53 protein-coding genes and 1 tRNA gene (2 of these 54 only partly in view) are annotated in these 56,914 nt (G+C 68.4%); 33 read left to right on the top strand and 21 right to left on the bottom strand.

Going from position 1 to position 56,914, the window contains the following annotated elements:
• A protein-coding gene (locus tag ACIA12_RS38770) for a hypothetical protein (RefSeq protein WP_396372454.1) crosses the window boundary here: on the bottom strand, positions 1-396 show its 5' portion. It extends 252 nt beyond the left edge of the window; the window shows 396 of its 648 coding nt (coding positions 1-396); the start codon lies at positions 394-396; its stop codon lies beyond the left edge, outside the window.
• Between the two features lie 69 nt (positions 397-465).
• Entirely contained in the window at positions 466-1,122 is a 657-nt protein-coding gene (locus tag ACIA12_RS38765; RefSeq protein ID WP_396372453.1) for a hypothetical protein, read from the bottom strand.
• A 205-nt stretch (positions 1,123-1,327) separates the two neighbouring features.
• On the opposite strand from ACIA12_RS38765, the gene ACIA12_RS38760 reads away from it, so the two are divergent.
• A complete protein-coding gene (locus ACIA12_RS38760) occupies positions 1,328-2,263 on the top strand; it encodes an acetoacetate decarboxylase family protein (RefSeq protein WP_396372452.1) in 936 nt (311 codons plus the stop codon).
• Here ACIA12_RS38760 and ACIA12_RS38755 read toward each other — a convergent pair.
• From ACIA12_RS38755 to ACIA12_RS38740, 4 genes are all read right to left on the bottom strand, one after another.
• The gene (locus ACIA12_RS38755) at positions 2,260-3,759 is read right to left on the bottom strand and encodes a precorrin-2 C(20)-methyltransferase (RefSeq protein ID WP_396372451.1); all 1,500 of its coding nucleotides are present in this window, start codon (positions 3,757-3,759) and stop codon (positions 2,260-2,262) included. The two genes, ACIA12_RS38760 and ACIA12_RS38755, sit on opposite strands and share 4 nt — an antisense overlap.
• Positions 3,756-4,391 (bottom strand): precorrin-8X methylmutase, encoded by a 636-nt coding sequence (locus ACIA12_RS38750; RefSeq protein WP_396372450.1) that lies wholly within the window; start codon positions 4,389-4,391, stop codon positions 3,756-3,758. The genes ACIA12_RS38755 and ACIA12_RS38750 overlap by 4 nt, the downstream gene beginning before the upstream one ends.
• Entirely contained in the window at positions 4,388-5,674 is a 1,287-nt protein-coding gene (locus ACIA12_RS38745; protein ID WP_396372449.1) for a precorrin-3B synthase, read from the bottom strand. The genes ACIA12_RS38750 and ACIA12_RS38745 overlap by 4 nt, the downstream gene beginning before the upstream one ends.
• A 72-nt stretch (positions 5,675-5,746) precedes the next feature.
• On the bottom strand, positions 5,747-6,901 hold the full coding sequence (locus tag ACIA12_RS38740; RefSeq protein ID WP_396372448.1) for a N(5)-(carboxyethyl)ornithine synthase: 1,155 nt from the start codon (positions 6,899-6,901) through the stop codon (positions 5,747-5,749).
• Between the two features lie 90 nt (positions 6,902-6,991).
• Between ACIA12_RS38740 and ACIA12_RS38735 the strand changes: the two genes are divergently transcribed.
• The 3 genes from ACIA12_RS38735 (at position 6,992) to ACIA12_RS38725 (ending at position 9,632) form a co-directional block, all read left to right on the top strand.
• Positions 6,992-7,471, top strand: a complete 480-nt coding sequence (locus tag ACIA12_RS38735) for a MarR family winged helix-turn-helix transcriptional regulator (RefSeq protein WP_396372447.1) — start codon at positions 6,992-6,994, stop codon at positions 7,469-7,471.
• A 77-nt stretch (positions 7,472-7,548) separates the two neighbouring features.
• Positions 7,549-8,988 (top strand): MFS transporter, encoded by a 1,440-nt coding sequence (locus ACIA12_RS38730; protein ID WP_396372446.1) that lies wholly within the window; start codon positions 7,549-7,551, stop codon positions 8,986-8,988.
• Between the two features lie 2 nt (positions 8,989-8,990).
• The gene (locus ACIA12_RS38725) at positions 8,991-9,632 is read left to right on the top strand and encodes a TMEM175 family protein (RefSeq protein WP_396372511.1); all 642 of its coding nucleotides are present in this window, start codon (positions 8,991-8,993) and stop codon (positions 9,630-9,632) included.
• Here ACIA12_RS38725 and ACIA12_RS38720 read toward each other — a convergent pair.
• The 3 genes from ACIA12_RS38720 to cobF form a co-directional block, all read right to left on the bottom strand.
• On the bottom strand, positions 9,629-11,113 hold the full coding sequence (locus ACIA12_RS38720; RefSeq protein WP_396372445.1) for a carboxylesterase/lipase family protein: 1,485 nt from the start codon (positions 11,111-11,113) through the stop codon (positions 9,629-9,631). The genes ACIA12_RS38725 and ACIA12_RS38720 overlap by 4 nt on opposite strands.
• A 194-nt stretch (positions 11,114-11,307) precedes the next feature.
• Entirely contained in the window at positions 11,308-12,390 is a 1,083-nt protein-coding gene (locus ACIA12_RS38715) for a chitinase (RefSeq protein WP_396372510.1), read from the bottom strand.
• 147 nt (positions 12,391-12,537) lie between these two features.
• The gene (gene cobF, locus ACIA12_RS38710) at positions 12,538-13,299 is read right to left on the bottom strand and encodes a precorrin-6A synthase (deacetylating) (RefSeq protein ID WP_396372444.1); all 762 of its coding nucleotides are present in this window, start codon (positions 13,297-13,299) and stop codon (positions 12,538-12,540) included.
• 83 nt (positions 13,300-13,382) lie between these two features.
• On the opposite strand from cobF, the gene ACIA12_RS38705 reads away from it, so the two are divergent.
• Both ACIA12_RS38705 and ACIA12_RS38700 read left to right on the top strand, forming a co-directional pair.
• The gene (locus ACIA12_RS38705) at positions 13,383-14,486 is read left to right on the top strand and encodes a DNA alkylation repair protein (RefSeq protein WP_396372443.1); all 1,104 of its coding nucleotides are present in this window, start codon (positions 13,383-13,385) and stop codon (positions 14,484-14,486) included.
• The gene (locus tag ACIA12_RS38700; protein WP_396372442.1) at positions 14,483-14,869 is read left to right on the top strand and encodes a hypothetical protein; all 387 of its coding nucleotides are present in this window, start codon (positions 14,483-14,485) and stop codon (positions 14,867-14,869) included. The genes ACIA12_RS38705 and ACIA12_RS38700 overlap by 4 nt, the downstream gene beginning before the upstream one ends.
• On the opposite strand, the gene ACIA12_RS38695 is transcribed toward ACIA12_RS38700, so the two are convergent.
• Positions 14,866-15,654 carry an inositol monophosphatase family protein gene (locus ACIA12_RS38695; RefSeq protein ID WP_396372441.1) on the bottom strand — a complete coding sequence of 263 codons (789 nt, stop codon included), beginning with the start codon at positions 15,652-15,654 and terminating at the stop codon, positions 14,866-14,868. The genes ACIA12_RS38700 and ACIA12_RS38695 overlap by 4 nt on opposite strands.
• 86 nt (positions 15,655-15,740) lie before the next feature.
• On the opposite strand from ACIA12_RS38695, the gene ACIA12_RS38690 reads away from it, so the two are divergent.
• Positions 15,741-16,613, top strand: coding sequence for an LLM class F420-dependent oxidoreductase (locus tag ACIA12_RS38690; RefSeq protein WP_396372440.1), 873 nt, complete (start codon positions 15,741-15,743; stop codon positions 16,611-16,613).
• 246 nt (positions 16,614-16,859) lie between these two features.
• Here the strand turns inward: ACIA12_RS38690 and ACIA12_RS38685 are convergent, their stop codons facing one another.
• The gene (locus ACIA12_RS38685; protein WP_396372439.1) at positions 16,860-17,609 is read right to left on the bottom strand and encodes an SDR family NAD(P)-dependent oxidoreductase; all 750 of its coding nucleotides are present in this window, start codon (positions 17,607-17,609) and stop codon (positions 16,860-16,862) included.
• Positions 17,610-17,716: 107 nt separating this feature from the next.
• Here ACIA12_RS38685 and ACIA12_RS38680 point away from each other — a divergent pair, with 107 nt between their 5' ends.
• Positions 17,717-18,319 carry a TetR/AcrR family transcriptional regulator gene (locus ACIA12_RS38680; protein WP_396372438.1) on the top strand — a complete coding sequence of 201 codons (603 nt, stop codon included), beginning with the start codon at positions 17,717-17,719 and terminating at the stop codon, positions 18,317-18,319.
• Positions 18,320-18,367: 48 nt separating this feature from the next.
• Here the strand turns inward: ACIA12_RS38680 and zwf are convergent, their stop codons facing one another.
• The 4 genes from zwf to ACIA12_RS38660 all read right to left on the bottom strand — a co-directional run bounded on the left by zwf (position 18,368) and on the right by ACIA12_RS38660 (position 25,090).
• Complete coding sequence (zwf, locus tag ACIA12_RS38675; protein WP_396372437.1) at positions 18,368-19,879, bottom strand: glucose-6-phosphate dehydrogenase; 1,512 nt, start codon at positions 19,877-19,879, stop codon at positions 18,368-18,370.
• A gap of 196 nt (positions 19,880-20,075) precedes the next feature.
• Positions 20,076-20,921, bottom strand: a complete 846-nt coding sequence (locus ACIA12_RS38670) for an alpha/beta fold hydrolase (protein WP_396372436.1) — start codon at positions 20,919-20,921, stop codon at positions 20,076-20,078.
• A 14-nt stretch (positions 20,922-20,935) separates the two neighbouring features.
• Positions 20,936-22,222 carry an epoxide hydrolase family protein gene (locus ACIA12_RS38665; RefSeq protein WP_396372435.1) on the bottom strand — a complete coding sequence of 429 codons (1,287 nt, stop codon included), beginning with the start codon at positions 22,220-22,222 and terminating at the stop codon, positions 20,936-20,938.
• Between the two features lie 96 nt (positions 22,223-22,318).
• The gene (locus tag ACIA12_RS38660) at positions 22,319-25,090 is read right to left on the bottom strand and encodes an AAA family ATPase (protein WP_396372434.1); all 2,772 of its coding nucleotides are present in this window, start codon (positions 25,088-25,090) and stop codon (positions 22,319-22,321) included.
• 137 nt (positions 25,091-25,227) lie between these two features.
• Here ACIA12_RS38660 and ACIA12_RS38655 point away from each other — a divergent pair, with 137 nt between their 5' ends.
• On the top strand, positions 25,228-25,920 hold the full coding sequence (locus ACIA12_RS38655) for a hypothetical protein (RefSeq protein WP_396372433.1): 693 nt from the start codon (positions 25,228-25,230) through the stop codon (positions 25,918-25,920).
• On the opposite strand, the gene ACIA12_RS38650 is transcribed toward ACIA12_RS38655, so the two are convergent.
• The gene (locus ACIA12_RS38650) at positions 25,869-26,882 is read right to left on the bottom strand and encodes an aldo/keto reductase (protein WP_396372432.1); all 1,014 of its coding nucleotides are present in this window, start codon (positions 26,880-26,882) and stop codon (positions 25,869-25,871) included. The genes ACIA12_RS38655 and ACIA12_RS38650 overlap by 52 nt on opposite strands.
• A 61-nt stretch (positions 26,883-26,943) precedes the next feature.
• Here ACIA12_RS38650 and ACIA12_RS38645 point away from each other — a divergent pair, with 61 nt between their 5' ends.
• The gene (locus ACIA12_RS38645) at positions 26,944-27,855 is read left to right on the top strand and encodes an AraC family transcriptional regulator N-terminal domain-containing protein (protein ID WP_396372431.1); all 912 of its coding nucleotides are present in this window, start codon (positions 26,944-26,946) and stop codon (positions 27,853-27,855) included.
• On the opposite strand, the gene ACIA12_RS38640 is transcribed toward ACIA12_RS38645, so the two are convergent.
• Positions 27,852-28,943 carry a serine hydrolase domain-containing protein gene (locus ACIA12_RS38640; RefSeq protein ID WP_396372430.1) on the bottom strand — a complete coding sequence of 364 codons (1,092 nt, stop codon included), beginning with the start codon at positions 28,941-28,943 and terminating at the stop codon, positions 27,852-27,854. The two genes, ACIA12_RS38645 and ACIA12_RS38640, sit on opposite strands and share 4 nt — an antisense overlap.
• A gap of 100 nt (positions 28,944-29,043) precedes the next feature.
• Positions 29,044-29,115, bottom strand: a tRNA-Arg gene (locus ACIA12_RS38635).
• A gap of 155 nt (positions 29,116-29,270) precedes the next feature.
• On the opposite strand from ACIA12_RS38635, the gene ACIA12_RS38630 reads away from it, so the two are divergent.
• The 12 genes from ACIA12_RS38630 to prmC all read left to right on the top strand — a co-directional run bounded on the left by ACIA12_RS38630 (position 29,271) and on the right by prmC (position 42,460).
• Entirely contained in the window at positions 29,271-29,459 is a 189-nt protein-coding gene (locus ACIA12_RS38630) for a PspC domain-containing protein (RefSeq protein WP_396372429.1), read from the top strand.
• Between the two features lie 18 nt (positions 29,460-29,477).
• A complete protein-coding gene (locus ACIA12_RS38625) occupies positions 29,478-29,993 on the top strand; it encodes a hypothetical protein (protein ID WP_396372428.1) in 516 nt (171 codons plus the stop codon).
• A gap of 62 nt (positions 29,994-30,055) precedes the next feature.
• Positions 30,056-30,595 carry a hypothetical protein gene (locus tag ACIA12_RS38620; protein WP_396372427.1) on the top strand — a complete coding sequence of 180 codons (540 nt, stop codon included), beginning with the start codon at positions 30,056-30,058 and terminating at the stop codon, positions 30,593-30,595.
• A gap of 80 nt (positions 30,596-30,675) precedes the next feature.
• Positions 30,676-32,337, top strand: a complete 1,662-nt coding sequence (argS, locus tag ACIA12_RS38615; RefSeq protein WP_396372426.1) for an arginine--tRNA ligase — start codon at positions 30,676-30,678, stop codon at positions 32,335-32,337.
• Positions 32,334-33,737, top strand: a complete 1,404-nt coding sequence (gene lysA / locus ACIA12_RS38610) for a diaminopimelate decarboxylase (protein WP_396372425.1) — start codon at positions 32,334-32,336, stop codon at positions 33,735-33,737. Before argS ends, lysA begins: the two co-directional genes overlap by 4 nt.
• Entirely contained in the window at positions 33,734-35,119 is a 1,386-nt protein-coding gene (locus ACIA12_RS38605; RefSeq protein WP_396372424.1) for a homoserine dehydrogenase, read from the top strand. Before lysA ends, ACIA12_RS38605 begins: the two co-directional genes overlap by 4 nt.
• Before the next feature lie 2 nt (positions 35,120-35,121).
• On the top strand, positions 35,122-36,198 hold the full coding sequence (thrC, locus tag ACIA12_RS38600) for a threonine synthase (protein WP_396372423.1): 1,077 nt from the start codon (positions 35,122-35,124) through the stop codon (positions 36,196-36,198).
• A 1-nt stretch (position 36,199) separates the two neighbouring features.
• The gene (gene thrB / locus ACIA12_RS38595; protein WP_396372422.1) at positions 36,200-37,486 is read left to right on the top strand and encodes a homoserine kinase; all 1,287 of its coding nucleotides are present in this window, start codon (positions 36,200-36,202) and stop codon (positions 37,484-37,486) included.
• A 272-nt stretch (positions 37,487-37,758) separates the two neighbouring features.
• Positions 37,759-40,038 carry a transcription termination factor Rho gene (gene rho / locus ACIA12_RS38590; protein WP_396372421.1) on the top strand — a complete coding sequence of 760 codons (2,280 nt, stop codon included), beginning with the start codon at positions 37,759-37,761 and terminating at the stop codon, positions 40,036-40,038.
• A 142-nt stretch (positions 40,039-40,180) separates the two neighbouring features.
• Positions 40,181-40,387 (top strand): 50S ribosomal protein L31, encoded by a 207-nt coding sequence (gene rpmE / locus ACIA12_RS38585; RefSeq protein ID WP_328326895.1) that lies wholly within the window; start codon positions 40,181-40,183, stop codon positions 40,385-40,387.
• A gap of 149 nt (positions 40,388-40,536) precedes the next feature.
• Positions 40,537-41,613, top strand: coding sequence for a peptide chain release factor 1 (gene prfA, locus ACIA12_RS38580; protein ID WP_396372420.1), 1,077 nt, complete (start codon positions 40,537-40,539; stop codon positions 41,611-41,613).
• Between the two features lie 7 nt (positions 41,614-41,620).
• Complete coding sequence (gene prmC, locus ACIA12_RS38575) at positions 41,621-42,460, top strand: peptide chain release factor N(5)-glutamine methyltransferase (RefSeq protein ID WP_396372419.1); 840 nt, start codon at positions 41,621-41,623, stop codon at positions 42,458-42,460.
• On the opposite strand, the gene ACIA12_RS38570 is transcribed toward prmC, so the two are convergent.
• The 3 genes from ACIA12_RS38570 to ACIA12_RS38560 all read right to left on the bottom strand — a co-directional run bounded on the left by ACIA12_RS38570 (position 42,451) and on the right by ACIA12_RS38560 (position 47,538).
• Positions 42,451-43,386, bottom strand: coding sequence for a hypothetical protein (locus ACIA12_RS38570; protein WP_396372418.1), 936 nt, complete (start codon positions 43,384-43,386; stop codon positions 42,451-42,453). The two genes, prmC and ACIA12_RS38570, sit on opposite strands and share 10 nt — an antisense overlap.
• Before the next feature lie 135 nt (positions 43,387-43,521).
• The gene (locus tag ACIA12_RS38565) at positions 43,522-46,476 is read right to left on the bottom strand and encodes an AfsR/SARP family transcriptional regulator (protein WP_396372417.1); all 2,955 of its coding nucleotides are present in this window, start codon (positions 46,474-46,476) and stop codon (positions 43,522-43,524) included.
• Between the two features lie 45 nt (positions 46,477-46,521).
• Entirely contained in the window at positions 46,522-47,538 is a 1,017-nt protein-coding gene (locus tag ACIA12_RS38560; protein WP_396372416.1) for an adenosine deaminase, read from the bottom strand.
• 109 nt (positions 47,539-47,647) lie between these two features.
• Here ACIA12_RS38560 and ACIA12_RS38555 point away from each other — a divergent pair, with 109 nt between their 5' ends.
• From ACIA12_RS38555 to atpD, 11 genes are all read left to right on the top strand, one after another.
• On the top strand, positions 47,648-48,409 hold the full coding sequence (locus tag ACIA12_RS38555) for an L-threonylcarbamoyladenylate synthase (protein WP_396372415.1): 762 nt from the start codon (positions 47,648-47,650) through the stop codon (positions 48,407-48,409).
• Entirely contained in the window at positions 48,409-49,527 is a 1,119-nt protein-coding gene (locus tag ACIA12_RS38550; protein WP_396372414.1) for a glycosyltransferase family 4 protein, read from the top strand. The genes ACIA12_RS38555 and ACIA12_RS38550 overlap by 1 nt, the downstream gene beginning before the upstream one ends.
• Before the next feature lie 258 nt (positions 49,528-49,785).
• Positions 49,786-50,187 carry a hypothetical protein gene (locus tag ACIA12_RS38545; RefSeq protein ID WP_396372413.1) on the top strand — a complete coding sequence of 134 codons (402 nt, stop codon included), beginning with the start codon at positions 49,786-49,788 and terminating at the stop codon, positions 50,185-50,187.
• A 126-nt stretch (positions 50,188-50,313) separates the two neighbouring features.
• Positions 50,314-50,529 (top strand): hypothetical protein, encoded by a 216-nt coding sequence (locus tag ACIA12_RS38540; RefSeq protein ID WP_396372412.1) that lies wholly within the window; start codon positions 50,314-50,316, stop codon positions 50,527-50,529.
• A gap of 97 nt (positions 50,530-50,626) precedes the next feature.
• On the top strand, positions 50,627-51,409 hold the full coding sequence (gene atpB / locus ACIA12_RS38535) for a F0F1 ATP synthase subunit A (RefSeq protein WP_396372411.1): 783 nt from the start codon (positions 50,627-50,629) through the stop codon (positions 51,407-51,409).
• An 82-nt stretch (positions 51,410-51,491) separates the two neighbouring features.
• Entirely contained in the window at positions 51,492-51,734 is a 243-nt protein-coding gene (gene atpE / locus ACIA12_RS38530; protein ID WP_396372410.1) for an ATP synthase F0 subunit C, read from the top strand.
• Positions 51,735-51,764: 30 nt separating this feature from the next.
• Positions 51,765-52,340, top strand: coding sequence for a F0F1 ATP synthase subunit B (locus tag ACIA12_RS38525; RefSeq protein WP_396372409.1), 576 nt, complete (start codon positions 51,765-51,767; stop codon positions 52,338-52,340).
• Positions 52,340-53,137 (top strand): F0F1 ATP synthase subunit delta, encoded by a 798-nt coding sequence (locus tag ACIA12_RS38520; RefSeq protein WP_396372408.1) that lies wholly within the window; start codon positions 52,340-52,342, stop codon positions 53,135-53,137. Before ACIA12_RS38525 ends, ACIA12_RS38520 begins: the two co-directional genes overlap by 1 nt.
• An 89-nt stretch (positions 53,138-53,226) precedes the next feature.
• On the top strand, positions 53,227-54,864 hold the full coding sequence (gene atpA, locus ACIA12_RS38515) for a F0F1 ATP synthase subunit alpha (RefSeq protein ID WP_396372407.1): 1,638 nt from the start codon (positions 53,227-53,229) through the stop codon (positions 54,862-54,864).
• Positions 54,865-54,870: 6 nt separating this feature from the next.
• Complete coding sequence (locus tag ACIA12_RS38510) at positions 54,871-55,782, top strand: F0F1 ATP synthase subunit gamma (RefSeq protein ID WP_328326868.1); 912 nt, start codon at positions 54,871-54,873, stop codon at positions 55,780-55,782.
• Positions 55,783-55,787: 5 nt separating this feature from the next.
• On the top strand, positions 55,788-56,914 hold the 5' portion of the coding sequence (gene atpD / locus ACIA12_RS38505) for a F0F1 ATP synthase subunit beta (protein WP_396372406.1). The gene runs 328 nt beyond the window's last position; the window shows 1,127 of its 1,455 coding nt (coding positions 1-1,127); it begins with the start codon at positions 55,788-55,790; the stop codon falls past the right edge of the window.

Below are 56,914 nucleotides of genomic sequence, written 5' to 3'. Positions count from 1 at the left end.
CCGCGCGCCGTCGAAGCGGGCGAGCCGGCCGGCGACGTACCCGCCGTTGTAGTAGGCGATCGCCATCATCAGCACGATCAGCACGGCCGAGACGATGCCGATGGTGCCGGCGTTGTCCTCGGCGGTCGACCGGTCGATGGTGACCGCGTAGTCGACCGCGGCTGCGATCGCGCCGATCACGCCGGTCAGCAGCACGGTCAGGCCGATCGCGATCAGCCAGCCGAAGAAGGCGGCCCCGGACTTGAAGCCCCGGTACGCCGGGTCGACCTCGGCGGCCGTGGACGTCTTGATGTCGGCGCGGTGCGTGGCCGTCGGCCGCTCCACCACGGTGTCCTCGGTGAACTGTTTGGGCGGGACCTGCTGGGTATCAGCCTCGTCCCGGTACTGCTGCACCATCTCGCCGTCTCCTCACCTCGACAGCCCCGTTCTGACTGCCTGGTACCCGCGCGTATTCGCCTCGACCCGTCAGGCGATCAGATCGTCGATCTTGTCGTGGTACCGCTGACCGGTCCGGCCGCCGAGCAGCGCGAAGAGCAGCGGCAGCATCAGCAAGGCGGCGGCCGTGACGAGTCCGCCGGTGAGCAGGCTGTCATCGGTGAGCGGTACGTCGGGACGGTCGATCCGGCCGGTGAAGTCGTAGTTGCTGTTCAGGAACGCCCCGAGCGAGCAGGCGACCACGATCAGCAGCAACGAGATCATCCAGACCCCGAACCCCTGCCGCATCCCGTCGAACCGCACCAGCCGGCCCGCGACGTAGCCACCGATGTAGAACGCCAGGCTGATCACCAGGACCACCGCTGCCGCCGCGCTGATCGCGAAGGTGCCGGCGTTGTCCTCGAGATCTGTTTTGGTATAGCCCAAAATGTAGTAGGCGGCGGTGGCCGCCCCGCCGACGACGGCGGAGAGCAGGACGAGCATCGAGATCATGATCAGCCAGCCGAAGAACGCGGCGCCGAACTTGAAACCCCGGTAGGCCAGCCGCTCCGGCTCGGTCTGCTCGGCCGCCGGTTTGTCGGGGATCAGCGTGACGCTGCTCATCGCACGATGAGCAGCGGCCCGGGCTTCCTCGTACCGCCGGGTCGTCGTGTCGGCCTCAGGTCCATCCAGAATGCTCTGTTCCACTGCCGTTCCCCTCAAAGGTCAGCCCTGCGGCGGGTCCCTACCCGTTGGGTGGTGGTTTATTCCGTCGGCCGGACGGAATTAACCTCCCCCTGCAGAGATGAGCAGCCGGCCTGCCCGAAATGAGTATCGGCCACCGATGTATCGCCCCCGGCCCGCGTGATGACCTGTTCGAGGCTTTGATCCACCACTCGAACTGGGGAATCTGATGACGGACAACCAAACAGGTCACGGCGCCATGGGGCGGCGCAGCCTGATCGGCGGCGGCCTCGCGGCGGTAGCGGCCACTACTCTCACTTCGACCGGGCAGGCGGCGGCCGCCCCCGGCGTGACCGTGCCACCGGGGGAGTTGCGCGGCTACAGCCTGCCGCTCAGCGCACGCGGTACTGCGAACCTCGTCTCCGCACCGCCCTGGCACTACGTCGGGGACCTGTTGGGCGCGGAGTTCTGGACCTCGCCGGAGGCCGCAGCGGCCGCATTGCCGGCAGGACTGACACCCGACCCGATCACGGCGGGGCATGGGTACGCGCTCTTCATCGACTGGCAGTTCTCCGGGGACCACCAGGAGTACCTCGACCCGGTCCGCAGCCAGTACTCCGAGTTCCTGGTCCTGCTGGACGCGCAGTTCAACGGTGCTCCGGTTGCCTGGTGCCCGTACATCTACGTGGACAACGACGCCGCGCTCGCGCGTGGCTGGTTCCAGGGCTTCCCGAAGAAGCTCGGCACGATCAAGCAGACCCGGGCCTTCAGCGTCGCCAGCGACGCCGCACCGGTACTGGGCCCAAGCGGAACCTTTGCGGCCAGCATGTCGGCGGCCGGCCGGCGACTGGCCGAGGCCAAGGTGACCCTGGAGAAGCCGTCGGCGACCATCCCGGCGCTGGGCCGCCCGATCGTCAACCTGCGGCACTTCCCGCGGTTGCAGGCCGGGCAGTTCAACAACCCGGCTGTGCACGAACTGACCCAGTCGATCCTCGACCGGCCGACCGTCGCCAACGCCTGGACCGGCAGCAGTGACCTGACCTTCCTGCCGGCGCCAGGTGAGGAGCTGGCCGACCTGCGGATCGTCCGCAAGGGCATCGGCTTCCGGGGTTCGCTGTCCTACTCGGTGACCGACCTCAAGATCCTCACCGGCCCGGACGCCTAGCCGGGGTAGCGGCGTGGGGTGAAGACCAGTGGTCCAGCGGCCCGGTCCATCGTCTGCGTCTGCGACGAACCGATCAGCAGTAGGCAGCGCATGTCGACGCTGGCCGGGTCCAGCTCGGCCAGCGTGGTGATGGTGATGGACTCGTTCGCTCCGCCTACATCGCGTCCGACGATCACGGGGGTCGTCGGTGCGCGGTGTTCGAGGAGGAGGTCGCGGGTGGCCGCCACTTGCCAGGTACGGGACTTCGAGGCCGGGTTGTAGATAGCGATAGCGAGATCAGCCGCTGCTGCGGCTGTGAGGCGGGCAGCGATCACGTCCCACGGCTTGAGCCGGTCTGAGAGCGACAGCACGCAGTAGTCGTGGCCCAGGGGCGCACCGACGCGACTGGCCACCGCCTGCGCCGCGGTCATCCCTGGCAGCACCGTGACGGCGATGTCGGCGTACTCCGGTTCGGAGGCGACCTCGGTGACCGCACTGGCCATTGCGAACACGCCCGGGTCGCCAGAGGAGACCACTACTACCCGTGAGCCCTTGCGGGCCAGGTCGAGGGCGAAGGCGGCGCGCTCGGACTCCACCTTGTTGTCCGACCCGTGCTTGCGTTGCCGGGCACGGTCGGGCAGCCGGTCGACGTACGGGCCGTAGCCGATCAGGTCGTCGGCCTCGGCGATCGCATTGCGGACCTGCGGCGTCATCCACTCCGGCCCGGCCGGTCCTAGCCCGACCACCGTTACTGAGCCCTCTGCACTCACCCTCGGCGCCAGGGCCTCCGGTGCCGGGGTGTTGATCGGGCTGGGGAGCAGGGCCAGGGAGAAGTACGGCACCGAGTCCGGATCGACGTCTGCCAGGGGAGCGGTGCGCTGGGCGTCGGTGGTCGCGCGTTCGACGTACCAGGCCTCGTCTGCCCGGCCGGCGAGCTCGAAAGCCTCGCGTACGTTGGTGAAAGTCCTGCCGAGCTTCATGACGGCAGCAGCGTCGGTACTACGCAGCCGCTCGGCCAGTACGTCGGGCGGCAGCGTGCCCGGGAGGATCGTGAGGATCTCGTCGCGCTCACACAGCGGCCTGCCGAGTACTGCGGCCGCTGCACTCACCGAGGTCACCCCAGGCACTACCTCGCACGTGTAGCGGTCAGTGAGCCGCTTGTGCATGTGCATGTAGGACCCATAGAACAACGGGTCGCCCTCAGCCAGTACTACGACGTTGCGCCCGGCATCGAGATGCGCGGCGAGCCGTGCCGCGCAGTCGGCGTAGAAGTCGTCCATGGCGCCCTGATAGCCGCCGGGGTGATCAGTGGTCTCCGTAGTCAGCGGATACCTCAGCAGCTCCTCGATCTGACCGTCACGCAGGTACGGCGCTGCCACCGACCGCGCGATGCTCCGGCCGTGCCGGGCGCTGTGGTACGCGATGACGTCCGCTTCGCCGATCAGCCGGGCGGCCTTCACGGTCACGAGTTCGGGGTCACCCGGGCCGAGCCCGACACCCCAGAGCCGTCCGGTCACTCTTCTTCACTCGCGATCGCATTGAGGGCGGCAGCCGTGATCGCACTGCCACCCCGGCGGCCGCGGACGACCAGGTACTCCAGCCCCAACTCGTTGGCAGCCAGGGCTTCCTTGGACTCGGCGGCGCCGATGAACCCGACCGGAATCCCCAGGATCGCGGCCGGTCGCGGCGCACCGTCGCGGATCAGCTCGAGCAACCGGAACAGCGCGGTCGGAGCGTTGCCGATGGCAACGACCGACCCGGCCAGCCGGTCCGCCCACAGATCGATCGCGGCGGCGCTCCGGGTCGTCTTGTGCTGCAGGGCGAGGTCGGCCACCGACGGATGGCTCAGGGTGCAGATGACGTCGTTGTCCGCGGGCAACCGCTTGCGGGTGACTCCCGCGGCGACCATCGACGCGTCGCAAAGGATCGGAGCGCCAGCCTGCAGCGCGCTGCGCGCGGCCTTCACCACTCCGTCCGAGAAGGCGAGATCCTTCGCCAGATCAGTCATCCCGCAGGCGTGAATCATCCGTACGGCGACGTACGCCACGTCCGCCGGCAACCCGTCCAGCGCCGCCTCGGCTCGGATCGTCGCGAACGACTGCCGGTAGATCTCGGCCCCGTCGGTCACGTACTCGTACTTCTCGCTCACCTGTGTGCCCTCACTTCATCGACTCCCATCGCGACCCCGTCGACCGCGTAACCGCCACCCCCGAGGGCAACCACATCCAAAAACGCCCCACCAGGCTTCCCACACCGCCGCTCACACCCGGACCAGTGCACCCGCCCCCCACCCGCCCACCCCGGCACCACCCGCCGAGCATCCCCCCGAACATCCCCCAACGCCTTCCCACACCCCGGCCGCCCCGCACACGAGGTAACCCCGTTCCAGGCTGAGTCCTCTTCCAGCACCAACCCAACCCGCCGGAGCCCATCCGCCGCGCGCTGGCCCTCCGGCACCACCACAGACCGCCAGGGCGTAACCCGCACTTCACCACCGGCACGAGCCAGCGCCTCAGCCTGCTCGGCACCCAGCACCCCAAGCGGCACACCAACCACCAACGAGCCCGTCCCGTCCGGCCCCTCATGCACCCCAACCCGCGCCCGAAGGGCGCTGCCGGGCTCCGGGGCCTGCGCTTGGAGGGCGCTGCGGGGCTCCTCGCGCCCCGCAGCCTGCGCCCGAAGGGCGCTGGGGGGCGCCTCGCCTGCTTGCATCTCCGCGATCCGAGCCGCCGCCCGCAGGGCGGCGGGAGGACCGGCAGCGCGTAGCCGCGCCAGCACCTGCTGCGGGCCGTCAGGCAGTTCTGCCAGCCGCCAGGCTTCCGACTGCTGCTCAGCGCGTTCCGCCAGGAACGCCTCTGCCGCAGCCACCATCACCCCCGCCACGTCCTCGACCTCGACCAGCAGGCCGGTCGGGTCTCCCGCCAGCAGCAGCTCTCCGCATGTGCCGTCGACCATCCGCACAGCGACATCTGGCTTGGAGGACGCCAGGTCTCCGCGGCCATCGTCCAGCGCGAAGAGGAAGCGGCCGGGCAAGGCGGCTAGCCCCGGGGTGGCGCACAGTAGGCGGTCTAGTTCGCTGGCGAGTGGAAGTACGTCGTACTGGCTGGGGTGGTCGAGTCCGCTGAGTGGGGACGCCAGGATGTTCCGCACTCGCTCGTGGGTGATCGACGGCAGCAGCCCCGCAGCATACAGCCGCTCGGACAGCTCCACCGGCGCCCCCGGCTGCAGCGCCCGGATCTGCACGTTCGCCCGCGACGTGAGCTCCAGGTGACCGTCGCCCAGCTCCACAGCCGCCTCAGCCAGCACCCGCAGTTGCGGGGCGCTCAGCACCCCACCAGGCAGCCGCACCCGGGCCAGCCCGCCGTCGGCCGCCTCGTGGACAGCGAGTACCCCCGGACAACGGTCCGGCACTGTTCTTTCACGAGGCAGCACGGCGCGATGCTACTTTCCCGCCCGTTTTCCCGCGCAGCAGCCCTCCGGGCTACCGCGCGGGCGTAGTACCGGCTAGAGGTGCGTATGCGGGAAGGTGGGGGAGCGGTGCTGGAAGGAGAGGATGCCCGGATTGCGGATCCGGCCGCCCTCGATCTCGATGGCGCGGTCGATCGTGGTGTCGGTGTGCCAGGACTCCGGCCCGTCGAGCACTGTCCGCAAGTACGGCAGCAGCGCCTCGCTGATCTCCCAGCTGGCCGAGTTCCACAGGTACGACGGGGTGTGGTCGACGCCGTAGTACGTGATGTTCTCGCCGACCGTGAAGGTGGGCTCGGCGAAACCGGTCGGGCGGGCCCAGCTGAAGCCCATCCCCAGGTCGCACGAGACGTCGACGATCAGGCTGCCCGGCGCGAACTGGTCCAGGTCCTCCTCGATCAGGAACGTCAGCGGCGCGTCCGGATCCTGCAGCACGCAGTTCACGACGATGTCGTGCTGGGCCAGGAACCCCGCCAGGGGCACCCGCTCCTCGTCGATCAGCGCGTGGCTGCGCCGCGGGTCGCTGGTGTCGTCGGCATCCTCGTGGTCGAACTGGATCATCCGGGCGGAGTGGATCGGCGAGCTGACTGCCGCCACACCCCGCCCGGTCAGTACGTCGACGTCGTGGATCCCGTGCGCCGCCAGCGCGGTCACGGCACCTCGCGCCGTCGCGCCGAAGCCGATCACCACCGCGTTGAGCCGGCGGCCGTAGTCGCCGGTCGAGCCGATCAGCTCCAGCGCGTGCAGCACCGAGCAGTAGCCGGCCAGCTCGTTGTTCTTGTGGAAGACGTGCAGGTTGAACCGGCCGTCCTCGGTCCAGTGGTTCATCGCCTCGAAGGCGATCAGAGTGAGCTCGCGGTCGATCGCGAGCTGGGTCACCTTGTCGTCCTGGACGCAGTGTGGCCAGCCCCACAGGGTCTGGCCGGTGCGGAACTCGGCCAGGTCCTCGGGTTGCGGCTTCGGCAGGAGTACGACGTCGGCACTGGCGATCAGCTGTTCCCGGTCGAGGACGCCGGCTACGGACCGGGACAGCTGCACGTCGGAGATGCCGAACTTCTCGCCGTACCCGGACTCGAGGAAGATCCGCTGCCGCAGGTCGTCGTCGATGCGTTCGAAATGGTGCGGATGGATCGGCAGCCGATGCTCGTTCTCTTTGCGGGAACGGCCGATGACGCCGAGAGTTAACTGGTCCACGATGGGCCCCTTTGGTTACCGCCTGTCTAGCACAGCCGCGCCAGCCGGAGAATCATCCGCTAGCAGATAATCCCGAGCTAGGATTAACGCATGGCTGATTCCCCCTTGCGCACCGTGCCGGACCTGACCGGGATGCTCATCCATGCCGGCCACGTGCTGGAGACCCAGCTGACCGCGGCGCTGGCGGAGATCGGGCTGACTCCCCGGATGCAGTGCGTGCTCTTGTACGCGCTGGAGGAGGAGCGGACCCAGATCCAGCTCGCGGAGCTCGCTTATCTCGACAAGACGACGATGGTCGGCACCGTGGATGCCTTGGAGAAGGCCGGTCTCGCCGAGCGCAAGCCATCGGAGACCGACCGTCGTGCCCGGATCATCGCGGTCACCCCCGCGGGCGCCAAGGCCGCCGAGGAGGGTCAGCGAGTCGTCGACCGAGTGCACGGTGAAGCGCTCGCCGCCCTCGCCGCCTCCCAGCGCAAGCCCTTTGCCGACGCCCTGACCGAGCTTGTCGGCGGCCAGCTCGCCACCCCGGTGGAGGCGCAGGCGGTACGCCGTCCACGCCGAAGCGCATGATCCACTAAAAGATCGTCTACTACGGAACTATCTGTTAAGGTCGTACTTGTCCTGCTCTGCTGACAAGGAGACGACCGATGACCGCAACGATCGAGCCGGCCGGCCACACCAGTACGGCCCAACCAGGACGCGCCAGAGCACTCGCGGTGCTCTGCGTGATGCAGCTGATGATCATCCTCGACGGCACCGTCGTGACGGTCGCGCTGCCGACGATCCAGAGCGACCTCGGCTTCAGCCAGGCCGGCCTCGCCTGGGTGATGAACTCGTACCTGATCGCCTTCGCCGGCCTGCTCCTGCTGGCCGGCCGGATCGGCGACCTGATCGGCAGCAAGCGGGTCTTCCTCACCGGCCTGGCCGTCTTCACCGCGGCCTCACTGCTGTGTGGAGTCGCCACGAGTTCCGAAGTACTGATCGCCGGCCGCTTCCTGCAGGGCGTCGGCGGCGCTCTGGCCTCCGCGGTGATCCTCGGCATGATCGTCGGCCTTTATCCCGCCCCGGCCGACCAGGCGCGCGCGATGGGCGTCTACGGCTTCACTTCCGCCGCTGGCGCCTCGATCGGCCTGATCCTCGGGGGAGTCATCACCCAGACAGTCGGCTGGCACTGGTCCTTCCTGATCAACGTGCCGATCGGCATCGTCTCCCTGGTACTCGCCTCCCGCCTGCTCAAGAGCCAACGCGGCCTAGGCCTCAGCAAGGGCGCCGACGTACTAGGCGCAGCCCTGGTCACTGCGGGCCTCTCACTGTCCGTCTACACGATCGTCCAGACCGCAGAGCCGACCGCGGACCTCCCGCGCACGCTTGTCCTCGCGGCAGCAGCAGTAGCCCTTCTCACCGGCTTCGTACTACGCCAGGCCCGCGCCGCCCAGCCACTGCTCTCTCTGCACATCTTCCGCAACCGCCAGGTGACCACGGCGAACCTGGTAGTCGTCCTGCTCTTCGCAGCCGGCTTCGGCTTCCAGTTCATGACCGCGCTCTACCTGCAGCGAGTGCTGGGCTTCGACTCGCTCCACACCGGCCTGGCCTTCCTTCCCGCGCCGATCCTGGGCGCAGTGATGTCCCTGTTCATCGGCCCTCGCCTGATCGCCCGCTTCGGCGCCCGCGTACTCCTACTGGCCGGCCTGGCTGCTCTCCTCGCAGCCCTACTGCTGATGAGCCAGGCCCCGGTCAACGGCTCCTACCTCACCAATGCAGTGGTCCCACTCCTGCTGGTGGGCGCTGGTACCGGCGTGGGCATCCCGGCCGCGATCATGCTCGCCATGTCCGGCGCAGCGCCGGGTGACGCCGGCTTAGCCTCCGGACTCAACAACACGGCCCAGCAGGCAGGCGCAGCAGTCGGTACTGCGGTACTCGCAACACTGGCCGCCTCGCGCACCGCTGTACGAGTGTCGGAAGGCGATAGCCCGGTCAGCGCGCTGCGCGACGGATACAGCATCGCGTTCGTTGCCGCGTCCGCCTTTGTCGTCGCGGCACTTCTCGTCGGTACGACACTCTTGCTGCGCTACCGTGGTCGCCCGTGAGCATGACGAGGAACCCCGACCGGCTGGTGCTGTTCACCGACGCAGTGGTCGCCATCGCGGTCACCCTGCTGATCCTGCCGCTGGTAGAGGTCGTCACGGAGGTGGCGAGGACGCAGGCCGAGGCGAACGCGGGCAATGCCCCGGACCCGTTCGCGGTGATCAGCGAGAACCAGTCGGCCATCTGGACGTTCCTGCTGAGTTTCGCGGTGATCACGCGGTTCTGGCTGGTCCATCACGGCGTCTTCGAGCATGTCAAGGCCTACAACACCATGCTGGTCAGGCTGAACGTACTCTGGCTGCTCTGCATCGTGGTGCTGCCCTTTCCGACCGAGATCCTCGGCCAGTTCAAGACCGACACCTTCTCCGCGGCCTTCTACTCCGGCACCCTCGTCGTGCTTGCAGTGACCCAGACAGCTCTCACGCTGCTCGTCCACGGGCACAAGGAACTCGAGGCCGACGAGAACCCCGTCACCGACCGCGAGATCGTCGGTTCCGTCGCTTTCCTCGCTTGCGCGGTGGCCGCGTTCCTTCTCGCGCTGGTGCCGGGGGTGCGTCTGTACGGCTTGCTCGCGTTGATGCCGAGCGGTGCGATCGCCAAGCTGGTCAGCAATCAGCGCGAGCGCCGTACTCCGTCAGTTGCCTAGAGGCCGGCCCAGAAGCCGCAGTGGTGCTCGGTGCTCAGATTGACCTGCTGGATGCCGGTCTGGTCCGTCGGTGCGAGTGAGAGCCCGCTGATGTCGCCGTGGCCGGCAGGAGCCCACTGCGGTCGCCCCGACCCGTTCGGATCGCCAGTACGAGCGAAGGCCGTCCAGTAGTCGATCATCTGCTCCGACAGCCGCGTCTGCGCCGCTGTCATCGGGAGCTCGTACCCGCCGAGGCTGAACAGGTACGGCAACTCCGTGGCATGCGCCGCGCCCTGCCCTGGTTGGGAGATCGGCGAGTGCTTGTCAGCGAACTCATACGCATACACGGGGACCTTCCGGGCAGCCTGCTGATCGTTGGCGACCTGCGTGCACGACCAGATCCGATCAGTGGTCACCACAGTCCAGGCAGCAGCGGCTGACCCGTACTTCGCCAGCGGGTACTCCTTCAACACCTTCCCAGCGTCCGCAGCGCCGACCATGGCGGTCACCAGTCGCGGGTAGTCCGCATCGGTCAGCACTCCGCCGTTGAACGCGGCCAACCAGCCCGACGCCTCGTCATGGTTGTTACCGGACAACACCGGCACCCGGTGGAACAGCCCGGCCTTCATCGCCTTAGCAGGGCTCAGCGGCAACACCGCCGTACCGCCATAGGCCACCTGCGTGAAGTTCAACGTGTCCTCGACAAGTACTGCGGGGTCTGCCGAGCGCAGGCAGTCCAGAGTCGGCTGTCCCGGCTTGCAGCCAAGCTTGGCTGCGTTGTCCGCCGCCCACTCCTTGCCGTTCTGCTGCACCGTGCGCTGCGAGATCCACGGCGAATCGGCGGCCTGGCCTGGGTACTGGCTGTTGTCGGCCCAGTTGAAGGCGCATGAGCCGCTCTGCATGACTGCTTTGGAGAACAGGCCGGTAGAGGTCGGTGAGGTGAGCTGGGCGCACACACTCATGCCACCGGCCGACTCGCCGGCCACAGTGACGTTGCGCGGGTCGCCACCGAAGGCCCGGGCGTTGCGCTGGACCCAGCGGAGGGCTGCTTGCTGGTCCTGGATGCCATACGTGCCAGAGGCGGGCAGGCCCGGGTAGCCGAAGAAGCCGAAGATCCCCAGCCGGTAGTTGACCGTGACAACGATGACGTTGCCGCGGGCCGCCAGCTTCGAGGCCTCGTAGCTGTTGCCTGCACCGGAGAAGAAGCCGCCGCCGGGGATCCACACGACCACTGCACGCGGCTTGGCGGACTGCTGGGTCGGCCTGGTGACGTTCAGGTAGAGGCAGTCCTCGTTGGTGGAGCCGCCGGGCGCTTCCGGGTTGTCTCCTTGCGGGCAGACGCTGGACAGCGTCGTCGCGTCCCGTACGCCCGTCCACGGCTGGGCGGGTTGCGGGGGCTTCCAGCGCAACGCGTGCATCGGCGGAGCGGCGTACGGGATGCCGTTGAAGACCTCGGTCGTCGCTGTCGCCTGCCCGCGCACCTGTCCGTTGTCAGTGCGCACTACGGGACCGGTGGTGGCTGCAGGTTGAGATGCCGTGGCCTGGTTGACAAGTAGTGCGGCTGGCAGCAGCGCAAGGGCTGCTGCCAGCTGGAGCTTCCTACTGATGTTTGTCCTCATGCCGTGCAGCCTCTGCCAGGTCCGGGTGGACCCGCTTCGGCCGCACGGCCACTGCATCTACACCTTTGGTCTAGGGGTCAGCAGTAAAGGTTGCTGCCGGGGGAGACGCCCAGGATGCCGGTGATCCGGTTGTAGGCGTCCACGCGGCTCTGTACCTGACCAGGGTTGCCGCCGTTGCACTCGATCGAGCCGTTGATGCTGCGGATGGTCTCGCCGAAGCCGGCGCCGTTGACCATCGCGTTGTGCGGCGTCATCGTGCCCGGACCGGACTGGGTGTTCCAGTACCAGAGGCTGGCCTTCCAGGAGACCGTCGCGTTCTGCTCGACCTGCCAGGGGTTCCCGAGCAGGTCGATGCCCAGGTAGTCGCCGGCTGCCTTGTAGTTGAAGTTGTGGCTCAACTGCAGCGGACCGCGGCCGTAGTACGCCGACTGGCCGGCCGGGCAGCCGTACGGGAGCTCCGGGTGGCAGTAGTTGGGGTAGTTCGCGGTGTTGATCTCCTTGATGTAGACCAGCCCGCCGGTCTCGTGGTTCACGTTCGCCAGGAAGGCAGCCGCCTCGCGCTTCCGCGTCGCGTCGTCACCGGTCTTGGTGAAGCCCGGGAACGCCGCCGCGGCGCTGACCAGACCGGAGTACGTGTAGAACGAGTTCCGGCTCGGGAACATCGAGTTGAACTGCGACTCGCTCACCGGGAAGCTCCCGGTCGGCGGCGGATCCGTCGGTCCGCCGCCGCAGGTGTAGGGATCCCAGTACCAGGTGCTGACCGTTGGGTCGTAGCCCGGGTTGTCGTGCTCAGCGATGTAGTACAGCCCGTTGGTGTACTTGACGATGTTCCCAGTGACGTAGTTGGCGCCCTGGACCCAGTTCGGGTAGCTGCAGGCCGGCGGGGTCGTGCCGCCGTCGCAGCTGAATGGGTCCCAGAACCAGGTGCTGATGATCGGGTCATAGCCGGGGTTGTCGTGTTCGGCGATGTAGTACTGGCCGTTGGTGTACTTGACGATGTTGCCGGTGACGTAGTTGGCGCCGGCTACCCAGTTCGGGTAGTTGCAGGCCTGGGTCGCGGTGGGGGCTTGGATGCGGGCTTCCGCGGGAGCCGTGACGAACATGGAGAGCACGACTCCGACGGCCGCGAGGACCGGCAGAACGCGCACGAAACGAGGCATCTTCACGATGGCACTCCTCTGTCCTGACCCGGCGCAGTGGGGGCGCGCGCCAAAGGTCATGGGGGCGGGTGGACAGAAACAAGCTAGGTCCGCCGCACAAGTAGCAGAAGAGCGTGCGCTCTAGACTTTCTAAAGAACCTTTGGTAATTATTCCTGGCGGCGGCGCAGCAAATACGTGTCCATGATCCAGCCCTTGCGCCGGCGTGCTTCCGCGCGCGCTTCGACGATCTGATCGGACACCTCGGACAGTGGTCCGGCGATCAGGAGCTCGTCCGGCGTGCCGAGGTAGGCGCCCCAGTAGATGTCGGCATCCTGGTCGGTGTGCTGCGTGAAGGCGGTCTGCGCGTCGAGCATCACGACGACGTCGTCGACGTCAGCGGGCCAGCTCTTCGCCAGCCGTCGTCCGGTGGTGATCTCGATCGGCTTGCCGACCTGGTTGAGCCCGACCCGGTGACGGGACGCGAGCGCGGAGACACTGCTGATGCCGGGGATGACCTCGATCGCGAAGGTCAGTTCGCCACGGGCCAGGATGTCGTCGAGGATCGCCAGCGTGCTGTCGTACAGCGACGGGTCGCCCCAGACCAGGAACGCGCCGACCTGACCGTCCTTGAGTTCCCTGGCGATGAGGTCCGCGCAGACGTCCGCGCGGCGGCGGCGCCAGTCGTCGACGGACTCGACGTACTCGTCGCTGCTGCGGTCCCGCTCGGGGTCCCGGCCGTAGACGACCCGGTACTCGCGCTCGCCCGCGTGCCGGCGCAGGATCTCCTCGCGCAGGTCGACCAGCTCCTGCTTGACCTCGCCTTTGTCCAGTACGAAGAACACGTCGACCTGGTTGAGCGCCTTCACGGCCTGCATCGTCACGTGGTCCGGATCGCCGGCGCCTACCCCGATGACCTTCAGCTGCATCATGGCGCCGACAGTAGTAGGGCGGCCCGGCTTGGCTGCCTGCCCAGTTACTGCTAATTTGAAAGTCACTTCGTCGAGAGGTCCCCGTGCCCACTGCGGAAGAAATGCTCAGTACTGCGTCTGTGGTCGCTCTCGGCGCCTGCCTTCGTAATGCGGCCCCTGCACTGGACCTGCCGATGGTGACCGCGGCTCCTGCTGAGCTGGCCGGCCTGGCCTTCAGTGAGCGCGGGCGGTTGGTGCGGGACGCGTTGCTGGCCGACCTGCCCGCGGAGTACGGGGCCATGGAGAAGATCTTCCGGGCGGCGCTCGATGATCCCGACCTCACCGGCTGGATGATCTGGCCGGTCACCGAGGCCGTCGCTGTCCGGGCGGTCGAGGATGATCAACTCGAGGCGGGTCTCGCCTTGACTGCGGCGCTGACGCCGCGGCTGACCGGTGAGTTCGCGCTGCGGACCTTCTTGACGGCGGATCTGGAGCGCACGCTGGCGGTGGTACTGGAATGGACCCGGCATCCGGATGAGCATGTTCGGCGGCTGGCGAGCGAAGGTACGCGCGCACGACTGCCCTGGGCCAGGCGGGTGCCTGGGCTGATCGAGCGGCCCGACGTGACGCGGCCGATTCTCGAGGCGCTGCGGCGCGACGAATCGGAGTACGTCCGGCGCTCGGTCGCCAACCACCTCAACGATCTGAGCCGTCTCGACCCTTCGTTGGCTGTCGAGATCGCCGGTGAGTGGCTCGCATCGCCGGCGCCGACGACCGAGCGGCTCGTGCGGCATGCGTTGCGTACCTTGATCAAGGCGGCCGACCCGGGAGCCCTTGCGTTGCTGGGGTTCGAGCCGCCGGCGGGGCTGGTCGTCGACGGGCCGCTGGTCGCAGTACCGGCTGTTGCTGTGGGGGAGTCGCTGGCTTTCGAGTTCAGTGCGCACAATCGTGGGGCCGGTGAGTTGCGGCTGGCGATCGACTACGTCGTGCACCACGTCAAGGCGAACGGGACGCTCGCCCCGAAGGTCTTCAAGCTCACCACCCGCACCCTCGCGCCGGGGGAGTCGGCGACGATCGCCAAACAGCACTCGTTCAAGCCGATCTTGACCCGCCGGTACTACGCCGGCGAGCACGCGCTCGAACTCCAGATCAACGGCCGGACCTTCGGCCGCTCCACCTTCACCCTCTTCACGGAAGGCAACCGATGACCATCCCCACCCCGCCCGACCCGACCGCCGCCGAGCACGCGAAGCAGCTCCCGCACTCGATCACCACCTACCTGCGCGAGGCGGACCCGGCCCACCGAGCCAACGCCCACGACCTCCTGTCGGCCTTCACCCCCGATGCCGTGGTCGTCGACGAGGAAACCACCTACACCGGCCACGACGAGATCCACCGCTGGCGCGACACCGCCGCGACCGAATACACCTACACCGTCGAGCTGACGCACGTGGAGAAACTCGACGAAACCCACTACGTCACCACCAACCACCTCGAAGGCAACTTCCCCGGCGGCGTGGTAGACCTCATCTACCGCTTCACCCTCGACCCCGAAACCAACCTCATCACCCACCTCGAAATCGCTCCCTAGCCCTCCGGCAGGTGGCGGGCGACGATGTCGAGCAGCGTCGCATGAGTGCGGGCATCCGCGGCGGCGATGACACCCAGGCCGGAGTGCAGGGGCTGTCCGCGGAGGTCGGTGACAACGCAGCCGGCCGCGCGGCACAGTGCCAGGCCCGCGGTGAAGTGCACGCTGTCGCGGAGATTTCCGTCGGTCACGTACGCCGCGCGCCTGCCCGCCGCCACCCAGGCCACGGCCAACGTGGTCGACAGGACTCGCTGACCGAACGCCTGCCGGAAGGTGTCATCGGTCAGCAGCCTCGACCCGAGGAAGTCTCCGTCGGTGATCCGATCGAGGTTGACGTCGACGAGGCGCGACTCCGCTGAGGCCGCGATCGGTTGGTCGGAACCGTCCCGCCGGACGCCTGCGGTTGCCCCATCGGTCCAGAACGTCTCGCCGGAGACTGGGTCCGCGACCGCGGCGACGGCCGTCTCCGTACCGAGTTGCAGGGCGACGTTGACCGAGAAGAGCGGAGTCCGGGCGGCGAAGTTGAGCGTCCCGCACAGCGGGTCGACGAGCCAGCGCCTCGGAGCAGTACCGTCGCCGCGGGTACCGGTCTCCTCGCCGACGATCGCGTCTTGCGGCCTGGCTCGCTGGATCAGGCCGAGAATCTCCTGCTCGGCCGCAAGATCGGTATCGGTCGCGAAGTCCGTCGCCGACTTGTCATGCCGGACGACCGGGGCGCCGTACTGCGCCCGCACCATCGCGGCACCGGCCTCCGCAGCCGCGATCGCCAGTTCGAGATCAGAATCCATCCCTCCATCCAACCCTGCGGCGGGATCGTTTGAACGAGGCCGGTCCGGGGTGTTGGCTGGAGGAAACGTCCCCGGAAGGATCCTCGATGGACATCGGTCTGCAGATTCCTGACTTCACCTGGCCGAACGGCGCCGCCGCGCTCGGCTCCGAACTCGCCGCCGTGGCCGAGACCGCCGATCGGGCCGGTTTCAGCCACTTGGCGGTGATGGACCACTTCTTCCAGATCCGCGGTGTCGGACCTGCCGAGAACGACATGCTCGAGGCCTACACGACGCTCGGCTTTCTGGCCGGGCATACCGAGCGGGTCAAGCTCTTCACGCTGATCTCCGGCGTGCACTACCGTCACCCCGGTCTGCTGGCGAAGGCGGTGACGACGCTCGACGTACTGTCCGGCGGCCGCGCGATGATCGGCATCGGCGCCGGCTGGAACGAGGAGGAGTCGCGCGGGCTCGGCTTCGACTTCCCGCCCGTCGCCGAGCGGTTCGAGCGGCTGGAGGAGACGCTCCGGTACCTGCAGCAGATGTGGAGCGACGAGGACAAGCCGTTCGAGGGCAAGCACTACCAGGCTGAGCGGCTGCTGAACGTCCCGCAGGCGCTCAGCAGGCCGCACCCGCCGATCATGGTCGGCGGCGGGGGAGAGAAGAAGACGCTCCGCCTGGTCGCGCAGTACGCGCAGTCCTGCAACCTCTTCAACACCCCCGACCTCGAGCACAAGCTCGACGTCCTCAAACAACACTGCGAGGACGTCGGCCGCGACTACGCCGAGATCACCAAAACCGTCTACCAAACCCTCGACACCGGCCCGAACGGCGAGAAGACCCAGGAACTGATCGACGAACTGGGCCGACTCCACACCCTCGGCTTCGATGTCGCCATCGGTGGCATCCCCCAGCTCCCCGACCTCGAAGCAGTAGAACGCATCGGCACGGACGTCATCCCCGCGGCCGCAGCATTCTGACAACCACCCACCCAGCCGAGCCGGCCCAGGTGCCGGCTCGGCGCGCGGTGATTGGTGGATGCTGCATCGCCAGCTTCAGCCCGAACAGCTTCTGACCTGCCGACTGTGGCAAGCCCACATCATGTGGGCTTGAACAGGAAACGGCGGGCTTGGACAGGGCACACCTTGTTCAAGGTCACCGCTAGGTGTTCATGCCCACATGATGTGGGCTTGCCGCAGTCGGGTCGAGTGCGTGGTTGTGGGGGGTTAGTTTGCGATTACTGCTGCGCCGATTCGGCCGCCGTCTACGTCGAGGACGGTGGCGTGGATGAAGGATGCTTCGTCGCTGGCGAGGTAGACGGCTGCTTGGGCGATGGCTTCCGGTGCGCCGATTCGGCCGTACGGCGTACCGGCCATCATCGCCGTCGCTGGGTGGTTCGGGTCGGTGTGGACGACGCCGGGGGAGATGGCGTTCACCCGTACGCCGGAAGGCCCGAACTCGGCTGACCAGGCGCGGGTCAACGTCTCCAGCGCGCCCTTCGAGGCGGCGTAGACGGCGCCGATCGGGATACCCAGGCGGGCTACCCAGGAGCCGAGGTTGATGATCGCGCCGCCACCCGCGGCTGCCATCGCCGGGGCGATCGCCGCCGTCAGGAAGTACGGGGACTTGACGTTGACCGCGAAGACCTGATCGAAGGTCGCCTCATCGGTATCGACCGTCGCCCCACCGTCGATCGCGCCCGCGTTGTTCACCAGTACGTCGATCCGCCCACCGAGCAACCGAGTCGCTTCCTCGGCCAACGCGCCCGCCGCCGCTTTCGAACCGTCCAGGTCGACCGCCACGAAATCGGCTGCGCCGCCTGCGGTGCGGATCTCGGCGACCACCTCGTCGCCCCGGGACTTGTTGCGGCCGGCAACGACCACGTGGGCGCCCTGGGCGGCCAGCGCGACGGCGATCGCGCGTCCGATGTTGCTGGTGGCACCGGTGACCAGTGCCGTCTTGCCTGCCAACCGCATGAGATTCTCCTCAACAGCTAAGAATGGACTGCTGGGTCCAGAATAGCATTCAAAATGGACTGCTGAGTCCAGTGTGAGCCAACCCACGGCGCGCTAGGGTGGGCGGTATGGAGCGAGTTCTGACCGCCAAGGGCGCCGCCACCCGGCAGCGGATCGTCGAAGGCGCCGCGCAGCTCATCCGTGAGCGTGGGGTCGCCAACGTCGGGCTCGACGACATCCGCGCGTCCACCGCGACGAGCAAGAGCCAGCTCTTCCACTACTTCCCCGACGGCAAGGGCGACCTCCTGGTCGCCGTCGCCCGGTACGAAGCGGAGCAGGTGATCGCCGACCAGCTGCCACAGCTCGGCGACCTCACCACCTGGCGCAAATGGCAGGCCTGGCGCCGCCGCGTGATCCAGATCTACGACGCGCAACGCGCGGCCTGCCCGTTGTCCGCGCTGACCGCCCAGCTCGGTACGGCGGACCCGGCCACCACCCGCGAGATCATCGACGGGCTGACCGACGAGTGGGCCGGCTACCTGGCGAAGGGTGTGCAGGCGCTGAAGGACTCGGGCGAGATCGACGCGCGCGTCGACGTACTGAAGGCGGCCAACGCGATCCTCGCGGCCGTCACCGGCGGCGCGACCCTGCTGCAGTCGACCAACCGCCTCAGCTACCTCGAAGACGCCCTGACCGAAGCACTCGACGGCCTCCGCCGCCCCCGAAGCTAGTCCTCGGAGCGAGTCCGCGCAGCTAGCCCTCGGAGCGAGTCCCAGCAGCTAGTCCTCCGAGACCGGCTTGCCTTCGCGCCATTCGCGTTCGAAGGGGAGTCGCCAGGCGTGCGGCGCGATCAGCTGGTGGATCGCGTTCGGTCCCCAGGTGCCGGGCGCGTACGTCTTCACCGGCGGCGGATCCTCCAGCAGCAGCGTCGAGTTCTCCCACAGCGACTCGATGCCCTCAGCCGTCGTGAACAACGTATGGTCACCGCGCATGGCGTCCAGGATCAGCCGCTCGTACGCCTCCAGTACGTCGCCCGCCGTCTCCGTCTCCTGCGTCGAGAACTGCATCGACAGCTTCTCCAGCCGCATTCCCGGCCCGGGCCGCTTGCCGTAGAAGGACAACGACACCCGCGACGAGTCCGCCAGGTCGAACGTCAGGTGGTCCGGCCCCTGCGCCCCGACGCCGGAGCCGGCCGGGAACATCGTCTTCGGCGCTTCTTTGAAGGCGATCGAGATGATCCGCATCCCCTCGGCCATCTTCTTGCCGGTCCGCAGGTAGAACGGCACGCCCGCCCAGCGCCAGTTGTCGATCCCGACCTTCATCGCGATGAACGTCTCGGTGTCGGAGTCCGGCGCGACGCCCTCCTCGCTGCGATAGCCGCCGTACTGGCCGCGAACCACATCGCTGGGCTGGATCGGCAGCATCGACCGGAAGACCTTGTTCTTCTCCTCCGAGATCGCCCGCGGCTCCAGCGCCGTCGGCGGCTCCATCGCGACGAACGCGAGCACCTGCAGGACGTGCGTGACCACCATGTCCTTGAACGCGCCGGTCGGCTCGTAGAAGGTGGCCCGCTGGTCCAGCCCGAGCGACTCGGGGATGTCGATCTGGATGTGGTCGATGAAGTTGCGGTTCCAGATCGGCTCGAACAGCCCGTTGGCGAACCGGAAGGCGAGGATGTTCTGCGCCGCCTCCTTGCCGAGGAAGTGGTCGATCCGGAAGATCTGCGACTCGTCGAAGGTCTCGTGCACGAAGTCGTTCAGCGCGATCGCCGACTGCAGGTTGTCGCCGAACGGCTTCTCCATGACCACCCGCGCCCGCTCGACCAGGTGCGCGTCGCGCAGCATCTGGATCACCGAGTGGGCCGCCTTCGGTGGTACGGACAGGTAGTGCAGCCGGCAGGCGTCCGGCCCGAGCGCGGTCTCCGCCGCCTTCACCGCGGCGGCGAGCGCGTCGGGCCCCTCCTTGGTCGAGACGTACTCCAGACGCTGCGAGAACTGGTCCCACTCGTCCTCGGTGATCTTGTGCGTGCCATAGGTGTCCACCGCGAGCCGGGCCCGGGCGCGGAACTCGTCCGAGGTCAGCTCCTCCATCGCCGTCCCGATGATCCGCACGTCGGGTGCGAACCGCGACTGCTGCAGGTACGCCAGCCCCGGCAGCAGCTTGCGCTTGGCCAGGTCACCGGTGGCTCCGAACAGCACGATCACGTGCGGCGCGAGCGGCTCCAGATCACGCCGCGACGGCCGCGCGCCCGGCGCAGGATAGGCGATCGTCTGGGTACGTGAATCGGGCATTCTCAGGTCCTCCTACGGACGACGCGGCAAACCTTGATCAGTGTAGGCGCGCCGCCTCGAAGATCGCCTGCACGAACGCCTTCGGCTTCTCCTGGGGCAGGTTGTGCCCAGCACCCCGTACTACGTGATGCACCCGGGGACCCGTGAAGTGGAAGGCCGAGGGTTTGCCATCCGTCCATGGGAAGTTGCCGTCGTCTTAGCCATCGAGCGTGACGGCGGGGACCGTGATCGGCGGCTGCTTGCGAAGCTGGGCCTCCAGTGCGTCGTACCGGGGGTCGCCGGGCTCGGTCAGCCGCCGATGGCGGTACACGTGCAGGACGACGGCGACGTAGTCCGGGTTGGTCATCAGGGAGGCGGCCCGGTCGAGGTCGGCCTCCGTGTAGTCCCAGGTGGGGGAGTTCTTGGTCCAGACGACCCGGGCGATCTCCTTGCGATTCTGGGTCAGGCCGTTCTTGCCGCGCTCGGTGGTGAAGTAGTCGAAGTACCACTGAGCGGCCTCGACGGCCGGAGCCGCTGGGATCACTGCGAGCTTGGGGTCGAGGTTCTGGACCAGGTAGCTGTTCACCGAGACCAGTGCGACGCACCGCTCGGGCCAGAGCGCAGCGGCGACGCACAGGCCGCGACCACCCCAGTCGTAGCCCGCAAAGATCGCTCGCGGGATCTGTAGCGCGTCCATGAAGGCGATCCAGTCCGACCCGAGCGCTGCCTGCTGCCCGGAGCGGAAGGTGTCGGCCGACAGGAACGTCGTCTCCCCGTGCCCCCGCAAGAACGGCGTGAGCACCCGGTACCCGGCCCGCACCAGCTCGGGTACCACATGCGTGAACGCATACGGGCTGTACGGCCAACCGTGCCCGAGCAGCACCACGCGTCCGTCGGCCGGGCCGGACTCGTAGTACGCGATATCAAGCAGGTCGGTCTGCACATGCCGCAGTCGCCCGAGCCCACCAACAGCAGCAGGTGCTGCTGAAGCAATGTTTGGTACTACGGCCGCCGCGGCGGCGCCAGCGCCGACCACCTTGCCGAAAGTCCTTCTGCTGATCATGGGTAACAGTCCTCTCATCGCAGGGAACGGAAGGCGGCGCGGAGCTCGCGGCTGAACAGCTCGGGCTCTTCCCAGGCAGCGAAGTGGCCGCCCTTGTCGACCACGTTGAAGTAGATGAGGTCGTGGTAGGCCCGGTCGGCCCAGCTGCGCGGGGTCTGGTAGATCTCGCCGGGGAAGACGGTGATCGCGGCCGGGATGGAGATGTCGACGGCGTTGAAGTTGTTCTCGCCGTTCTCCAGGTAGAGCTGCGACGACGACACTGCGGTGTTGGTGACCCAGTACAGCGTGATGTCGTCGAGCATCTCGTCCTTGGTCAGTGACCGCTCCGGGTCGCCGCCGCTGTAGGTCCACTGCGCGAACTTGTCGTACATCCACGCGGCCAGCCCGGCCGGCGAGTCGGTCAGGCCGTAGCCGAGCGTCTGCGGCCGGGTCGCCATCATCGCGGAGTACCCGGTGTTCAGCGTGTAGAAGGTCCTCAACGTGTCGAAGGCCTTCTTCTCCACCGGACCGAGCCCAGCCGGCGCGGGGTCGCCGTCGTTGAGCGCCTTCGCCACGTCCGGCGGCACCGTGGCCGGCATGTTCACGTGGATGCCGAGCAGCCCCGGGAACGCCCGGCGCGCCATCTTGTCCGAGACGACCGCGCCCCAGTCGCCGCCCTGCGACACGTACTTCGAGTAGCCCAGTCGCTTCATCAGTACGTCCCAGGCCAGGCCGATCCGGTCCGCGTTCCAGCCCTTCGCCGTCGGCCGCTCGGAGAATCCGTAGCCGGGCATCGACGGGATGACCAGGTGGAACGCGTCCGCCGCGCGGCCGCCGTACGAGGTGGGATCGGTGAGGGGACCGATCACCTTCTGCAGCTCGAGGATCGAGCCGGGCCAGCCGTGCGTGATGATCAGGGGCAGTGCGTTCGCATGCTTGGAACGGACGTGGGTGAAGTGGATGTCGAGGCCGTCGATCCTGGTGACGAACTGCGGCTGCGCGTTCAGCCTCCGCTCGACCTTGCGCCAGTCGTAGCGCGTCCCCCAGTAGTGGACGAGCTCTTGGAGCTTGGCGAGCTGGACGCCCTGGGACTGGTCGGCGACTGTCTCCTTGGCGGGCCAGCGGGTGGCCTTGATCCGGTGCCGCAAGTCGGTGAGCACATGGTCGGGTACGTTCACCCGGTACTTCCGAATGGCGGTGTCCGTTGCTGCTGCTTCGGGGCCGGCCAGCGCCTCCGTGCTGGAGAGGACTCCGGTGGAGGCCACTGTGACTGCAGCGGCTGAGGTGGCGAGGAAGGTCCGCCGCGACGGTTGTTCGGGCATGGGATGTCTCCTACGGGTAGTCAGCGCACTTACGCCTAGCAACCTAGGAGTGGCCTGCCGTGCGCCGCGCCCGTCAGGTGACGCTGACGGTGTACGTCACCCGGTCGAGCGCAGTACGGCTGGCAGATCGCCGCGCGAGGTGATGCCGAGCTTCGGGAAGATCCGGTGCAGGTGGGTGCTGACTGTCCGGTGCGAGAGGTAGAGCCGCTGGCCGATCTCGCGGTTCGTCAGGCCCTCGGCGGCGAGTTGGGCGATGCTCAGCTCGTGCGGGGTGAGTTGCTCGCGCGCATCCGGCGTACGGCGAGGGCTGGTCTCTCCGGCGGCGCGTAGCTCGCTGCGGGCTCGCTCGCTCCAGGGGATCAGGCCTAGCGCGTCGAAGGTCTCGCGTGCTGCTCGCAGGTGGACACGCGACTCCGCTGCGCGCCGGTGGCGGCGCAACCACTCGCCGAACGCCAGGTGGAGTCGCCCGCGCTCCAGCGGCCAGCCGGTGAGGTCACTGGCCAGCGCGGCCAGGAAGAGCTTCTCCGCGTCGTCGTCACTCGCCAGTGCGGCGCGGGCGTAGCGCAGGCCGATGTGCAGCGAGGGGGAGCCGGTCTGCTGCGCGTCCTTCTCCAGTCTCCGGATGATCTTGCGTGCTGCGTCCTCCTGACCACAGCGGATCGCAGCCTCGGTCAGGTCGGCGATCAGGTAGCAGCGCAGGGCTAGCTGGTACGACGGTTCGGTGAGGTCGAAGACGCGGTGCAGGTCGGCGAACGCGTCGGCGTGGCGGCCCTCGCCCAGGGCGGACAGGCCGCGGGCCAGTTGGACAGTGGCGAGGATCGGCCGGGCACCCGCGGCGAGAGCCACCTGCTCCGCCTCGGCGATCAGCACGGCGGCTTCGGCGTACAGGCCGCGGAGGGCTGCGATCTCGGCCTGGGCGGACAGCGCGAAGCCGTACATGAAGGTCTGGTGCGTCTCCTGCGCGAGCCGGGCCGCTTCCTCGGCTGCCGGCAGTGCGACGTCGAGGTTGCCCAGGCGGGTGGCGCTGCAGGCGTGTACGGCTAGGGCGCGGGCCAGCAGGCCGAGGCGGCCCTGCGTCCGGAGGCCGGCCGCTGCGGATGCCGAGAACCTGGCTGACAGCTCGAAGGCGCCGATCTGCAGGGCGGCGCTGCCGAGGAATCGCTCGACCTCCGGGTCGCCGCCGGTCTGCCCGGCCAGCTCCATCAGTCCGGCCGCGACCGCCTTGCCGCGCTCGATCGGTGCGACGTAGGCGAGGATCGCGATCAGCCGGGGGTCGTGTTCGTCGAGCGGGAGGCTGTCGGCGACGTCGAGCAGATGCTGGCGTGCCTCGGCGCCGGGCTCAGCCCAGAAGCAGCGCATCCCGGCACCCCACAGGATCCGCATCGCGAGATCGAGATCGCCGTCCTCGTAGACCGAACGCGCCAGCTTGGCCAGCTCGATCGGCCCCGCCGTGTCGTCGACCAGCCCATCATCGAAACTGCTCCGGATCCAGGTCGCCCGAGCCTGATGCTGAAACGACAGATCCTCTCTGGACGCTTCGGTGAGCAGCCGCTCCACGAGGTCGGGCCGTCCCGCCTCGACGCTCAGATCAGCCGCCCGGAGCAGCCGATCAGCACGCGACTCGGCACTCTCACTCAGCCGCGCAGCCTCCTCCAACGCCGCGATAGCCGCCCCAACCCCACCCCGGTACCGCGCCCGCTCGGCCGCCTTGGTGAGTGTGCTCGCGATGCTCTCGTCAGGCGCCTGAGCCGCCGCCGCCAAATGCCAGGCCCGCCGCTCCGGATCCTTCACCAACTCGTCGGCCAACGCCCGATGAGCCGCCTGCCGCTCGGCGACGCCGGCGGTCTGGACGATCGCCGACCGCACCAACGGATGCCGAAAAACCAACCGACTGCCTGCGGCCCATCCTCGCCCGGTCCCGCTCGACCCGGTCCCGCTCGACCCGGAGCCGATCGGACCGGCCTCGATCAGCCCGGCCTCGATGGCCGGCGTGAGTGTCTCGATGTCGACCGGGGTGCCGGCCCGCGCGGCGCTCGCGGCTTCGTACATCTCGGTGAGCGAGCCGCGGTCGTTGAGTGCGGCAACCAACAGGCACATCCGGGTGTCGGCCGGGAGCGTCGAGATCCTTGCGCCGAAGGCGTGCTCCAGTCTCGTGTTCAGTGGCAATGTGGCCTTCAGCAACGAGTCTGCCTGGATTGTGGCAGGTAGCTCGGTCAAGGCGAGTGGGTTGCCTGCCGCCTCGGCCAGCAATCGGTCGCGGACGGGTGGCCCCAGCGCCGGGGCGACCTCGTCGAGCAGGGCCGAGGCGACCTCATCGGTGAGCGGCTCGACGTGGAGGGACGGGAGTTCGGCGTCGAGCTGGCTGGGGATGCCGTCGCGGACGGTGGCGATCAGCACGATCGGCTCCGAGTCCAGCCGGCGCGCCACGAAGGCGAGCACGTCGGCGCTCGCCTGGTCGAGCCAGTGGGCGTCCTCGGCCAGGAGCAGGAGCGGAGTACCGGTGTCGGAGAGCAGGTTGAGCGCTGCCATTCCAACCAGGTAGAGGTCTGGGATGTCGCCATCGGCGAGGCAGAGCGCGATTCGGAGGGCTTCGCGTTGCGATCCCGGGAGGGCGTCGATTCCCTTCCGCACGGGATGCAGTAGCTGGTGCAGGCCGGCGTACGGGAAGTTCTGCTCGGACTCCGAGCCGGTGACGGACAAGACCTTCGCACCGGCCGCTCTGGCTTGGGCGGCGGCCTCGGCGGCCAGTGCGGACTTCCCGATGCCGGCGGCGCCGCGGATCACCAGGGCGCCACCGAACTCGGTGATCCCGGCAACAAGCGCGCTCAGCCGTTCCTGCTCCGCCGTCCGCCCGAGAAGTGTCCGCACAGTGCTGAGTGTGGCATGGCAGGACAAAGGTCAAGGCGCGCCTGGTAAGACCTTCATCAGCCCTTCACAGGGCGCCCGGGTGACAGCATCAGGCCAGCGCAGCCGCACACCACTCAGCCAGACCTAGGCTCTTGCGCATGCAGCTTCGGCACAGCTTCCTGGCTCTCGTCCTTGCGGCCCTCGCCGTCACCGCGTCCGGCTGCGGCGCGCACGATGGACCGGACCCTGCCCCCAACCTGCTGGGTGAATACCTCAAGTCCACTGACGTCAAGAACGACCGCTTCCCCAGCACCGGTGGCTCCAGCGAAGACCGGATGGCCAACTTCGCCGCGTACTACACGGTGGACCAGTTGCAGGCCCGCCTGATGCTGGCCTTCCCGTGCAGCAACGACGGACAGGACAGCCGCAGCGGCGGGTACTTCGACACCTCGTGTACTCCGAGCACAGCGGCCGCGGGGACCGCTGAACGCCTCGGCGGCAAGCTCAACGCCCGGGTGCTCATCGTGAAACACAAGGACGGCTCGCTGGAGCTGTTCACCGTCTATCTTGCGGGTGGTCAGGCAATCGACGAGACCGGCCGGACGTATGCCGATCTGAAGGAGTTCCGCAGCACCAACGAACTCATCTCCTCCTCCGACCTCGTCCTTGCCCCGGCCAACCTGACTGCCATCCCCGGCCAGGGACAGGTCGTCACCGTCTACGGCCACACCAAACCCACCTGGCCTTGGTACGTCGCCGGATCCCTGGTCGTCCTACTTGTCCTGGGCCTGGCCGTGGGTCAGCGGCGGCGTAGGTGGGCGTGCTCGATCGCCGGTGGGGTGGCGTTGTAGTTGTCGGCCGGGTCCAGCTCGGTGCCGGGCGGGACGATCTCGTCGATCCGGTCGAGCACATCGGCGGACAGGTCGAGCTCTGCGGCCGGCAGCAGGCTGTCGAGTTGCTCCTGGGTGCGCGGGCCGATCAGTACCGACGTCACCGCCGGGTGCGCCCGGACGAACGCGATGGCCAGCTGCGGCAGCGTCATCCCGGCCTCGGCGGCCAGTGCGCTGAGCTTGCCGACCGCGGCCGCCTTCGCGGCACCGGTCACAGTGGTGGGGTCGTAGTGGTTCGGCCGCGTCGACGCTCGGTGCGACGACAGCAGGTCCGCCCGACCGGACAGCCAGCCGCCATTGAGCGGGCTGAAGGTCAGTACGCCGAGGTTGTGCCGCTGGGCCACCGGGAAGACGCTGGCCTCCGGGCGCCGGGTGAAGATCGAGTACATGAGCTGCTCGGTCAGGAACCCGTGCGTACTCCGCCGCTCCGCGGCCCACTGAGCCTCGACGATGGTCTCGGCCGGGAACATCGACGACCCGAACGCCCGGATCTTGCCCGCCTGGACGAGGTCCGACAGGGCAGCCAGCGTCTCGGCCACATCCGTGTCGTGGTCCGGGCGATGGAGCTGGTACAGGTCGAGGTGGTCGGTGCCGAGCCGGCGCAGGCTGTTCTCGACCGACTGGATGATCCACCGGCGGGACGCGCCGCGCTGGTTCGGGTCGGTACCCATCGGCAGGCCGAACTTGCTGGCCAGCACGACGTCGTCGCGCCGGCCCTTGATCGCCGTACCGACGATCTCCTCGGACTCACCGGCGGAGTAGACGTCAGCGGTGTCGATCAGGTTGATGCCGGCGTCGAGGGCGCTGTGGATGATCCGGACCGAGTCCTCGTGGTCCGGGTTGCCCATCGCGCCGAACATCATCGCGCCGAGGCTGAGATCGCTGACCGAGATGCCGGTGCCGCCGAGAATTCTGCGGTTCATGGGAATGCCTTTCTGTCGATACCTCGATCAGACCACCGGTCGGCGGGGAGGTGTGAGCCTGATGCTGGCGCCGGCTTGCGCGATCCTGGCGACTTCGGAGGACACTGGGGGAGTGGACCTGCTCGAAGAGCTCCGGACGCTGATCCTGCGGCACGCCGCCGGGCAGCGCGGGCACAGCCGGCACCTGCTGGACGGCGTACAGGTCAGCAGGGTCGACGCGCCGACCGAGCTGACCGCCGGCGTGGCCGAGCCGTCGGTCGCGATTGTTGCCTCAGGCGTCAAACTGACGCTGCTCAACGGGGTCGCCTACGAATACAGTGCCGGGCAGTTCCTGGTCACCTCGCTGGACCTGCCGGTGATCGGCCAGGCGCTGAAGGCGAGCCCGGACGAGCCGTTCGCCGTGGTCAGCATCCGGCTCGATCCGCTGGAGATCGCGCCGCTGCTGCTCGAGACGCCGGCCCGGCCACCGCAGTACGGCGGCATGGTGGTCAGCGACGCGACGGACGACCTGCTCGATCCGGTCGTCCGGCTGCTGCGGATCGCCGACCGGCCGGACGACGTACGGGTGCTGGGGCCGGGCATCCGGCGCGAGATCCTGTGGCGGCTGCTCCTCGGCGACCAGGGCGCGCTGGTCCAGCAGATCGGGCTGGCCGACGGCATGCTCGCCCACATCTCGGACGCGATCCGCTGGATTCGCCGGCACCACAACGAGCCGATCCGGGTGGCCGAGCTGGCGGAGCTGGCCGGGATGAGCGTGTCGACCTTCCATCGGCACTTCCTGGCCGCGACCTCGATGACGCCGATCCAGTTCCAGAAGCAGCTACGGCTGCAGGAGGCCAGGGTGCTGCTTCGCACCCAGCCGCTGACGGCCGCCGAGGTCGCGTACCAGGTCGGCTATACCAGCCCGGCCCACTTCACCCGGACGTACCACAAGGCCTTCGGGCGTACGCCGGCCGAGGACCGAACCCCTTAAGACATGAGGCCTTCATAGGCTGCGAACGCCATGCTCAGCCCCCGGTCATCCCCCAGCACGTCTTCCTCCAGCATCTGGTTCATCACGTAGGCGACGGTGAGACGGGCCTCGAGGTCGACCATGACCAGCGAGCCGCCCCAACCACCCCAGCTACAGGTGCGGCTCTGCAACAGCGCATAGCCCATCCCGTACCGCACCCGCCGGCCAAGCACCTCGTCCTCACCGGAGAACTGCTGCTCCAGCACCCGCTCGGCACCGGCCGCCGACAGCAACCGCACCCCACGAGCCTCACCACCACAGGCCAGCACGGACTGCACGGCCGCCACCGACCGCGCATTGCCGAACCCGTTCGCCGACGGGATCTCAGCCCGCCGCCACGCCTCGGTATTGGCGATCTCGGCCGGTATCGGCGGATTGCCGGGCCCGGCCGCCTCCAGCTCCGGCGCTCTGGTCGTCGCAGGGATGAGCGGAGCGATCCGGTGGTCGTGCTCGGCCGGCAACCCGAGGTGGAAGTCCGCCCCGAGCGGCCCGGCGACCTCCTCGGCGAAGAAGGTGCCGAGGCTGCGTCCGGTCGCGCGGCGGACGACCTCGCCGATCAGATATCCCTGGGTGACCGCGTGGTAGGCACCGACCGTCCCGGGCGGCGAGCTCGGCGCCTGCTCGGCCAGCAGGCTGGTGAGAGTCGACCAGTCGTAGAGCTGCTCGGTCCGCAACGGCTCGCTCCAGGCGGCCAATCCCGCGGTGTGCCCGAGCACGTGCCTGACCAGCACCTTCTCCTTGCCCATCGTCGCGAACTCGGGCCAGTACTTCGCCACTGGTGCGTCCAGGTCGAGTACGCCGCGATCCGCAAGCACCAACGCACACAGGGCACTCATCGTCTTCGTGGTCGAGAAGACACAGGTGATCGTGTCCCGCTCCCACGGCCGGGTGCGCTCCACATCGGCGTACCCGCCCCACAGATCGACCACCGGCTCATCACCCAGATAAACCGCAACCGACGCCCCCACGTCCTTGTCGTCCAGCGACGCCACAAACGCATCCCTGACCGCCCCGAATCGCGCGTCGCAGATCCCCTCAACCTCACCCATGAGACCCATCAAACGCGGCTTCGGCCCGTCCACCAACCGGTTTGTTCGGTGAGAAGCACGAAAGCCCGTGACCAGTCAGGTCACGGGCTTCTTGCGTCGGCGCCCCCGGCAGGATTCGAACCTGCGCACCCGCCTCCGGAGGGCGGTGCTCTATCCCCTGAGCTACGGGGGCTCAGGAACGAGCAGAACATTAGCAGGAATTTTGGCCCAGGTTTGCACCGGGGGAGACCCTGGTCGATCCCTGGGTCTTCTGCGCGGAGGGATCTTGCTGGGTACTGGACTCGTCATAGTGGGCGTAACCCCAAGTACCGAAAGGAAAAACAACTCATGGCCAGCTCTTTGGTACGTCCGGTCGACGGCCGCATGGTCGGTGGTGTCTGTGCGGGTCTGGCGCGCCGGTTCGGCGTCTCGGCGAACACGATGCGGGTCATCTTCGTGGCCAGCTGCATCATCATCCCCGGCTCGCAGATCCTGATCTACCCGATCCTCTGGGCGCTGATCCCGTCCGAGAGGTGACATGAAACCCTGCTCTTCATGAGAGCGGGTCTGCTGGTGGTCGCCGTCACACTGACACTGGTACCGGCGGTGAGCGGCTGCCAGGTCGGTCCGGCGCAACCCGGGCCGGCGGAGCTGAGGACGAGCGCGCCCCCGTGGAGCGCGCCACGGGACGCGGTCTCGTACGTCGACAAGGCCGGGATGGAGCGGTTGCCGCTCGACTTCAGCGGCCCGGCGCCGTACACGCTGAAGCTGTCCGTCACGGTCGACGGCAAGCCGGTCGAGATCCCGGCCGACATCGGCGTCGACCGGCTCCGCGCCGAGCAGGCGGCGGTGCACACGCACGGTACCGACGGAGTGCTGTGGGTCGAGGCGAAGACCAAGGCCGAGCGCCCGACGCTGAACCAGTTCTTCACCCTGTGGGGCATCCGGTACGACGACCACTGCCTGGCCGACGCCTGTGGCTCGCTGACCGTCACCGTCAACGGCGAGAAGGCCGCCTGGGACACCAAGCTCCCCCGCGAAAGCGTCGTCCAGGTCGAAGCGAAGCACTGACCTGAGTGGCAGGAAGCAGTCAACCGCCCCTGAGATCCCCTAAGGCCCGCTTGACTGCCGGTATGGACACCAAGCTCGCGCTCGTGGCGACCGTCGTCGCCACACTCACCCTGGCCGGCTGCGGCAGCTCCTCGGACGACAAGGGCACGGCCGCCACCACACCCCCAAGCCCCACGGCCACCCTCACTCCAGGCCCCGGCGACACCCCGCCACCGGACACCACCAGTACGCCGACCGCGACCCCGTCGACGCCTGCTGCCCCCAAGTCGTCCATCCCGCCGAGGCCCACGGCTCCGCCTGCCAAGCCCCTTCCCAAGGCAGCCGACGGGACCAACTACAAGGCCTGCGCCGACTCCCGCTGTGAGGTCTCGGTCCGTACCGGCACCCGCCTCCCCGTCAAGCGGAGCACCCTGGGCTTCACCAGCACCCTGAAGATCGATCGCGTGAGCGATGGCACGGTCGCCTACAGCGCCCAGGGTGGCTGCTGCAGCCTCAGCACCAGCGCCCAGGGCCCCGGCCAGAGCTACATCCTCAACAACCTCAAGGTGACCACCGTCGCCGTCTCCGGCAAAACGGCCGTTCTCCGCCTCAAACCCGCCTGAGCGGACGCCTGGGAGCGTCGTCGTACCGGGCTGTGGATACTGAGTCAAGGGTTTGGGCGGCTGGCCATTAGGCTGGCCCGGTGACTCCGGAACAGCTCGCTGAGAAGATTCTGTTGGCCCTGACCGCGCTCGTCGACGACGGGACGTTGACGGTCGAGGGCGGCCTGCCTGGTGAGCTCAAGGTGGAGCGGCCCAAGAATCCCGAGCACGGGGACTACGCGACCAACGTCGCGATGCAGCTGGGCAAGCGCTCCAGCCTGGGCAATCCGCGCAAGCTGGCCGAGCTGCTGGCGGCCAAGTTGCAGGACGACGATGCCATCACGGCGGTCGAGATCGCCGGCCCCGGCTTCATCAACATCCGGGTGGCGGCCGATGCCCAGGGCAAGATCGCGGCCCAGATCGTCGAGGCCGGCCCGGCGTACGGGTCGAGCGACTCGCTCAAGGGCCAGCCGATCAACCTGGAGTTCATCTCCGCCAACCCGACCGGCCCGCTGCACCTCGGCCACACCCGTTGGGCCGCGGTCGGCGACGCGCTCGCCCGGGTGCTGATCGCTGCCGGCGCCAAGGTGACCCGCGAGTTCTACGTGAACGACCGGGGCGCCCAGATGGACAAGTTCGGCGCCTCGCTGATGGCCTCGGCCAACGGCGTACCGGTGCCGGAGGACGGGTACCACGGGGAGTACATCAACGACCTGGCTGCCCGGATCGTCGCCGAGGTGCCGGGGATCAAGGAGCTGCCCGAGGCCGAGCAGTCGGTCGCCTTCCGCGAGGCCGGGTACGAGCGGCAGCTCAAGGAGCAGCAGGACCAGCTCGACCAGTTCCGGACCAAGTTCGACGTCTGGATGTCGGAGCGCAGCCTGCACCAGCAGGACGGCGTCGGCCACGCGATCGAGAAGCTCCGCGAGCAGGGCCATCTGTACGAGGCGGACGACGCGCTCTGGATGCGCACCACCGACTTCACCGACGACAAGGACCGGGTGCTGATCCGGACCAACGGCGACCCGACCTACTTCGCCTCTGACGCGGCGTACTACGTGAACAAGCGCGAGCGCGGCTTCGAGGTCTGCATCTACCTGCTCGGCGCCGACCACCACGGCTACGTGAACCGGCTGAAGGCGATCGCGGCCTGTGCCGGCGACGACCCCGAGCACAACATCGAGATCCTGATCGGCCAGCTCGTCAAGATCCTCAAGAACGGTGAGGAGATGAAGCTGTCCAAGCGCGCGGGCACGATCGTGACGCTCGCTGAGCTGGTCGAGGAGAGCGGCGTCGACCCGCTGCGGTACACGTTGTGCCGCTACCCGGTCGACTCCCCGCTGACCCTGGACATCGAGGAGATGACCCGCCAGGTCAGCGAGAACCCGGTGTACTACGTGCAGTACGCGCACGCCCGGCTCGCCTCGATCCTGCGCAACGCCGACGAGCTCGGGATCAAGCTGGACGAGTTCGAGCCCGGCCTGCTCAGCCACGAGAAGGAGGGCGACCTGCTCCGCGCGCTGGCCGACTTCCCGCGCGTGGTCGCCACCGCGGCCGAGCTGCGCGAGCCACACCGGGTCGCCCGCTACCTCGAGGACACCGCCTCGGCGTTCCACAAGTTCTACGACGTCTGCCGGGTCCTTCCGCGCGGCGACGAGGAGATCGAGCCGGTGCACAAGGCTCGCCTGACCCTGGTCGGCGCCACCAGGACCGTCCTCGCCAACGGGCTCGACCTGCTCGGCGTCAGCGCTCCGGAGCGGATGTGAGGGCGCACGAGGCGGGCACGCTGCACGCCGACCTCGGCCACAACTCACCCCCGTGGCTGCGCGCGCCGCGTGACCCCAACGACCTCGTCACCTCGCTGTGGTCGACCACGGCCAAGAAGAACGGCGAGGGTGCGCTCGAGGTCGGCGGCGTCGACCTGCGCGAGCTCGTCGCCGAGCACGGCAGCCCGGCGTACGTGCTGGACGAGGACGACTTCCGGTCCCGGGCCCGCGCCTTCAAGCTCGGTTTCAAGGACTTCGACGTCTACTACGCGGGCAAGGCCTTCCTCTGTACGACGGTCGTCCGCTGGGTGATGGAGGAGGGGCTCAACCTCGACATCTGCTCCGGTGGCGAGCTCGCCGTCGCCCTGCGAGCAGGCGCCGACCCCAAGCGACTCGGGTTCCACGGCAACAACAAGTCCGAGCAGGAGCTGGCCCGGGCACTCGAGGCCGGCGTCGGCCGGATCATCGTCGACTCCGGGCACGAGATCAGCCGGCTGATCGAGCTGGCCAGGGAGCGCGGCCTGGTCGCGCCGGTGATGGTCCGGGTCACCGCGGGCGTCGAGGCGCACACCCACGCGTACATCGCGACCGCGCACGAGGACCAGAAGTTCGGCTTCTCGATCACCTCGGGGGCGGCCTACGAAGCCGTTGCCCGGATCAACGAAGCGCCGGAGCTGGAGCTGCTCGGGCTGCACTCGCACATCGGCTCGCAGATCTTCGACTCGTCCGGTTTCGAGGTCGCCGCCAAGCGGGTGATCGCCTTGCACGCAAGGGTTTCCGACGAGCTCGGCGTGGACATGCCGGAGCTCGACCTCGGTGGCGGTTTCGGCATCGCCTACACCACCCAGGACGATCCGTCCGACCCCGCGCAGCTGGCCACCGAGATGGGCAAGATCGTCGAGCACGAGTGCCGCGGGCACGGTGTCGAGGTGCCGAAGGTCTCGATCGAGCCCGGCCGCGCGATCGTCGGGCCGGCGATGTGCACGGTCTACTCGGTCGGCACGGTCAAGGAGGTCGACCTCGACGCCGATGCCTACCGCACCTACGTCTCCGTCGACGGCGGGATGAGCGACAACATCCGCACCGCGCTGTACGACGCCGACTACTCCTGCACGCTGGCCAACCGGTACTCCGACGCCGGGCCGACGCTGGCCCGGGTGGTCGGCAAGCACTGCGAGTCAGGCGACATCGTGGTGAAGGACGAGTTCATGCCGGCCGACGTCAAGCCGGGTGATCTGGTCGCGGTGCCGGGCACGGGCGCGTACTGCCGGTCGATGGCGAGCAACTACAACCACGTACCGCGGCCACCGGTGATCGCGGTCAAGGACGGGCAGACGCGGGTCGTCGTCCGTCGCGAGACCGAGGACGACATGCTTGCACTGGACATGGGGGCCGAATGACCGAGAACACAGCACCCCCTGCGGAGCCGTTGAAGGCGGAGTCGTCGACGACGGAGCCGCTGTCGGAGCCGTTGAAGGAAGGGCCTGGGTCAGGGCAGCGGCCGTTGAAGGTGGCGCTGCTGGGTTGCGGCGTCGTCGGCACCGAGGTGGTCCGGATCCTCACCGAGCGGGCCGACGACCTCGCCGCCCGGGTCGGCGCGCCGCTGGAGATCGCCGGCATCGCCGTACGCCGGGCCGGCCGGGCGCGAGACATCGCGGTCGATCCGGCCCTCGTCACCACCGACGCGCAGGCGCTCGTCTCGCGCGGTGACCTCGACCTGGTGATCGAGGTGATCGGCGGCATCGAGCCGGCTCGCAGCCTGATCCTCACCGCGCTCGAGCACGGCGCCTCCGTCGTCACGGCCAACAAGGCACTGCTCGCCGAGGACGGCCCGACGCTGTTCGCCGCCGCGGAGAAGTACGAGCGCGACCTGTACTTCGAAGCCGCCGTGGCCGGCGCGATCCCGATCCTGCGGCCGCTGCGCGAGTCGCTGGCCGGTGACGACGTGACCCGGGTGATGGGCATCGTCAACGGCACCACGAACTACATCCTCGACAAGATGGACTCCACCGGCGCCGGCTTCGACGAGGCGCTCGAGGAGGCCCAGGCCCTCGGGTACGCCGAGGCCGACCCGACCGCCGACATCGAAGGCTTCGACGCCGCGGCCAAGGCCGCGCTGCTGGCGAGTTTGGCCTTCCATACAAGGGTTTCCATCGCTGACGTGCACCGCGAGGGCATCACCGAGGTGTCCGCGACGGACATCGCGTCGGCCCGCGAGATGGGCTGCGTGGTGAAGTTCCTGGCGATCTGCGAGCTGGACGAGGAGAACGACTCGGTCGGCGCCCGGGTCTATCCGGCGATGATCCCGCTGAGCCACCCGCTGGCCTCGGTGCGGGACGCGTACAACGCCGTTTTCGTGGAATCCAAAGCGGCCGGCCAGCTGATGTTCTATGGTCGTGGTGCCGGCGGCGCCCCGACGGCCAGCGCTGTCCTCGGGGATCTGGTGTCCGCCGCGCGCAACCGGCTCAAGGGCGTGCCGGGGGTCGGCGAGTCGTCGTACACCCAGCGGGCCGCCCGGCCGATGGGTGCCACCCGGACTCGCTATCACGTGTCGCTGGACGTGGCCGACAAGGCCGGCGTGCTGGCGGCGGTGGCACTCGCGTTCTCCGACCACGGCGTGTCGATCCAGACCGTCCGGCAGGAAGGCCGCGGCGGCGACGCCCAACTGGTCGTCGTCACCCACACCGCCACCGACGCCGCACTCTCCGCGACCGTGGAGGCCCTGCGCGACATGGAGATCGTCCGCGAGGTCAGCAGTGTGATGCGGGTCGAAGGGGATTGAAGATGACTAAGCAGCGGCCGCACCAGTGGCGAGGCGTGATCGAGGAATACCGGGATCGCTTGCCGGTCTCGACGGACACTCCGGTGGTCACCCTCGGCGAAGGCGGTACGCCGCTGGTGGCCGCGCAGTGGCTGAGCGAGCAGACCAACTGCGAGGTCTGGCTCAAGGTCGAGGGCAGCAACCCGACCGGCTCGTTCAAGGACCGTGGCATGACGGTGGCGATCTCGCTGGCCGCGCAGGCCGGTGACAAGGCCGTCGTCTGCGCCTCGACCGGCAACACGTCGGCGTCAGCCGCGGCGTACGCCGTGCGCGCGGGGATGCTGCCGTTGGTGCTGGTCCCCGCCGGGCGGATTGCGAAGGGCAAGCTCGCGCAGGCGATCGTGCACGGCGCGAAGCTGGTCTCGATCGACGGCGGGTTCGACGACTGCCTGCGGATCGTTCGCGAACTGGGTAAGCACTACCCGGTGGCGCTGGTGAACTCGGTCAATCCGGTTCGGCTGGAAGGCCAGAAGACCGCGGCGTTCGAGGTCTGTGATGCGCTGGGTGACGCGCCTGACCTGCATCTGCTGCCGGTTGGGAACGCGGGCAACATCGCGGCGTACTGGAAGGGCTACCAGGAGTACAAGAAGGACAAGATCTCCTCGAAGGTCCCGCAGATGTGGGGATTCCAGGCTGAGGGCGCGGCGCCGATCGTGACCGGGCGGATCGTCGAGAAGCCGGACACCCAGGCGACCGCGATCCGGGTGGGCAACCCGGCGTCGTGGACGCTCGCCGAGGCGGCGCGAGACGAGTCGGGCGGCCGGATCGAGGCGGTCACCGACGACCAGATCCTGTCCGCGCAACGCGATCTCGCCGCCCGCGAAGGCGTCTTCGTCGAGCCCGCCTCCGCGGCGGGAGTCGCCGGCCTGCTCGCGACGAAGGCGGCCGGCCGACTCGACGGCGGCTCCACCATCGTCATCACAGTCACCGGCCACGGCCTCAAAGACATCGACACTGCTCTGTCCTACGCAACAGTCGCTGAGTCCCCGGTCACCCCCGCAGACACCGACGCGGTAGCCCGAGTAGCCGGACTGGTGTGAGTTGGCCTCAACCAGCGACCAGTCAGCCGACGAAGAGCTCGCCGGCGCTGGAGTGGGTGGCGGTGGAGCGATCCACGGCGAGGCCGGCCGCGATGGTTCGGGTGGCGGCGAGCTCGACGACGGTGAGGTCGCCAACGGCGATCGGTCCGGCCGCGGTGCGGCCGACCGCGCGGCGGCGGACGGTGGGTCCGCCAACGGCGGGGCGGCGGATGGTTGGGACGCGAACGGTGGGGCGGCGGATGGTTGGGACGCGAACGGTGGGGCGGTGGACGGTGGGGGTGCCGGCCGCCGGGCTGTGAGCGGCGAGGGCGGGCTGGGTGCGCGGTTGGGTGAGGTGGCTGGGGCGGTTCGGGTTCGGGTGCCTGCTACTTCGGCGAATCTCGGGCCTGGGTTTGATGTGTTCGGGTTGGCGTTGACTCGGTATGACGAGTTGATGGTGATTCCGGGTGGGGACGGGGTGACCGTCGAGGTGAGTGGGGCGGGCGAGGGTGAGGTCGCGCTGGATGAGTCGCATCTGGTGGTGCGGTCGATCCGGGCGGGGCTGGATGCGTTGGGTGCGTCGGTGCCGGGCTTTACGTTGCGGTGTGAGAACCGGATTCCGCATGGGCGCGGGCTGGGCTCGTCCTCGGCGGCGATCGTCGGGGGGATCGCCGCGGCGTACGGGCTGGCGGGGGAGCCGTTGGATCGCGATCACGTGCTGGAGTTGGCGAACGAGATCGAGGGGCACCCGGACAACGTGGCCGCGGCCGCGCTCGGTGGTTTCACGATCGCGTGGACCGACGACGGCGGTACCGGCCGGGCGATCCAGCTGGAGCCGTTGGCCGAGTTGTCGGTGGTCGCGTACGTGCCGTCGACGCGGGTGCTGACGAAACAGGCTCGTGGGTTGCTGCCCGACGTCGTACCGCATGCCGATGCCGCAGCGAACGCAGGACGAGCGGCGTTGCTCGTTGCTGCGTTGACCTCGCGGCCTTCGTTGCTGATGACGGCGACCGAGGACTGGCTGCACCAGGAGTACCGGCAGCCGGCGATGCCCGAGAGTCTTGCCCTTGTGCACAAGCTCCGGGGAAGCGGTCTGGCCGCGGTCATCAGCGGGGCCGGTCCGACGGTGCTGGTACTGGGCGGCGAACCCGAGCGAGCCGAGGAGGCGCCGGACGGCTGGCACCGTTATGAGCTCGGCATCGATCCACTCGGCGTACAGGTCTGGTCGGCCGATGCCGAACAACTGCTCGCCGAGGGCGGGAATGAACGATCCCGGACACGCGTTGAACACCTCGAGGCAGCAGACTGACCCTCAGGGGTGCTAGTCTCGGAGCACCCGATCCCCTCCAGGTGATCGGCGAACTCTCGCCGCATCGGGCTTTGTTCCCGGCACCCCAAGGTGTAGGTGGCGATCTCCCAGAGAAGAACTTGCGCCGCCTGCGCCGGAGATTTCCGGGAGAACCCAGATTCAGCGAGAGCCGCCTCCTTGTTACCCCGCGTCGCCGTTTCGTCGGTCGCGGGAGATGATTCCGGGCGATGAGCCTCTCAGGACATCGTCCATCCGTGTGGGAAGGACCTCACGTGACAGAAACTGTTGAAGCCTCCAGCGGAGCCGGTACCTCGGCCCCGGGCACCGACGCGACGGCTACCGCCGGAACGCGGCGCCGCAAGGCCGGAGGCGGCCTCGAAGGCATGCTGCTCCCCGAGCTCAAGCAGCTCGCCGGGACGCTCGGCATCAAGGGCACCGGCGCGCTGCGCAAGGGCCAGCTGATCGAGGCGATCAAGGCGACCCAGAAGGGCGCAGGCTCGGGCGGATCCCGTTCGCGATCGAGCCAGCCGACCCTGGACGAGGCCGTCGCGGAGCCGGTGGCCGTCAAGGCCAGGGCCAAGACCGCTGAGGTCAAGGCCGAGGCTCCCGCTCAGGACGCTCCGCAGCGAGCCGGCAGTCGCCGGACGCGCGCCGCCGCCACCCAGAGCAGCGCGGAGACGACCGAGCAGAACAGCGCAGCCAAGGTGGCGGACAAGGTGGCCGAGTCGTCGCCGGTCGCGACGCAGAACGGCGTGACGGCCGAGGCCGTCCAGGCGCCGGAGAAGACCCGGGAGCCGGTCGACAGCCCGTCGGTCGAGCAGGGCTCGGACCGTGGCGACAGCCGCGGCGACCGGGGCGAGGGCAACCGCAACCGTGGCCGGGACAACGCGCGGGACACCCAGCGCGACGGCCAGACCCGCGAGAGCCAGGCCCGCGACGGTGCCCGCGATGGGCAGAGCCGGGACGGCCAGCAGAACCGCGGCGAGAGCCTGCGGGACGGCGGCCGTGATGGGCAGCAGAACCGTGGTGAAAGTCTGCGGGATGGCGGCCGTGATGGGCAGCAGAACCGTGGCGAGAGCCTGCGGGATGGCGGCCGTGATGGGCAGCAGAACCGTGGCGAGAGCCTGCGGGACGGGCAGCAGAACCGCGATGGGCAGCGCACCGATCGCGACGGCAACCGTGACGGTGGCCGGGACGGCAACCGTGACCGGCAGAACCAGAACGACCGGGGCGAGGAGGGCGAGGGCCGTCGCCGTCGCCGCCGGGGCCGCGATCGCGACCGGGTCGGCACCGACCGTCCGACGAACGACCGCAACGACCGCGGTGGCCGGGACAACCAGCGCAACCGCGGCCGCAACGACCGCTTCGAGCCGGAGCCGACCATCAACGAGGACGACGTGCTCGTCCCCGCGGCCGGCATCCTCGACGTGCTCGACAACTACGCCTTCGTCCGGACCAGCGGCTACCTGCCCGGCCCGAACGACGTGTACGTCGCGCTGTCGATGGTGAAGCGCTACGGCCTGCGCAAGGGTGACGCGATCACCGGCGCGGTGAAGCAGCCGTCGGACGGCGAGCGCAAGGAGAAGTTCAACCCGCTGGTCCGGATCGACACCGTCAACGGATCCGATCCCGAGGTCGCCAAGCAGCGTCAGGACTTCAACAAGCTGACCCCGCTGTACGCGACCGAGCGGCTCCGGCTCGAGACCGAGCCGAACATCCTGACCACCCGGATCGTCGACATCGTCAGCCCGATCGGCAAGGGCCAGCGCGGCCTGATCGTCTCGCCGCCGAAGGCCGGTAAGACGATGGTGCTGCAGGCGCTGGCCAACGCGATCACCACGAACAACCCCGAAGTACACCTGATGGTCGTGCTGGTGGACGAGCGGCCCGAAGAGGTCACCGACATGCAGCGCACGGTCAAGGGTGAGGTCATCGCCTCGACCTTCGACCGGCCGGCCGACGACCACACCACGGTCGCCGAGCTGGCGATCGAGCGGGCCAAGCGGCTCGTCGAGCTCGGCCACGACGTCGTCGTGCTGCTGGACTCGATCACCCGCCTGGGCCGGGCGTACAACATCGCCGCCCCGGCCAGCGGCCGGATCCTGTCCGGTGGTGTCGACTCGTCGGCGCTCTACCCGCCGAAGCGGTTCTTCGGCGCGGCCCGCAACATCGAGGACGGCGGCTCGCTGACCATCCTGGCGACGGCGCTGATCGAGACCGGCTCCAAGATGGACGAGGTCATCTTCGAGGAGTTCAAGGGCACCGGCAACATGGAACTGCGGCTGCGCCGCGAGTTCGCCGACCGCCGGATCTTCCCGGCCATCGACGTGGTCGCCTCCGGTACCCGCCGCGAGGAACTGCTGATGAGCAAGGACGAGACCCAGGTCGTCTGGAAGCTCCGCCGGGTGCTGTCCGCGCTCGACGGCCAGGCGGCGCTCGAACTGCTGATCGGCAAGCTCAAGGAGAGCAAGTCGAACATCGAGTTCCTGCTCCAGGTCAACAAGACCACCCCGTCGGCCGGCAACGGCCACAGCACCGACAACGGTAACTAGCAGTAGCCGCACCCTGACCAATCGCCCCGGAATACCGGGGCGATTCGTCAGGTTGGGCCATCTGATGGCAAACTTGACTGTTGGTTCCGGTTCACGTTCGTACCAAGCGGACGACCCGGACCGCCTTGACTCGAGGAGATCCATGAAGAGCGACATCCACCCGAACTACGTGCTGACCAAGGTGACCTGCACCTGTGGCGCGTCGTTCGAGACCCACTCGACGGCCGAGAGCGGCACCATCCGCTCCGAGGTCTGCTCGCAGTGCCACCCGTTCTACACCGGCAAGCAGAAGATTCTCGACACCGGTGGCCGCGTAGCCCGCTTCGAGAAGCGGTACGCCAAAAAGTAGCTGCAAAAGCTCTGGGCGAGGTGTGCCTGCGGACAGCGCAGGCCGCCTCGCTTTTGCGTGTTGTGCGGCTTCGCCGCGGGCGGGGGCTTCGCCACCCGCACCCCCGTTGCGCGCGCTGTGGTTGATTCGTACCGGAGAGGAGTGCAGGCATGTTCGAGGCTGTGCAGTCGCTGAAGGCGGAGTACGCCGAGCTGGAACGGCGGATGTCGGATCCCGAGCTGCACTCCGACCAGGCCGTCGCGCGGCAGGTCGGCAAGCGGTACGCCGCGCTGGCGCCGGTCGTGCGGACGTACGCGGAGTGGCTCCAGACGGCCGACGACATCGAGGCCGCCAAGGAACTGGCTCACGAGGACGCGAGTTTCGCCGAGGAGGCGACCAAGCTCGAGCACCGGCGTGACGAGCTGGCCGAGAAGCTGCAGGTGCTGCTGGTGCCGCGCGACCCGAGCGACGACAAGGACGCGATCCTCGAGATCAAGGCGGGTGAGGGCGGCGACGAGTCCGCGCTGTTCGCCGGCGATCTGCTCAAGATGTACCTGAAGTACGCCGAGTCGCAGAACTGGAAGACCGAGGTGCTCGACTCGGCCGAGTCCGACCTCGGCGGGTACAAGTCGATCACCGTTGCGGTGAAGGCGAAAGGCACGCCCGAGCCCGGCGAGGCGCCGTACGCGAAGCTGAAGTTCGAAGGTGGCGTGCACCGGGTGCAGCGGGTGCCGGTGACCGAGTCGCAAGGCCGGATCCACACCAGCGCGGCCGGTGTCCTGGTGCTGCCCGAGGCCGAGGACGTCGACGTCGAGATCGATCAGAACGACCTGCGGATCGACGTGTTCCGTTCGTCCGGTCCTGGTGGCCAGAGCGTCAACACGACCGACTCGGCGGTCCGGATCACCCACCTGCCGACCGGCATCGTCGTCTCCATGCAGAACGAGAAGTCCCAGCTGCAGAACCGTGAGCAGGCCATGCGCGTACTGCGGTCCCGGCTGCTCGCCGCCGCGCAGGAGGCGGCCAACCAGGAGGCGTCCGACGCCCGCAGGTTGCAGATCCGCACGGTCGACCGCTCCGAGCGCGTCCGCACCTACAACTTCCCGGAGAACCGCTTCTCCGACCACCGGGTCGGCTACAAGGCGCACAACCTCGACCAGGTGCTCAACGGCGAGCTCGCCCCGGTGATCCAGGCACTGACCGACGCGGACCTCACCGCTCGTCTAGAGGCCGTCGAGAGCCAGTGAGCGCCCTGTGAGTGTCCGTACGCTGCTTGCCGAGGCCACTGCCCAGCTGGCCAACGCAGGGGTCGCGTCTCCTGACTATGACGCGGCAGAGCTGCTCGCCCACGTCACCGGCGTACGGCGGATGCAGTTGGGGCTCGTGGAGCCGACGGCCGACCAGGAGGCGCAGTACGCGGCCCTGCTCGCCCGTCGAGCGCAGCGCGAGCCACTGCAACACCTGACCGGTACTGCGGCGTTCCGCTACCGCGACCTCGCGGTAGGACCAGGGGTGTTCGTACCGCGCCCCGAGACCGAGGTGCTCGTCGGTTGGATCCTCGACCGCATCGCCGACGTCGAGAACCCACTGGTGGTGGACCTCTGCAGCGGCTCGGGTGCGATCGCCGGAGCTGTCGCCACCGAGCGCCCCGACAGCACGGTGCATGCAGTCGAGCTGTCGGCCGAGGCATGCGTCTGGGCCCGGCGCAATCTGGCCGGGACCGGAGCGACCCTGCACGAGGGGGACATCGACGGCTGTCTGCCGGAGCTGGACGGCCAGGTCGACGCGGTGATCTCCAACCCGCCCTACATCCCTTTGACTGCTTGGGAATCCGTCACTGCCGAGGTGCGCGACCATGACCCGGCGCTGGCGCTCTGGTCGGGCGATGACGGGCTCGACGAGATCAAGGTTGTCGCTGCTACGGCGGGCCGGCTGCTGAAGCCTGGTGGCTGGTTCGGTTGCGAGCATGCCGACGTACAAGGGGAGTCGGCTCCGGCGGTCTTCGCAGCCACGGGTCTGTTCACGGAGGTACGGGATCAGCTCGACCTGGCCGGCAGGCACCGCTTCGCCACCGGACGCAGAGTTCACTCGTAGACGACGAACTCCGGTCTGGGTTTGAGCGCCATCACCTGGGCCGGGGTCATCAGCGGGCCGTGCCGGGTGTCCTCGTGGTAGAAGAGCTTGAACCCCGCGTGCACCCCGGCGGCCATCGTCGGCGTGAGCTTGCGCCAGGTCGATTCCTTGTCCGCTCGGTTGCCGATGCCGTCGACCGACTTGATCGCCACCACGCCCGGGTGCTGCTTCAAGGCCTTCTCGTTGCTGACGATCCGCGGCGACAGCTGGTGGAAGACGAACACCTTCTCCGGAAGATCGTGCTTCGCGACCAGCCCGGACAGGTACTTCGCGATGCTGTCCAGCTCGGCGCCGCTGGTATGCCCGAAGACCCGGCCCGGCACCTGGCCCGCGCCGACGGCCCACTCGGGGTCGAAGGCGAGGCCGACGTCGGGTTCCTTCAGCCAGCGCTCCTGCCGCTTCACCTCGTCGAGGATCTTTGCCCGGCCGGGCTGGATGTCGAGCAACAGCAGCATCTTGTGCTCGCGCGCGACCTTCAGATAGTTCTCGATCTTCTCGTCGGACAGCCGGTTGCGGTACTTGCGATCCTTGCCCGGCCCGCCGCTCGCGACGACGACGATCAGCTCGAGCACCGGCAGCGGAGTACGGCCGACGGCGTACGACTTGGCAAGCTTCTCCAGCTTGTCCGCCTTCGCATCCAGATCCTTGTCGAGCGGCCCCAACGCAGGCGACCCCGGCAGTCCGACGTACCCAACCAGCTGGTACTTCGGGAAGATCTGCCGCCCACCCCGCGGAAGCTCCCCGTCAGCCGGCGCAGCAGGCACCGCGCTGGACGCCTTGGGCACCGGCTTCAACACCGGCCCAGAGCCCGTATCAGCCTTGCCGTCGCTGCACCCCGCCGCCAGCAGCAGCATCAGACTTGCAAGAACCAGAGGCGACCTACGCACCGCACCAGGGAACCACGCCCAACCGACAAAACCACGCGGGGGCGTGGACAACCACGCGGTGGAGGGCGAACGACGGAGCGGAGGCGCGGTGGCGGGTAGCGGGGGTGGTGCGATGGCGGGGTGGCGTCGGGGTGGTCAGGCTGTGCGGGGGAGGGCTTTGCGGCGGTGGCGGAGTTTTTCGGCGTGTCGTGGGGTCATGGGGCCTAGGCGTTCCAGGGCTGCGTCGATGAGGGTTGCTGCGTCGGACAGGCCTCCGGCGGCTTCCGCGCAGGCGGCTAGGCCGTCCAGGCCGCGGGCGGCGATCAGACGGCGGTGGTCCTCCTGGGCGCTCTCGACGAGGGCTTCGAAGTACCGTTTGCTCTCCTCCAGTTGACCGGCGGCGAGATGGGAACGGCCGAGCTGGGTCCGGGCCTCGTCGGTGGCGTACACATTCCCGGCTTCGAGCCCGATCGCCAGTGCCTGCTGCTGGAGCTCGATCGCCTGGGCATAGTCGCCGAGCTGCCGGTGGGCGGCCCCGAGCTGGCAAAGCGAATCGGTCCGGCTGAAGCGCATCCCGAGCTCGTCCGCCACGGCTCGCGACTCCTTGACCGCCTCGATCGCGAGCAGCGGCTGGCCAAGCTCGTTGTACGACTCGGCGATGCCGTTCAGCAGATGCGGCTGCAGGGTCCGGTCACCGTCAGCTCTCGCCATCGACAAGGCGAGCCGGTAGGACTCCAATGCCTTGCGATGTTCGCCGCGGGCGCCCTCGGTGATCGCGCGCTCCGTCATCGCGTGCGCGGCCGCCGGCCGGTCGCCGATCGCCTGAGCGAGTTCGAGCGCCGCCGTGTGGGCGGCCACTGCCTCTTGACCCGGATCGATCTGCCGCAGCGTCTGACCGAGGAGGCTGAGCAACTGCGTCCGCAGCAGGGGATCATCGTCGCCCAGCAGTTCCAAGGCGGCCCGGACCGGGCCGAGGGTCAGCAGCGGCCCCTGCTGAGGTCTCTCCAGAACAGCCTTCACGAACAACACCCGGGCCTGCGGCACGGACGCCCCGAGCCGCTCGGCGGCGGCCAGCCCGAGTTCGAGCAGAGTAGTGCGCTGATGCACCAGATTCCGTTCGTGGAAGTACCGCGCGAAGCCTGCGGCGATCATCCAGCTCTGCTCGTCGAAGGAGCCGTCGGCCGCCCGCTGGACCGCAGCGACGACGTTGCCGCCTTCCGCATCGCCCCAGCCTCGTCCTTCCTCGGGAGTCGTCAGCTCGGGACCGGCGACCGGCGGCCGCTCGCCAAGGGTGACGTAGCGGACCTTGGTCAGCAGCGAGACCGCACGGTGGGCAGTCTGGAGGTAGTACTCCAGCAGGCGTGCGACAGCGGCCTCACGGTCGGCTACGGCGTCTTGCTGGCTCAGCTTGCCCGCGTACTGCCGAAGTAGGTCGTGGAACTGGAACCTGTCCGGCGCAGACTGCAGCAGCAGGCTGGCGTCCAGCAGGTCCTCCAGTAGAGGCTCCGCCTCGTGCGGCTCCACACCAGCCAGTGCAGCCGCGCCATAGCGGTCTACGTCGCGTCCGGGGAGCAGACTGAGGTAGCGGAACATCCGTTGCTGTTCAGGGCTCAGCTGCTCGTACGACATCGCGAACGTCGACACCAGCCCCCGACCGTCGGCAGTGAGCTCGTCCAGCCCACGGTCCTGTGCCTGGAGCCGCTGGTTGAGATGCTCGACAGTCCAGGTCGGCCGGTGCCGTAGCCGAGCCCCAGCGATCCGGATCGCCAACGGCAGATAGCCGCAGCGCTCCACCAGCTCCTGCGCCGCCTCCTGCGGACCACCACGCTCGGAGCCGACGATCTCGACCAGCAGCCGGGCAGCGTCCTCCGCGCCGAGCACCCCGAGCGGAACTCGCCGGGCCGCGTCGATGCCGATCAGTTGCCGGCGGCTGGTGATCAGCACCCCGCAACTAGGGGCCCCAGGCAACAAAGGCGCCACCAGCCGGCTGTCCGGCGTGTCATCCAGGACGATCAGCACCCGCCGCCCGGCGACCTCGGACCGCCACAACGCGGCCTGCTCGTCCAGCTCGCGCGGAATCCGCTCGGGCTTCATCCCGATGCTGCTGAGCAGATGATCCAGCGCAGCCCGTACTGCGAGAGCCCCGCGCCCAGGCGTATGCCCGTGCAACTGCAAATACAGCAACCCATCCGGGTACACGCCGGCCAACTCACGCGCAGCCCGTACCGCGAGCGCCGTCTTGCCCGCGCCACCCATACCGTCCACGGTGACTATCGGCGGTGCCGTGCGGTCCACCTGACTCAATGCGTCGACCACTGCCGCCAACTCGTCGTCGCGCCCGACGAATGCTGAGTCCTGATAGGGCAGCTCATCCCGCCTCGGCTGTGCCCCGCCCTCGTTGCGCAGGATCCGCTGATGGGTCGCCCGCAACTCCGGGCCGGGCTCTACGCCGAGTTGCTCGACCAGGGTGTGCCGGGTTTGCGTGTAGACGTTCATTGCGTCTGCTTGTCGGCCACCGGCGTACAGGGCGAGCATCAGCTGGCCGGCAAGGCGCTCGTCCAGAGGCCGCTCGGCTACTGCAGTCACTAGCTCGGCCACGACCGCCGAGTGGCGTCCACTGGCCAGGTCGAGGTCGATGCGGTCGCTCAGGACCTTGTAGCGCCGCTCCACGAGGCGCTGGCGGTGTGTAGCGAGGTAGTGGCCCGGCAGTCCGCTCAGCGGCTCACCACGGAAGAGATTCAGCGCTTCCGCATAAGCCCCTGCATCCTGCTGGGCCTCGGCGGCCTGCACCGCTGCGTCGAAGCGGTTGACGTCGACTGCATCGGGCGCCAGACGCAACATGTATCCGTCCCTGGTCCGCTCCAGCAGGCCGTCTACGGGAAGGGCCTTGCGGATGCGGTAGATGTAGGGCGGTAGGACCTTGAGGCCCGTAGCCGGTGGTCTGTCGCCCCAGACCGCGTCGAAGAGCTCCTCCGGAGTACAGGTCCGGTTGGCTCGCAAGGCCAGGACGGCAAGGAGCGCCTGCTGGCGTAGCGGCCCCACCTCGACCAGCTGCCCGTCCAGCCGGACGGACAGCGAGCCGAGCAACTCAATGCGCAGTCCTGCAGTCACACTGCGCAGTCTGGTCGCGCGAGAGGGCCACCGGCAACCAGGTGACTAAGCCTTGGCCACGTACTCGTCGATCTCCGCAAGGAGGTTCGTTTTGGTGGTGTCGTCGGCGAAGGAGACCTGGACGGCGGTACGGGCCAGGTCTGCCGCGCCTTGGTTGTCGAGGTTGAGCAGGTCGGCGGCGACGGCGTACTCGCTGACCAGGTCGGTGCCGAACATGGGTGGGTCGTCGGAGTTGATCGTGACGACCAGGCCGGCCTCGACCATGCCGCGCAGCGGGTGCTCCTCGTACGAGGCGACGACGCGGGTAGCGAGGTTGGAGGTCGGGCTGACCTCGAGTGGGATCCGGTGCTCGCGCAGGTAGTCGACCAGGGCCGGGTCCTGCAGGGCTGAGGTTCCATGGCCGATCCGCTCGGCCTTCAGTACCCGCAGGGCGTCCCAGATGGTCTCCGGGCCGGTCGACTCGCCCGCGTGCGGCACGCTGTGCAGACCAGCGGCGCGGGCGGCATCGAAGTACGGGGCGAACTGCGGCCGCGGTACGCCGATCTCCGGCCCGCCGAGGCCGAAACCGACCAGGCCGTCGGGGCGGACCTCGGTCGCGATCCGCAGCGTCTCCGCGGCCGCCTCCAACCCGGATTCGCCGGGGATGTCGAAGATCCAGCGCAGGACGACGCCGAACTCCTTCTCAGCGGCGGTCCTGGCGTCCTCGATGGCCTCGCAGAACGCCTCGGCGGCCATCCCGCGCTTGACCGACGAGTACGGCGTGACGGTGAGCTCGGAGTACCGGATGTTCTGGCCGGCCATCTCGCGGGCGACCTCGTACGTGAGCAGGCGGACGTCTTCCGGCGTGGTGATCAGGTCCACCACGGACAGGTAGATCTCGATGAACTTGGCGAAGTCGGTGAAGACGAAGTACTCCGCGAGCGCGGCGGCGTCGGCGGGCACGGCAGAGTTCGGGTGCCGGGCCGCGAGCTCGGCGACGATCCGCGGCGAGGCGGAGCCGACGTGGTGGACATGCAGCTCGGCCTTCGGCAGGCCGGCGAGAAAGTCGCGCGTCACAGTCATGGCGGGGATCCTATGCACGGCCCCGGCTGGTCCGCCCGGAAGCTGACACGGGATTGTCAGGGTGAACCCGATTGGGGCGGGTAGCCAGGGGAGTGGCACGATTCACTCCGTGAGCGAGCGCTTTGACTTCACCGGTGACGAGTTGGCCCCGGCCTACCGTGCGGCCGTGGACGCGATCGAGGCGGGCGACCTGGTCGTCCTGCCGACCGACACCGTCTACGGGATCGCGGCCGACGCCTTCAAGGCCGACGCCGTCCAGCGGCTGCTGGATGCCAAGGGCCGCGGCCGCGACATGCCGCCGCCGGTGCTGATCTCGGTGGTCGAGTCGCTGGACGCGCTGGCGACCGACGTACCGGAGGCCGGGCGGAAGCTGTGCGAGAAGTTCTGGCCGGGGCCGCTGACGGTGATCTGCCACGCGCAGGGATCGCTGATGTGGGACCTGGGGGAGACCCAGGGGACCGTCGCGCTGCGCGTGCCCGATCACGAGAACACGCGTGAGCTGCTGTCCCGCACCGGACCGCTCGCGGTGAGCTCGGCCAACCTGAGCGGGCAGCCGGCGGCGCTGGACGTGTACGACGCCGAGGCGCAGCTGCTCGACTCGGTCGCGGTCTACCTCGACGGTGGCGCCGTGACCGGCGGGCAGCCGTCGTCGATCGTCGACCTCACCGGCGACGTGCCGCACATCGTCCGGATCGGCGCCCTGTCGGTACAGCAGATCCGCGAGGTCGTCCCCGAGGCCACCACCGACCTCGAGCCGGACGAGAAGCCGCAGGACGAGAAGCCAACTGAATCAATCGCTGATGCGTCTGAAGAAGTGACCGATGACAAGCCCGAGGACGAGAAATCAGCTGATGTGAGGCCTGCGGACTAGTGCGCGAGTATCTGCTGGTCCTGTTCGTGGCGATGGCCACGACCTTTCTGCTGACCGGTGTGGCCCGGCAGATCGCGTTGCGCTACGGCGCGGTGGCCAGGGTCCGCACCCGGGACGTGCACAAGGTCCCGATCCCGTACTTCGGCGGCATCTCGATCCTCGGCGGCCTGATCGCCGGTTTCGCGGTCGCCTCCAGCCTGCCCTTCCTCGGCGACAGCCTGCAGGTCGCGCACGACGCGCGGGCGATCCTGATCGGCGGCGTGGTGATCTGCGCCGTCGGCGTCGTCGACGACCTGTACGAACTGGACGCGATCACCAAGCTGGCCGGCCAGGTGCTGGCGGTCGGCGTGATGGTCGTCCAGGGCATCCAGCTGTACTGGCTCCCGCTCCCCGGCGGCATCTTCTCGCCGCCGCCCGCGCAGCTCGCCGTCCTGACCGCCGGCATCCTGCTCGTCTCCACCAACGCGGTGAACTTCGTCGACGGCCTGGACGGCCTGGCCGCCGGCGTCACCGCGATCGGCGCGGCCGCCTTCTTCACCTACTCGTACCTGCTGAACGTCGAGCAGAACCTCGACCGGGCCACCACCTCGACCCTCATCACGGTCGCGCTCGCCGGCGCGTGCCTCGGCTTCCTGCCCCACAACTTCTTCCCAGCAAGAGTTTTCATGGGTGACTCAGGTGCCTTGCTGATCGGTCTGATGCTGGCCGCGTCGACGATCAGCCTGACCGGCCAGATGGACCCCAACGCCGTCCCGTACGAGGTCGGCGGCTCCAGCCTGCTGCCCGCGTTGCTCCCGCTGATCCTGCCGATCGCGGTCCTGGCGATCCCGGCGCTCGACCTGACGATGGCCTACGTCCGCCGTACCAAGGCCGGCCGTTCCCCGTTCGCGGCCGACAAACTCCACCTCCACCACCGCCTGATGCAACGCGGCCACTCGCACCGCCGCGCGGTCCTGCTGATGTACCTGTGGACCTTCCTGATCGCCTTCGGCGTAGTGGTTCTCGGCCTGCAACTGAAGTGGTGGACGACCCTCCTGGTGCTGGCTGTGGCAGTCACCGCGATCCTCCTCACCACCGGGCTGCCGCGACGGTCCGGGCGGGCGCTTTCCAAGGTCTGAGCAACACCAGACCAGTAGGCGTCGTGGCCTACCGATAAGGTGTGCGTGTAAAGCGGCAGGGAGGCTCGTTTTGCTGACCGTGAAGACTTTGTGCTAGTTTTCACAAGCACCAGCAATGTACAGCTTCACCCCTGACCCCGCCCACCAGACGACCGAGGGCAAGAATCCCGGTCGCCAGCAGGACGGAACCACCAGATGGCTCCCCAAGTAAGTAGCCCCAAAGAAGCCGGCCAAGCGACAAAGCACCCGGCTCTCGCGATGTTGCGCGGAGCGGCGGTTGCCGCTGTGGTCGTCGGCGTGAACGCAGCCGCCGTCGCGACCGTGGCCGCCGGATCCAAGGGTCTGTGGGGCGCGTTGCTCGGCCTGCTGACAGTGCTGATCTTCTCCGGCGCCGGCCTGCTCGCGCTGCACGCCGCGCGGCACACCAGCCCGACCATGCAGCTCGGCGTCGCGATGGCCTCCTACACCGGCCGGATCGCGATCTTCGGCGGCCTGCTCGCGCTCGCGATCAACTCCGACTCGCTGGCCCGCAACGTCAGCCTGACCGCCCTCGGGATCACCGCGATGGTGGTCGTGATGGGCTGGATGGCCGGCGAGATCTGGTCCTGGTCGCGGCTGCGGGTGCCGATCTACGACCTCGACCACGAGGTGAACCCGTGAGCACCCTGGGTAACGCCTGGGCAAGCCGTTTCCAAGCCGTTACCGAAGGTGTGTCGAAGGGCACTGGACACCCCGCTCGGGCCGATGTGACCGGGCGTGTCGCGGACTGGTACCTTTCGGGTGCCAATGAGCCAGAACGAGGATCCGAAGCCGACGCCGAACACATCCGGCGATGGCTGGCGGGTCCTGTCCTACTTGATCGGCGGGGTCCTCGTCTACGGGGGCGTCGGCTTCGGGTTGGATCGCTGGCTGGGCACCAAGTTTCTGCTTCCGGTGGGCATCGTGCTCGGTGCCGGCCTGACGATCTTGCTGTTGAACTTCCGGTACCGGCAGAAGCCCTGAGCCGTACCGGGTCTGACGTAGTTGACCGCCTTGCCCTGAGCCGCCCTGCCGCTAGCCCGATGGCGAACGACTTGAGCACGACGCGAGAGGAGACCCGGTGAGCGCCGGCGTTCCGACCGAGTTCATCCCACCCGGTCCACAAAGCTTCGACACCCCGCCGATCATCGACGGCGTCGACTGGTTCACCAAGCCGGTGCTGGTCGCCGCGCTGTCGGTGGTGGTGATCATCTGGTTCTACTGGGGTGCGTCCCGCAAGGCCGCCATCGTGCCGTCCAAGCTGCAGTTCGCCGGCGAGTTGGGCTACAACTTCGTCCGCAACTCGATGGCTCGCGACGCGATCGGCAGCCAGGAGTACATGAAGTACGTGCCGTACCTGTGCGGCCTGTTCTACTTCATCCTGCTGAACAACGTCGCGGCGACGATCCCGCTGATCCAGTTCCCGACCTTCAGCCACATCGGCTGGGCGTACGTGGCCGCGATCATGAGCTGGGTCATCTACAACGCGGTCGGCATCAAGAAGAAGGGCCTGTGGGGCTACTTCAAGCACCAGACCATGCCGGCCGGCGTGCCGGTCTGGCTGATGCCGCTGATGATCCCGATCGAGTTCATCTCGAACATCCTGGTCCGGCCGATCTCGCTGAGCCTGCGGTTGTTCGCCAACATGTTCGCCGGCCACATCCTGCTGCTGGTCTTCGTGACCGGTGGCGAGTACATGGTGCTGCACTCCGGCAGCATCGCGATCGGCGGTGTCGGCATCATCACCTGGCTGATGGCGCTGGCGATCGGAGGCCTGGAGCTGTTCGTCCAGTGCATCCAGGCCTACATCTTCGTCGTCCTGACCGCGCAGTACATCGGTAGCGCGATCTCCGACGAGCACTGATCAGCACCACCCTGCTGTAAAACCAGACCCGTCGTAACGGAAACCCGGATAGTCCCTATCCGTACCGAAAGGAACCACCGCAATGAGCAACATCGCTCTCGCAATCACCGGTGACATCGCCGTCCTCGGCTACGGTCTCGCCGCGATCGGCCCGGGCGTGGGCGTCGGTCTGATCTTCGCCGCGGTCATCAACGGCACCGCGCGTCAACCCGAGGCACAGAGCAAGCTGCAGTCGATCGCGTGGATCGGCTTCGGCGTCACCGAGGTTCTGGCGATTATCGGTATCGCGCTCGCCTTCGTCTTCAAGGGCCAGGCCGGTTCCTGATCTTCCACCCCTGACTGACAGGACTGAGACATGCTGACGACACTTCTCCCGCTGACAGAAGCGGCCGCTGAGGAGACCCCCAGCCCGCTGCTGCCGCACGTGGCTGAGATCATCTTCGGCTTCGTCTTCCTGGTCCTCTTGGCCATCGCCTTCGCCAAGGTCGTAGTTCCGAAGTTCGAGAAGGCTTACGCCGATCGGACCGCGGCGATCGAAGGCGGAATGAACGAGGCCAAGGTGGCCCAGGCCGAGGCGAAGGCGGCGCTCGACAAGTACAACGCGCAGCTGTCGGAAGCCCGGCAGGAAGCTGCGAAGATCCGCGAGGACGCGCGCGAGCAGGGTGCGCTCATCATCGCGGAGATGCGCGAGCAGGCCAACGCCGAGGCCGAGCGCATCGTGACGCACGCCCGCACCCAGATCGACGCCGAGCGGGCCCAGGCCGTGGCCTCGCTGCGCAGCGAGGTCGGCACCATGGCGACCACGCTGGCGGGCCGGATCGTCGGTGAGTCGCTCGAGGACGAGGCGCGTCAGCGCCGCACCGTCGAGCGCTTCCTGGCCGATCTGGAAGCCTCGGAGTCGGCCCGGCAGGCCGTCGGAACGGACGGCTGATGCGCGGCACATCGAGGGAGTCACTCGCCAAGGCCCAAGAAGCCCTGGCGGGTGTCACCGTCACCGAAGGCCTCGGCGCCGAGCTGTTCTCGGTGGCCAAGCTGCTCGACGGCAACGGATCGCTGCGGCGGGCCCTGACCGACCCGGCCCGCCCCTCGGCGACCCGGACCGGTCTGGCGCAGCAGTTGCTCGGCGGCAAGATCTCCGCCGAGGCGCTGGAGATCCTGACCGCCGCGGTGTCCGGCCGCTGGGTCAGCGGCCGTGACCTCGGCGACTCGCTCGACGAGCTGAGCGTGCAGGCCGACGTGGCCTACGCCGACGGGCAGCGCAAGCTGGACGACGTCGAGGACGAGCTGTTCCGGCTCGACCGGATCGTCACCGCCGAGCGGGCGCTGGCCGACAAGCTCAGCGACCGCAACATCCCGCTGGCCACCCGGCAGGAGCTGCTCCACGGGCTGCTGCAGGGCAAGGCGACCGACGTGACCGTGCGGCTGGCCGAGCGCGCGGTGGACGGCCGGGGCCGCAGCTTCGCGGGCTCGATGCGGTCGTACCAGGTCGCTGCCGCCGCCCGGCGCAGCGCCAGCATCGCGACCGTCCGGGTCGCCGCGGACCTGTCCGAGGCCGACCGCACCAGGCTCGCGACGGCACTCGGCCGGCAGTACGGCCGCGACATCCAGCTGAACGTGATCGTCGACCCGAACGTCGTCGGCGGCGTCCGGGTGGACATCGGTGACGAAGTGATCGACGGAACCATCGCGGCCCGGCTCGACGAGGCGCAACGGCGCATCGCGGGCTGACCCTAACGACATATTCGGCGCTAGTGGTCAGCAAGCCTCTAGAGCCTTCACCAGGCCAGCAAAGGTCAAGGAAGCAGGGACGGAAGATAATGGCTGAGCTCACGATCAGGCCGGAGGAGATCCGGGACGCCCTGGATCAGTTCGTCCGCGACTACACGCCGGACGAGGCCGCCCGCGAAGAGGTCGGCACCGTGATCGACGCGGGTGACGGCATCGCGCACGTCGAGGGCCTGCCCTCGGCGATGACGAACGAACTGCTCGAGTTCGAAGACGGTACCCAGGGCATCGCGCTGAACCTGGACGTCCGCAGCATCGGTGTCGTCGTGCTCGGCGACTTCGGCGGCATCGAGGAAGGCCAGCAGGTCCGCCGGACCGGCCAGGTCCTGTCCGTGCCGGTCGGTGAGGGCTACCTGGGTCGCGTCGTCGACCCGCTGGGCAAGCCGATCGACGGCCTCGGTGAGATCACCGGCCTCGAGGGCACCCGCGCGCTGGAGCTGCAGGCGGCCGGCGTGATGGACCGCCAGGAGGTCCGCGAGCCGATGCAGACCGGCATCAAGGCGATCGACGGGATGATCCCGATCGGCCGCGGCCAGCGTCAGCTGATCATCGGCGACCGCAAGACCGGCAAGACCGCGATCGCGATCGACACGATCATCAACCAGAAGGCCAACTGGGAGTCCGGCGACCCGAAGAAGCAGGTCCGCTGCATCTACGTGGCGATCGGCCAGAAGGGCTCGACGATCGCCGCCGTCCGCGGCGCGCTCGAAGAGGCCGGCGCGATGGAGTACACCACCATCGTCGCCTCCCCGGCGTCCGACGCGGCCGGCTTCAAGTACGTCGCGCCGTACACCGGTTCGGCCATCGGCCAGCACTGGATGTACCAGGGCAAGCACGTCCTGATCGTCTTCGACGACCTGACCAAGCAGGCCGAGGCCTACCGGTCGATGTCGCTGCTGCTGCGCCGCCCGCCGGGCCGAGAGGCCTACCCGGGTGACGTCTTCTACCTGCACAGCCGGCTGCTCGAGCGCTGCGCGAAGCTGAGCGACGCGCTCGGCGCGGGCTCGATGACCGGTCTGCCGGTGATCGAGACCAAGGCCAACGACGTCTCGGCCTTCATCCCGACCAACGTCATCTCCATCACCGACGGCCAGATCTTCCTTCAGTCGGACCTGTTCAACGCCAACATCCGGCCCGCCATCGACGTCGGCATCTCGGTGTCGCGAGTCGGCGGCGCCGCGCAGGTCAAGGGCATGAAGAAGGTGTCGGGCTCGCTGAAGCTGGACCTCGCGCAGTTCCGCGCGATGGAGGCGTTCGCGATGTTCGCCTCCGACCTCGACGCCACCTCGCGCCGCCAGTTGGACCGCGGTCAGCGGCTGGTCGAGCTGCTGCGCCAGCCGCAGTACTCGCCGTACCCGGTCGAGGACCAGACCGTCTCGATCTGGGCCGGTACCACCGGCAAGTTCGACGACGTCCCGGTCAACGACGTGCTCCGGTTCGAGCGTGAGTTCCTGGACTTCCTGCGCCGGGAGAGCAACGTGCTCGACGCGGTCCGCGAGTCGGGCAAGTTCGAGGACGACTCGGCCGACGCGGTCACCGACGCCCTGAAGAAGTTCAAGCCGACCTTCCAGACCTCCGACGGCCAGCTGCTGGCCGGCAAGGAAGAGACGGCGGCGATGGACTCCGAGGACGTCGAGCAGGAGCAGATCACCAAGCAGAAGCGGGGCTGATCGTCCATGCCCGCAACCCAACGTGAGCTGAAGGATCGGCGAGCCTCCGTCTCGACGATCAAGAAGCTCACCCGTGCGATGGAGCTGATCGCCGCGTCCCGGATCGTCAAGGCGCAGCAACGCGCCAAGGCGGCCGGCCCGTACGCGCGTGAGCTCACCCGAGCGGTGTCGGCGGTGGCGACGTTCTCGAACGTCGACCACCCGCTGACCACCGAGAAGCCGAACCCCAAGCGGGCCGCGGTTCTCCTGATCACCTCCGACCGCGGCCAGGCCGGCGCGTACTCCTCCTCGGTCATCCGGGAGGGCGAGCGGCTGAACCAGCTGCTCCGGGAGAGCGAGAAGGAGATCGTCCCGTTCCTGAGCGGGCGCAAGGGGATCGCCTACTACACCTTCCGGCAGCGTGAGGTCGCGCAGTCGTGGAGCGGCGACTCCGATGCGCCGTCGTTCGCCCGGGCCCGGGAGATCGCCGACGCGCTGATCGAGGCCTTCCTCAAGCCCACCGAGGAGGGCGGCGTGGACGAGATCCACATCGTCTTCACCCGGTTCGTCTCGATGCTGACCCAGAAGCCGGACGTCATCCGGTTGCTGCCGTTGGAGGTCGTCGAGGGCGAGGAGGCACCGGCCGCCGAGGACGTGCTGCCGCTGTACGAGTTCGAGCCGTCCGCCGAGGACGTGCTGGACGGGCTGCTGCCGAAGTACGTCGCGAGCCGGATCCACTTCTGCATGCTGCAGGCGGCGGCCTCCGAGCTGGCCAGCCGGCAGCGCGCGATGAAGTCGGCCACCGACAACGCGCAGGATCTGATCGAACGACTGACCCGCGAGTACAACCAGGTGCGGCAGTCGGCCATTACCCAGGAAATCAGCGAGATCGTCGGTGGCGCCAACGCGCTCGCCGATGCCAACGCCGGGAGCGAGTGAGAGAGATGACTGCCACGGTTACCGAGAAAGACAACAGCGGCGCGGCAGGCGCCGTTGGTCGCGTCGCCCGGGTCATCGGCCCGGTCGTGGACATCGAGTTCCCCGCGGACGCGATGCCCGAGATCTACAACGCGCTCGAGGTGGACATCACCTTGAACGACGTCACCACCACGATCACCCTCGAGGTCGCGCTGCACGTCGGCGACAACATCGTCCGGGCGATCTCGATGAAGCCCACCGACGGCCTGGTCCGCGGCGCCGAGGTGCAGGACACCGGTGCGGCGATCTCCGTGCCGGTCGGCGACGTCACCAAGGGCCGCGTCTGGTCGGTGACCGGCAAGTGCCTGAACCAGGACGAGTCCGAGTTCGAGATCACCGAGCGCTGGCCGATCCACCGCAAGGCGCCGGCCTTCGACCAGCTCGAGTCCAAGACCGAGATGCTGGAGACCGGCATCAAGGTGCTGGACCTGCTCACCCCGTACGTGCAGGGCGGCAAGATCGGCCTGTTCGGCGGTGCGGGCGTCGGCAAGACCGTGATGATCCAGGAGATGATCTACCGGATCGCGCACAACTTCGGTGGCACCTCGGTGTTCGCCGGCGTCGGTGAGCGCACCCGTGAGGGCAACGACCTGATCGGTGAGATGGAGGACGCCGGTGTCTTCAAGGACACCGCGCTGGTCTTCGGCCAGATGGACGAGCCGCCGGGCACCCGGCTGCGGGTCGCGCTGTCCGCGCTGACGATGGCGGAGTACTTCCGCGACGTGAAGGAGCAGGACGTACTGCTCTTCATCGACAACATCTTCCGCTTCACCCAGGCCGGTTCCGAGGTCTCCACGCTGCTCGGCCGGATGCCGTCGGCCGTTGGTTACCAGCCGAACCTGGCCGACGAGATGGGCATCCTGCAGGAGCGGATCACCTCGACTCGCGGTCACTCGATCACCTCGATGCAGGCGATCTACGTACCGGCCGACGACTACACCGACCCGGCGCCGGCCACCACCTTCGCGCACCTGGACGCGACCACCGAGCTGTCGCGTGACATCGCCTCGCGTGGTCTGTACCCGGCCGTCGACCCGCTGACCTCCACGTCGCGGATCCTCGACCCGCAGTACATCGGCCAGGAGCACTACGA

The sequence above is a fragment of the Kribbella sp. NPDC051620 genome (genome assembly GCF_044453825.1).
Classification (GTDB): domain Bacteria; phylum Actinomycetota; class Actinomycetes; order Propionibacteriales; family Kribbellaceae; genus Kribbella.
This window is presented reverse-complemented; position numbering and strand designations above follow the sequence as displayed.

Excerpts from the sequence above, each read along its gene's own strand:
- ACIA12_RS38760 (WP_396372452.1), top strand. The coding sequence starts at position 1,328 with ATGACGGACAACCAAACAGGTCACGGCGCCATGGGGCGGCGCAGCCTG.
- ACIA12_RS38735 (WP_396372447.1), top strand. The coding sequence starts at position 6,992 with ATGGCTGATTCCCCCTTGCGCACCGTGCCGGACCTGACCGGGATGCTC.
- ACIA12_RS38730 (WP_396372446.1), top strand. The coding sequence starts at position 7,549 with ATGACCGCAACGATCGAGCCGGCCGGCCACACCAGTACGGCCCAACCA.
- ACIA12_RS38725 (WP_396372511.1), top strand. The coding sequence starts at position 8,991 with ATGACGAGGAACCCCGACCGGCTGGTGCTGTTCACCGACGCAGTGGTC.
- ACIA12_RS38715 (WP_396372510.1), bottom strand. The coding sequence starts at position 12,390 with ATGCCTCGTTTCGTGCGCGTTCTGCCGGTCCTCGCGGCCGTCGGAGTC.
- cobF (WP_396372444.1), bottom strand. The coding sequence starts at position 13,299 with ATGATGCAGCTGAAGGTCATCGGGGTAGGCGCCGGCGATCCGGACCAC.
- ACIA12_RS38700 (WP_396372442.1), top strand. The coding sequence starts at position 14,483 with ATGACCATCCCCACCCCGCCCGACCCGACCGCCGCCGAGCACGCGAAG.
- ACIA12_RS38695 (WP_396372441.1), bottom strand. The coding sequence starts at position 15,654 with ATGGATTCTGATCTCGAACTGGCGATCGCGGCTGCGGAGGCCGGTGCC.
- ACIA12_RS38690 (WP_396372440.1), top strand. The coding sequence starts at position 15,741 with ATGGACATCGGTCTGCAGATTCCTGACTTCACCTGGCCGAACGGCGCC.
- ACIA12_RS38685 (WP_396372439.1), bottom strand. The coding sequence starts at position 17,609 with ATGCGGTTGGCAGGCAAGACGGCACTGGTCACCGGTGCCACCAGCAAC.
- ACIA12_RS38680 (WP_396372438.1), top strand. The coding sequence starts at position 17,717 with ATGGAGCGAGTTCTGACCGCCAAGGGCGCCGCCACCCGGCAGCGGATC.
- zwf (WP_396372437.1), bottom strand. The coding sequence starts at position 19,879 with ATGCCCGATTCACGTACCCAGACGATCGCCTATCCTGCGCCGGGCGCG.
- ACIA12_RS38670 (WP_396372436.1), bottom strand. The coding sequence starts at position 20,921 with ATGATCAGCAGAAGGACTTTCGGCAAGGTGGTCGGCGCTGGCGCCGCC.
- ACIA12_RS38665 (WP_396372435.1), bottom strand. The coding sequence starts at position 22,222 with ATGCCCGAACAACCGTCGCGGCGGACCTTCCTCGCCACCTCAGCCGCT.
- ACIA12_RS38655 (WP_396372433.1), top strand. The coding sequence starts at position 25,228 with ATGCAGCTTCGGCACAGCTTCCTGGCTCTCGTCCTTGCGGCCCTCGCC.
- ACIA12_RS38650 (WP_396372432.1), bottom strand. The coding sequence starts at position 26,882 with ATGAACCGCAGAATTCTCGGCGGCACCGGCATCTCGGTCAGCGATCTC.
- ACIA12_RS38645 (WP_396372431.1), top strand. The coding sequence starts at position 26,944 with ATGCTGGCGCCGGCTTGCGCGATCCTGGCGACTTCGGAGGACACTGGG.
- ACIA12_RS38640 (WP_396372430.1), bottom strand. The coding sequence starts at position 28,943 with ATGGGTGAGGTTGAGGGGATCTGCGACGCGCGATTCGGGGCGGTCAGG.
- ACIA12_RS38630 (WP_396372429.1), top strand. The coding sequence starts at position 29,271 with ATGGCCAGCTCTTTGGTACGTCCGGTCGACGGCCGCATGGTCGGTGGT.
- ACIA12_RS38625 (WP_396372428.1), top strand. The coding sequence starts at position 29,478 with ATGAGAGCGGGTCTGCTGGTGGTCGCCGTCACACTGACACTGGTACCG.
- ACIA12_RS38620 (WP_396372427.1), top strand. The coding sequence starts at position 30,056 with ATGGACACCAAGCTCGCGCTCGTGGCGACCGTCGTCGCCACACTCACC.
- ACIA12_RS38605 (WP_396372424.1), top strand. The coding sequence starts at position 33,734 with ATGACCGAGAACACAGCACCCCCTGCGGAGCCGTTGAAGGCGGAGTCG.
- thrC (WP_396372423.1), top strand. The coding sequence starts at position 35,122 with ATGACTAAGCAGCGGCCGCACCAGTGGCGAGGCGTGATCGAGGAATAC.
- rpmE (WP_328326895.1), top strand. The coding sequence starts at position 40,181 with ATGAAGAGCGACATCCACCCGAACTACGTGCTGACCAAGGTGACCTGC.
- prfA (WP_396372420.1), top strand. The coding sequence starts at position 40,537 with ATGTTCGAGGCTGTGCAGTCGCTGAAGGCGGAGTACGCCGAGCTGGAA.
- ACIA12_RS38560 (WP_396372416.1), bottom strand. The coding sequence starts at position 47,538 with ATGACTGTGACGCGCGACTTTCTCGCCGGCCTGCCGAAGGCCGAGCTG.
- ACIA12_RS38545 (WP_396372413.1), top strand. The coding sequence starts at position 49,786 with ATGTTGCGCGGAGCGGCGGTTGCCGCTGTGGTCGTCGGCGTGAACGCA.
- ACIA12_RS38540 (WP_396372412.1), top strand. The coding sequence starts at position 50,314 with ATGAGCCAGAACGAGGATCCGAAGCCGACGCCGAACACATCCGGCGAT.
- atpE (WP_396372410.1), top strand. The coding sequence starts at position 51,492 with ATGAGCAACATCGCTCTCGCAATCACCGGTGACATCGCCGTCCTCGGC.
- ACIA12_RS38525 (WP_396372409.1), top strand. The coding sequence starts at position 51,765 with ATGCTGACGACACTTCTCCCGCTGACAGAAGCGGCCGCTGAGGAGACC.
- ACIA12_RS38520 (WP_396372408.1), top strand. The coding sequence starts at position 52,340 with ATGCGCGGCACATCGAGGGAGTCACTCGCCAAGGCCCAAGAAGCCCTG.
- atpA (WP_396372407.1), top strand. The coding sequence starts at position 53,227 with ATGGCTGAGCTCACGATCAGGCCGGAGGAGATCCGGGACGCCCTGGAT.
- ACIA12_RS38510 (WP_328326868.1), top strand. The coding sequence starts at position 54,871 with ATGCCCGCAACCCAACGTGAGCTGAAGGATCGGCGAGCCTCCGTCTCG.